Raw genomic sequence first — 55,473 nt, forward strand, 5'->3', positions numbered from 1 at the left:
GGTGCGAATAACCCGTTCGTGAGCGGGCGCGGAGCGCGCCGTCACCAGGGCAGTTCGGATGGGGCTGTCTTCGCTGTTGAATTCGCTTTGGATGCCGTGAAGGGCGGAGAGGAAGGCTTTGAACGGCCCCCCGTCCAGCGGTTTGCGAGCGGCGGCCTTCTCGCTGGTGGTGAATGCCTCCAGCCCGTCGCGTTTGAAAATCTGTTCCGCTTCGTCGGAAAACAGTACCGCGTCGCCATCGAACGCAAAGCGCAATTGATCCCCATGATCCGATTTGTTTTTGGCGGCAATCAGGGTTGCCGCTGCCACGCCATTTTCGAGCGCGTTGCGCACATCATCCCCGTCCGTTGACAGGAACAGATGGCAGCCGAAGGCCTGCACGTAACGGTAGGGGCTCTCCCCTCCGCAGAAGGCCGCGCGCGTCACGGTAAGGCCATAATGCTCGATGGAATTGAAAACCCGCAATCCGGTATCGGCGCTGTTGCGCGACAGGAGAAGTACTTCAACCCGTGGCTCACCGCCGAGGCGCTCATTGAGCCGCAACAACTTCTGCACCAGGGGAAACGCGTCACCCGGCTCGAGAATTTCATTCTCGTGTTCGATTTGATACTGTGAGTAGGCATCCAACCCTTGCTTTTCGAACACTTCGTTACTGTCATTGAGGTTAAAAAGCGCACGACTGGAAATCGCGATCACCAACTTGTTGCCAAAATTTCCCGGCATACCGAACCCTCTGCGCCAAACCAGACCTAAGGAGCCTCTCCTATCCAGAAGCTCTGCTCATTGTAGTTTCACACATGAACAATGTCATGCCGCTCCCGCCCAAACTCATAAACTGGCTGCAGTCCGCCGGCTACTCGAGCCCTTTCAATTTGCAGCCGCTGATCGGGGGCGACATCAATGACACCTTCGCCCTGAGCACAGCCTGTGGTCACCGTTTCTGCCTCAAGCACAACACCCGGGCACCGGACGATTTCTTCGCGGCCGAGGCTCACGGCCTCAAGACTTTGGCAAGCGCCGGGGCATTGCGGCTTCCTGACGTCATCCATCTGGAGGAAAACTACATCCTCCTGGAGTTCATTGAATCGGGACCGCGAGCCCCCGGATATTGGGCTGACCTGGGCGGGGGCCTTGCACGCCTGCACAAGCAGGTGCGGCCACAGTTCGGATTCGAACGAGACAATTACTGCGGGCTGACGCCTCAGGTAAACACCCCGAGCGCCGACGGTTACGAGTTTTTTGCCCAACACCGGCTCATGGCACAGGCTCGACGTGCGTTTGAAAAAGGTTTGCTGGGGAGACAGGAAATGGTTCTGGCCGAACGGCTGGCGAGCCGACTTGGAAACCTTGTGCCCGAGCAGAAACCCGCCCTCCTCCATGGCGATCTATGGAGCGGCAATATCCACCGGGATTCAGCCGGCAGGCCGGTCTTGATTGATCCAGCGGCCTACTGCGGCTGGCCGGAAGCGGATCTGGCCATGACCTTGCTGTTCGGCGGCTTTAATGAAGAGTTCTATTCTGCGTATGAGGCGGAACGCCCCCTGGCACCGGGATGGCGGCAGCGGGCTCCAATCTACAACCTCTATCACCTGATCAACCATCTCAACCTGTTCGGAGGCGGCTACCATGGCCAGGTGCTCGCCGTCCTGAGGCGATACACCTGAGGCTGCGGGGTCCAGCCTGAACTCATGCAACCGGATTCGGGGCGCCTGTTTGCACCTGGGTGCTATGTTCGATTGTTCTCCGCAACAGGTCCCGCATGCCTCCGCTCGCTTTGGAAGTGCTCGCGAGTGAGCCGTGCCACAACGCCCGAGAGTAACAAGAGAGCGATCAGGTTCGGCACTGCCATGAATCCGTTCAGGGTGTCAGCCACATTCCAAACCATGTCCAGTCCCACGGCGAAAGCGCCGACGGGAACCATCAACACCCAGACGATGCGGAACGGCATTTCCACGGAAGTGCCGAACAAATACTGTGCACAGCGCTCGCCGTAATAGCTCCAGCCAAGGATGGTGGTGAACGCAAAGAAAATAAGACTGATGGAAACAAGCTTGTCGCCGTAGGGAATTGCCGTCAGGAAAGCGGCCTGGGACATGGCCACGCCCTCCGCGCCCCCCTTCCACGCACCCGTTACGATGATGGCGAGCCCGGTAACAGAGCAAATAATCAGGGTGTCGATCAAGGTCCCCAGCATGGCGATCATGCCCTGTCGTACCGGATTGTCGGTTTTGGCGGCCGCGTGGGCAATGGGCGCGCTGCCCAGGCCCGCCTCATTGGAGAACACCCCCCGCGCGACGCCATAGCGAATGGCCATGGCCACAGCCGCTCCCGCAAATCCTCCTTCAGCGGCCACCGGATTGAAGGCACTGTGAAAAACCAGTGCGATGGCTGAGGGGATTTCAGAGATGTTGGTGCCCAGAACCCACAAACCGGCCAACAGGTAGGTAATGCCCATGAAGGGCACGACGGCACTGGCCACATGAGCAATTCGCCGGATACCGCCAATCAGCACCAACCCCACGAGAACCATCAGTACCAGGCCCACCAGCAGCTTGTTGAGACCGAAGGCGGTTTCCAGTGCATCCGCCACGGAATTGGCCTGAACGGCATTGCCGATCCCGAAGCCCGCGACGGCGCCGAATATGGCAAAAGCACTGCCAAGCCACAGCCAGCGGCGACCCAGGCCGTTCTTGATGTAGTACATGGGGCCGCCCACGTGCTGGCCGTCTTCATCGGTTTCCCGAAAGTGAACGGCGCAGACCGCTTCTGCGTACTTGGTGGCCATCCCCACCAGCGCGCTGCACCACATCCAGAACAGAGCCCCGGGCCCGCCCAGCCCGATCGCTGTGGCGACGCCGGCGATGTTGCCGGTGCCGATCGTCGCCGAGAGCGAGGTCATCAAAGCCTGGAACGGTGAGATCTCCCCTTCACCCCGGCCTTTTCCCCCGCGTGCAAGCTGGCGGAAGGCATACCCAATCTTTCGCAACGGGATTGCCCGCAGCAGAATCATGAGAAAGCTGCCCGTCCCGAGAATCAAAGCCAGCATCCACGGGCCCCAGGCAAAACTGTTTAGCTGATTCAGAAAGTCCATCGTTATTGTCTTTGTCGGTTGGATTTCATGGAGCAAGGTCGAAACGTTGTCGATGGGGAAAGAGGCCAAAGATTCCACCGGTATGGACGAACACGAGATCGCTGTGCCCCGAGAATCGCCCGGCCCTGATCAGGCTGAGGAGACCGTGGAAGGCCTTGCCCGTATAGACCGGATCCAGCACGATCCCTTCGCGGCCGGCCACATACTGGATGCTGTCGTAAACTTCCCGATCAGCAAGACCGTATCCACGCCCGATAAACTCCGCATTGGTGGCCACGACCACCCTGTCCAGATCCAGGTTCACCGCGTAGCGTTGTTTCCAGTCCTGCAGATCCCGGGCAACCTTGCTGTTGAAGTACCTTTCACTGTCACAGACCGCCATTCCCAGAACCGTGGCCGGAAGATCGAAGAGCGCCGCACCGGCGCTCAAGCCCGCCTGAGTTCCGCCCGACCCCGTCGCAACCACAATGTGAGCTGGTTTAATGCCATGGGTTTGGAAGTCCGTCCGCAACTCCTCACCGCATGCCACATAGCCCCACAGCCCGATCTCATCACTGGCACCGGTTGGAATCCTGAACGCTTTCCGCCCTTGTGCCGCGTAATGGTCGTCCCAACGTTGGAACAGCCCCTCCAGGTCCCGCTGGTACTCATTCTTGGACACCGTGTGAACTTTGGCGCCGACCAGGTAGTCCAGCAGGAGGTTGCCATCCGGGCGGGGCGCCGCGTCCTCACGCAAAATGAGGCAAACTTCCAGCCCGAGCTGCGCGGCGATTACGGCCGTGGCACGACAGTGGTTCGACTGGGTTCCCCCGCAGGTGATCAGTGTGTCGCACCCTTCGCTCAGCGCCTGAGCTACGACGAATTCCAGCTTGCGCACTTTGTTGCCGCTCAGGGTGGAGCCGGTCAGGTCATCGCGTTTGATCCAGATGCGCGGGCCACCAAGATCCGATGAGATCCTGTCCAGCGGCTGCAGAGGGGTGGGCGTACGAGCCAGAGAAAGGCGCTGAGGGTAGTCAAACATAGCGCGGGACTCGAGGGTGTGCAGGTAACGCCTGCCCTGCTGACGCAGGGCAGTTCAGGGTACTGTGGCGCCCCTGTCCGGTTCGGTCAAATCCGAAGGTCACCACAGTGTTCATCGCGCGGGCGAGAGGTGCTCAGATCGATTTGATCGTGCCTTTCGGCAGAACGGCGTGAACAGCGACCTTCTGGAATTTCAGTTCGGTGTTCGCGGCGACTTCCACTACCACGTAGTTTTCGTCCACCTTGTTGATCTTGCCCACCAGCCCGCTGTTCAGGAGGACCTCGTCACCCTTGCCGAGCGAGGCAACCAGCTCCTTATGCTCCTTGGCGCGCTTCTGCTGGGGACGGATCATGAACAGGTACATGAACAGGAAGAGCCCGCCCATCATGATAAAGAACGACCAGGGGCTCTGGGCCGGTTGTCCGGTCTCTGCTTGCGCCAGGGCGGCGGGAATCAGGAAATCCATGGTTTACCTCGTATTCTGCACGGCGATAGAAAGCGGCTAACTCTACCTTTTTTGCAATACGCAGGCAATTAAAAGGGCTCTTCTGACAGCAGAAGAGCCCTTCCTGGGGACTTGCTGCTTACCTTATGCGTAGTCGCGAAACAACTTGCGGAAAGAGCTGGGGGAGAGAGAGGTCCAGCGCTTGAACGCATTGGTGAAGCTGGTGCGATCGGAGAAATCGAGGGCAGCAGAGATGGCATCAATGCTCATGTTCTGGTGAATCAGGTAGTCTATGGAGTAATGGAAACGCACCTGGTCACGCAGCTGTGCAAAGCTGACATTCTGTTGCTGCAAACGCCGCTGCAAAGTTCGCTTGGAGAGATTGAGTTCCTCCGCGATATAGTCGATGGCCAGAGGTTGCTTGCCAATTCGACGCTGCAGAACTTCAACCACCCGACCCGACACACCATAAACTTCCGGCAGTCGAGCCTGACTGATGTACTCGTCCAGCGATTTTACCCCGGCAGTGGCAAATCCGCGGATTTCTTCGATCCGGTTCTTTTCTTGAACGTTCTGTAGTTCGATCATTCTGGCGACTCCTTCTGCCATAAGTTGAAGGGTTTCGAGATCACGAGGTGACGGGTTAATCCTCGTGGGGGATAAGAAACACAAAACGCCACATTTGTTCCCGGAATTTACAATCGGCACCCCGAGATAGTGACAAATAGCGCCACCGTTGGCTGCCATCACAGGTGAATTGAGCGGGCTCTGCTCACCCGTAACGACCTCGGAGAGGCTGTCGTGATCGATAATCCTCCTGTAAATGCCCTCTTCCGCATCAGAGAGTTCGTGGTCGATCTGCTTCTCTGCGCGCCGATAGACAAATACCCGGCGGTAAATCGATCCTGAGGATGACACGATGAAAGCGCGGTCGGCTCCGACAATCCGGCAACCAACTTCCATATAGACTGCGGACTGGCTGTCGTTGCTCTCCTGTGGTGAGCACAGTTGCCGGTACAGGAACTTGAGACGGTCCTCGAAGGACGCCAGGTCGTAGTCCCGGAGGAGTTCTTCCCTGTATAAAGGCGTTTCCGGCAGACCGATGGAGTTTGGTCCAGACAAGTTGCGCTCCATATATTCGTGATCCACCGCAATACCCCCCAAGCAAGTACCTGCTTTGCAAGTTTGAGACTTAACGCTATTACGTGTCTAAACTATTCCCTGTGCTCTTCCCATACCAGTCCGGCTCGCGCCACCAGGCAAATTGAGGCGACAACCGTCCAGATCAGCAATTACATCGGAGACCAGCGCCGGTCGGGACTTTTCCGGGGCCAAAAAGGGAAGAACCAGCCTCTCGAGCGAGTGGGCTGTTAACGACGCTATAGCACCCAACCTGAGGTGTCAACCAAAAAAGATTGAAAGGTGACTAATTTGTCACCTATACCAAAAAGTCCTTTATTTACGCGACCTTAGCCTCAGACTATCTTCCGAGCGCTACTTGCCAAGGCCAAGCTCGACCATTTGGCTGATAACGTCCTCATGGTGTGTTTTGGTTTTGACCTTTTCCATGATGTGCCGAAGTCGGCCGTCCTTGTCGATGATGAATGTGGTGCGAATCAGGCCCATGAACTCGCGGCCCATGAATTTTTTCAGGCCCCACACCCCGTATTTGTCGGCCAGCGAATGATCTTCATCGGCAAGCAGATCGAAGTTCAAATCGTATTTGTCCCGGAATTTCTGCAGGCGCACCACAGGATCGGGGCTGCCCCCCAACACCACGGTGTCCAGCTTTTCGTATTCCTTGAGTGCATCCCGCAGACCGCAAGCCTGGGTCGTGCAGCCGGGGGTCATGGCTTTTGGATAGAAATAGAGTACGACGTTCTTGCTGCCCCGGAACTGCTTGAGAGCAACTTTGGCGTCATCCTGGTTCCGCAGTGTAAATGCCGGGGCCAGATTGCCCACTTTTGGAAGGGTCATTGTTCCTCCGTTTCTCGCTGACAGGCGGTAAATTCAGGCTGGTCGGGTCCCACAAAAAAGCCGCAACCAGGGTTGCGGCTTTTCGACGATCAGCGGCCGTCGGTTTAGTTGGGCAGCAGGTGGCTGACCGCGTCGCGCTCTTCCTTCAGCTCGGTTTCGGTCGCTTCCATTTTCTTGCGGGAAAATTCGTTGATGTCCAGGCCCTGGACGATCTCCCAGTCGCCGTTCTTGCATCGACAGGGGAAGGAGTAGATCAGCCCTTCGGTAATGCCATAGCTGCCGTCGCTATATACACCCATGCTGACCCAGTCGTTCTCCGGGGAACCCAGAGCCCAGTCACGCATATGGAAGATGGCCGCGTTAGCTGCCGAGGCCGCGCTGGATGCCCCACGCGCGTCGATAATGGCAGCGCCACGTTGTTGAACGGTGGGAATGAAATCGTTCTCGTACCACTGCTGGTCCACAAGGCCCATGGCGCTGGAACCGGCGACCTGTGCGTGATGAATGTCCGGATACTGGGTCGAGGAGTGGTTGCCCCAGATAGTCAGCTGGGTAATGTCGTTGATGGTTTTACCGGTCTTCTGCGCCAGCTGAGTCTGCGCGCGGTTGTGATCGAGACGGGTCATGGCGGTGAACTGACGCGGATTGATATCCGGTGCATTGCGCTGAGCAATCAGCGAGTTGGTGTTCGCCGGGTTACCCACTACCAGTACGCGAATGTCGCGGCTGGCATTGTCATTGATGGCCTTGCCCTGAACGCTGAAGATCGCCGCATTGGCTTCGAGCAGATCCTTGCGCTCCATGCCGGGGCCGCGCGGACGGGCGCCCACGAGCAGAGCGTAATCCGCGTCCTTGAACGCCACGTTGGGATCGTCGGTGCAGACCATTCCGGCCAGCAGAGGGAAAGCACAGTCGTCCAACTCCATGGCTACGCCGTTCAGGGCGCCCAGGGCGGGAGTGATTTCCAGCATCTGCAGGATCACCGGCTGATCCTTGCCCAGCATCTCGCCGGCTGCGATTCGGAACAAAAGGGAGTAACTGATTTGGCCCGCCGCGCCAGTGACGGCAACTCGAACTGGTGCTTTCACGATTCGTCTCCATTGTGGAAGTGTGTGGGGGAAACCTGCCGCCCAATTGATCGTTTTTTGGACAACCGCTGATCAGTGATGGGAATCAATGCCAGGAGATACGGGCGGCGCGGGTGCGCATTATAGGGAATCGGGCAGATTTTTCACTAGGAAGCGACCGAATAACCCCTGAAGTCGGCGTTCGAAGGCTTCCCCGGGAACGTCAAACCGGGGTCAACCCCCGGTCTCGAGAGTACGGTAGCGCTCGGACAACGCCTCATAGAGGCGATCCTTGAAGTCCGCGGCGGTGGCATCAAGGGCGCGGGTAATATCCACCAGGTGCTCGTTGTCCTCGCGGCCGCCCCACTGTTTCCGGTAGCTGCCGTCCTTGTAACCGTGGTCCTGGCGGAAGAAGTTCAACACATTCTTCCCCACATAGGCTGCATACAGTTCTGCAAAACTCATGTTGACAGCCTGCATGAGCCGTACGAAACCGGCAACGTCAAAACGACGGCTCACAAGGATCTTCGTCACGAAATCTTCCAGTTCTTCCGCGAAATTTGTTGCGGATCTCTCTGCGCTTTCCTGTGCTCGGATTATTGAATCCAGCTCCGCTGCACTCCTGTTTTCAAGAAGGAGCATGCTCAGCCCGAAATGCCAGATGTCGATAAGTTCCAGAACCACTTGATCGCGATCCGGGGTTTGTTTCTTCCACCACTTCCAGCCATGGTGATCGAGCATTTCCGCGCATTCGATCCACACTGCGCGATACCAGGCGAACCCCTGTTCGCGCCAATCGCTGTGCACCCGGCTGTTCATATCGTTCTGCAGGTCGAGCATGACCTGAATCTGTTGCTGCATGTATCCACCTGTCGTACATGTCATTGAACTGACACGATACTATCATAAAAGCGTTATGGACCCGCCCTATCGTTTGCGGCAGACGGGAGGGCATTAGCATGCGACTGATTACCACGGCTGTCCAATTTGATTATCTCACTTTCCTATGGTGTCAACAGCGCAAACGCCAACCTCTTCTCGCCGCTTTTGCACGGCAAGTGTCCCGCTCAGCGGACGGCCATCTCTATGTGCTGATCGGGTTGATTGCCTGGGCTGAATCCCATTACCTGATCCTGAAACTCGGTGTCCTTGCTTTCGCCCTGGAGCGAAGCGCGTACTTTGTTCTCAAGCAATGGGTTCGCCGCGACCGGCCGCCTGAAGCCATTCCCGGCTTCAAGAGCGTTATCCAGGCGTCGGACAAATTCAGCTTCCCTTCGGGTCACACCTCCGCCGCCTTCCTGATGGCGACATTGCTCGTCGGCCATTTTCCCCAGGTTCTGTTCTTCGTTTACCCCTGGGCCTGTGCCGTGGCCTGGTCGCGGGTCACGTTGGGGGTTCACTTTCCCAGCGACACTCTCGCGGGGGCAACACTCGGCACCAGCATCGCACTACTCGGCCCGGGTTTGCTTGATTCCTTTCCAGCGTAACAGTTGACAGTGAGGGTATTTTGAAAATTCTTTATGGTGTGCAGGGAACCGGCAACGGCCACATCACCCGAGCGAGGGGGATGAGCAGGCAACTTCGGGCTGCGGGCTTCCAGGTGGACTATGTATTTTCAGGCCGCGCCCGCGACCGGTACGCTTCCATGGAAACCTTCGGTGACTGGCGTGCTCTGGAAGGACTGACCTTTGCCGTCGCCGCGGGCCGGGTTCGACCTTTGGCCACGCTGCTGAATAGTCGCCCCTTGCAACTGCTGCGGGACATTCGCGACCTGCCAGTGGAAGATTACGACCTGGTGATTTCGGACTTCGAACCCGTCAGCGCGTGGGCCGCTCGGCGCCGGGGCGTGCGGTGTCTTGGACTTGGCCATCAGTATGCCTTCGACTACCCGATCCCCAAGCTCGGGGACAGCTTCCTCACACGCACCATCATGAAGAAGTTCGCTCCGGCCTCATACAGCATCGGCATGCATTGGTATCACTACGGGCAACCCATTGTGCCGCCCATTATTGACATTGTCGAAGAAGAGCAGGTCAAGCCGGACGCAAACAAGATTGTGGTCTACCTGCCCTTTGAGGATGCGAACGCAATCAGGGATTTGCTGAGTGGGATTCCGGATTTTCACTTCCTCTGTTACGGCAACTTCGCAGAGAAGGAGACAGTGGGAAACCTGACCTTCAACCCGATCTCACGAACCGCCTTTCTCAGGGACCTGTCCCGGTGCGGTGGTGTGATCAGCAACGCCGGCTTCGAACTGGCCAGCGAGTCCATCAGTCTCGGCAAAAAGCTGCTGGTCAAGCCCCTGCTGGGACAAATGGAGCAGCTCTCCAACGCTCTGGCCCTGCAGGATCTCGGACTGGGGCGCGCTACGCTCAAGCTGGAACGCCCGGTGATTCGAGAGTGGCTGGAGAACTTCGAAGCGCGACGGGTACGCTATCCAAACGTGGCGAAACACATCGCAGCCTGGATAGCGGAAGGAGATTTTTCGGCACCGGAGCGCCTGGCGGGCAAACTCTGGGCTCAGACCCAAGGGCTTGAGGAAGTCACTGCGAGTGGCTCGGCATCGATCAGGCGCGCGCCTCAGGCCTCTTGATTGAGTGGGAGGTACTGGCAGGCTGCTAGGCGACGCTGCGAAGATGGCTTTCTGCTTTGGGAAACAGGCGAAAGAAATTCTCCGACGTTGCGTGGATCAGCTCTTCGTAGCTCACATTCTTCAACTCAGCCACATACTCCGCCACTTCGCGTACATAGGCAGGTTCGTTGGGTTTACCGCGATAGGGCACGGGTGCGAGGTATGGTGAATCGGTTTCCACCATCAGGCGTTCGAGCGGCAGCTTGCGCACCACGTCCCGCAGTGCCTCTGCATTGCGGAAGGTGACGATCCCCGAGATGGATATCAAATAGTTGAGGTCCACGGCTCGCCGGGCCATGTCCCAATCCTCCGTAAAACAGTGCAACACCCCCGCGGATTCCTGGTTGCCATGTTCCGCGATGAGGCGCAGGGTATCCTCCTTCGCGGACCGGGTGTGCACGATGACCGGCAGCCGAGCCTGTGCCGCGGCTTCCAGGTGGATCCGGAAGCTCTCCTGCTGACTCTGTTTGGAGTCCTCGGAATAATAGTAGTCAAGCCCGGTCTCGCCCAAAGCCACTACTTTCGGGTGCCGGGCCCATGCCTGCAGTTCGTCCGCTTTCGCCAGACCGGACTCGATGTCCAACGGATGTACGCCCACGGAGGCCACCACCCGCGGATAGCGCTCGGCAATCGCGGTAACTGCCTCCCGGTTCTCCAGGCTGATGCCAACGCACAACATGCCTTGCACTCCCCTCTGCTCAGCCGCTTCGACGGCGTCTTCAAGGCGGCCTTCGTACTTGTCCAGCCTCAAGCGGTCCAGATGACAATGGGAGTCGATGAGCATAACTGTCTTCGGTTCGGGGAAATTGAAAGGTTTGGTTTCACCGCGAGGATTGCGGCTCAGCGCGCAGAGCGGGTCCGGCTGATCAACGGGGCCAGACCTGTCCGCCGCTTACATTGTATGGGTGGGTCGGTCCGAATCCAATGAGCCCACCAGGTAATTCTCTATTTTGGAAGCAGCGGAGTTGTCCTGGTCGCTGAATTGCACGCCGATACCGGCCGCGCGGTTGCCCTGGGCACCCTTGGGGGTAATCCACACCACCTTGCCGGCCACCGGCAGCTTTTCGGGCTCATCCATCAGGTTGAGGAGCATGAAGACTTCGTCACCCAGCTTGTAGGCCTTGTTGGTCGGGATAAACAGCCCTCCGTTCTTCAGAAATGGCATGTAGGCGGCGTAAAGCACCGCTTTATCCTTGATTGTCAACGAGAGTATGCCGTTCCGGGCGCCGCCGCTAAGACCTTTCATGACCGATTATTTGCCTGGATTCTGATTGATTATGGATTTCCCGACCCGATTAGCCGGGTTGTAGGCATTATAGTCCCTCAGTGTACACTGATGGGACCAATCCGCTAAGTGCGTCTGTTTCTCTTCTACCCTCACTGGCCTGAAAGCCGCGTCGCCGGTCCGATCGCCCTGACCCGGGTCAGAGCCCGCCAGTCGAGCATCAGCTCTTCCCACAGGAGCTGGACGTTGGGATTCGCGCCGCTGAGCAGTTGGTGCTTGGCCTGCAGAAGCTTGTCCTGGTACCGGAACAGCAGTGCGGGATCCAGGCGCTGGATCAACGCGTTCCAGCGCTCACCGGCCGGCGCTCCATTGATTACCTCTCCGGTAAACTGCCCACGCGCAAGGCGGTTGAGCAGCACCAGCAACTGGTCGAGCGCGTTCAGTGCGTCCGCACCTTGCACCCGTTTCGCCCCGTCAACCACATTGCCCTGATTTTCGGCCACATCCAGCAGAGCGGCCAGCATCTCGGCCCGGCCTTCCAGTGCGTTGCTCTCGTACGCAGACAATGCTCGCAGGGGAGCCCCCCGGGCGAAATCGAGAAGGTCGACAGCCCGCTCCCCGACTCGTGGCTCCAGCCAGGTGAGGGCCTGCTCCCGCGAAGGGAGATCCATTGTGATGAGCCTGCATCGGCTCCGCAAGGTGGGGAGCAGGCGTCCGGGATTGGAGGACACCAGCACGATCAGGCTGTCCCCGGGAGGCTCTTCCAGGGACTTCAGCAGGGCATTGGCCGCGTACGGGTTCATGCTGTCCGCCGGGTCGACGATCACGCACTTCCACCCCCCCTGCTGGGAGGTGCCGGATAGAAACCGCACCAGTCCCCGGATCTGATCGATTTTGACTGCTTTGCTTTTATCTTCCGGCTCCACGATGCGCAGATCCGGATGGGAGCCGGCGATCAGCAACTGGCAACTCTTGCAGGCGCCACACGGCCGGCTGTCCGCACTGTTGCACAACACGGCCTGCACCAGGGCCTCCGACAGGTGGCGTTTACCCAGTCCGGCCATGCCGGTAATCAGGACCGCGTGAGGAAGCCGTCTGCTGCGCAGCAAGTGCATCCAGTCCGACCAGTGTCGGGCCTGCCAGGGCAAGGGCTGCTTGATAAGGTTCATCTCACCCCTCCTCCGCACTCAGAAAATCATCAAGCTGCTCCCGAATGCGGGCCTGTACTGTTTCCAGAGGAGGCGCCGCATCCACCACAACAAAGCGCTGCGGATGCTGTGCCGCCAGCGCGAGATACCCATCGCGCACGGCCTGAAAAAAGCTGCGTTGCTCCAGTTCGATCCGGTCCAGTTCAGCGCGCTCCCGGGCTCTGGCCAGGCCGGTGTCCACGTCGATATCCAGGAGCAGCGTCAAATCCGGCTCGATCTCCGGGTGAACCAGTCGCTGCAACTGGCTGATAAGGCTCTGGTCCAGTCCGCGCCCAAAGCCCTGGTAGGCAAAGGTGGCATCGGTGAACCGATCGCATAACACCCAATCGCCCCGCTCCAGTGCCGGTCGGATGACCTGACTGAGATGCTGGGCGCGGGCTGCGAACATCAATAGCAGCTCGGTCATGTCGCTCATGGTCTCGGCGGATGGCTCGAGTAACAGCGAGCGGATTTTCTCCGCCAGGGGCGTGCCGCCGGGTTCCCGGGTCAGCACCACCTGACGATTACGGGATTTCAGGTAATCGTTCACGAAGGCGAGATTGGTGGATTTTCCGACCCCTTCCCCGCCCTCGAGGGTGATGAAGCGCCCTCGTCGCGGGCGCTGATCCGTTGCCGTCACCGCGAGGCTTCCTCTGCTTCGGTACTCCCCGGTGCCGGGGGAGCCGACTGATAATCCTTGGCACGCCGGCGCACCTGGAACTCCTGCACGGCTTTGTTGTGCTCTTCAAGGGTCGTGGAAAACTTGTGGCTGCCATCGCCCCTGGCCACAAAATAGAGCGCCTCCCCTTCCGCCGGATGCAGGGCGGCATGGATGGCCTCGCGCCCCGGCAGGGCAATGGGCGTGGGTGGCAGGCCCCTGATCATGTAGGTGTTGTATGGGGTGTGCTCCGACAGGTGACGGCGGCGGATATTGCCGTCATAGCTGTCCGCCAATCCGTAAATGACGGTTGGATCTGTCTGGAGGCGCATATTCTGCTCGAGCCGTCGCACGAAAACCCCGGCAATCTCCTCCCGCTCGTGGGGCACTCCCGTCTCTCGCTCCACAATGGAAGCCATGATCAGAGCGTCGTAGCTGTCTGAATAGGGCAAGGCCCCGGCGCGCCCTTCCCATTCGGTGGCCAGCACGTCGCGCATGCGCCGGTGCGCCTGCAGCAGTATCTCGCGATCGCTGTTCCCGGCCACATAGCGATAGGTATCGGGAAAGAACCAGCCCTCCGGATGATCGCCCGGTAACTCGAGCGAGGTGAGAAACTGTTCCAGCGCAGCATCGTCATCCAGCAGTACTTCGATTTTTGGCTGGGCCTGGAGATAGTTCAACGCGTCGCGAAACGTCCAGCCCTCCACCAGGGTGGCCAGATAACTGATGACCTCCCCCCGCTCCACTTTGTCGAGCAAAGTGGCAGGGGTGTCCTGGGGGGTCAGACGGTACTCGCCGGCCCTGACGTGATCGCGCCCCGTCAGCCGCCCGTAGGCGCTCAGGAGGCGCGGATGCTCCAGAACCCCGGCGCGGCCCAGGTCCCGGGCGAGCAACGACAGAGAACCGCCCTTGGGCAGAGTGTACTCAAAGGTTTCTCCTTCCATGGTTAAAGGGCTGTGAAGCCACTGATAACCGTAGAACACTCCTGCAGCCGCCACTACCAGGGCGAGGCCCGCAAGGATCAGGAGTTTACGAAGTACTCGCATGTAATCTTGTCCGAATATCGTGTTCAAAAAGAGCTTGCAGCTGTGGAGCAATGGTTGGCGCCTTCATCGAAACCATAAAGCCGTGGGCGTCCTGTAGCGACCGCACCGGCCAGATGCCCCGGATGCTGTTGGTCAGAAAAACCTCATCGGCGTCTTTCAGGGCCTTTCGCTCGATGGAGCACTCTTGCACCGCAATTCCCAGCCGGGCCGCGTAGTCTTCCATAACACGCGCCCTGAGAACACCCGCCACGCCCGCCTTGCTCAGTGAAGGCGTTAACAGCTGTGCACCGGCGCGGACGAATACGTTCCGGCTGCAACCTTCCACCAGACAGTCGTCCTCGTCAAATACCAGACCCTCCGCGCACTCGGTCCCGATCAACTCCCGCGACGCAAGCACCTGGTCCAGGCGGTTCAGGTGTTTGAGTCCCGCCAGACGCCGGTTGCTGCCCAGTCGATGCTCACAGAGAAGAACAGAAATTCCGTCGCCCGCGCTCGCGGTTGGTTGGGTGGGCGGAGGGGAAACGCTGATGGCTATGGTGGCCCGACTCCCGGCTGCGGGCTGATAGCCGCGCCCTCCCACGCCGCGGCTGACCAGAAGCTTGAGCACACCGCGATCGAGTGCCCGCTCCCGGGCCAGTTCGAGAACCCGACGGACATCTGCTTCCAGGCGTTCGCGGTCAAGCGCGAGCGACAGGCGTACACATCCGTCCAGCAGCCGTTGCCGATGTTCGCGCCAGAATGGAAGCTGCCCCTCCTCCAGACGCACCGTCTCGAACAGTCCGTCTCCGTACGCGAGTCCGCGGTCGAAGGGGGAGATTTCCCCTCCGAGCACTCCGTTGACGCAACTGAGGGGCTCGAACTCCGACATGCTTGCAGGTATTTTCATGGTTGCTCCGCAGCTGCAACATTACCGTGCTGCAGCGCGGAAGGACAGGAGGCCGGCGGACCGCCAGACTGCGGGCGGTTAGACGCGGCGAAAGATAAGTGAGCCGTTGGTTCCGCCGAAACCAAAGGAATTGGAGAGAGAAACATCGATGTTTCGCTGTTGCGCGGAATTGGGTACAAAGTTCAGATCGCAACCTTCACCCGGCTCGTCCAGATTGATGGTCGGAGGTGCAACCTTATCCCGAATCGCCAGGACGCTGAAAATCGCCTCCACAGAACCCGCTGCGCCCAGCAAATGCCCGATCATGGACTTGGTGGAGCTGATGGCCACCTCGTCGGCCGCCGGCCCGAAGACCTTTTTGACGGCGGTGCACTCGGCAACGTCTCCCAGCGGTGTGGAGGTGCCGTGGGCATTGATATAGTCCACCGCGTCGGCGGTCAGGCCGGCATCGTTCAGGGCATTTTGCATTGAGAGCGCGGCGCCGGCGCCGTCCTCGGCCGGTGAGGTGATGTGGTATGCGTCGCCGCTCATCCCGAACCCGACCACTTCGCCATAGATGCGCGCACCGCGCGCCTTGGCGAACTCGTATTCTTCCAGCACCATCACACCGGCACCGTCACCCAGCACAAAGCCATCGCGATCCTTGTCCCAGGGGCGACTGGCCGCCTGCGGATCATCGTTCCGGGTCGAGAGAGCCCGCGCCGCAGCGAAACCGCCAACGCCTACAGGGGTACAGGCCATCTCGGCGCCGCCGGCCAGCATCGCATCCACTTCCCCGTGCATGATCATGCGCGCGGCCATGCCGATGTTGTGGGTGCCGGTCGTGCAGGCGGTTACAACGGCCAGGTTCGGGCCGGTGAACTTGTATTTGATTGAAAGGTTTCCGGAGATCATGTTGATGATCGCTCCGGGAACAAAGAAAGGAGAAAGCTTGCGCGGACCTTTCTCATCAAGAACGTGGCTTACTGTCTCGATGGATCCGATACCGCCGATGCCAGCGCCGATGGCCGCACCGATTCGATGTGCATTTTCAGGCGTGACTTCTAGGCCTGAATCTTCCATGGCCTGCATGCCCGCTATGACGCCGTACTGAATAAACGGGTCCATGCGCTTGGCATCCCGTGCCGGGATGTACTGGTCGACTTCAAGACCGACCACCGGGGCACTGAAGCGGGTAGTAAATTCGGAAGCGTCGAAGGTCTCAATGGGACGAACGCCGCTTCGACCGTTGACTATACCATCCCAGGTTGTTGCCACGGTGTTTCCAAGGGGAGTTACCATACCCAGTCCGGTAACCACAACTCTTTTACGTGACAATTCAACCTCCCAAGGCTACGTCAAGGTGAAAAAGGCCACAAACCACGCCGACACCTCGGGGACGAGAAACAGCGTTAGGATTCACAACCATACAACTACTCACAGCCAACCCTGCTTTGTGTAGCAGGGTCAAGCCGCGCTGGCAGTTGTACCGTTTGCGGCAGGAGATAAAGCAAAAGCCGCACTATGCACATAGATACGGCTTTCCCTGAAGCAAAAAAATGGCTGGATGTTTAGGCCAGATTCTGGTTGATGTAATCAATGGCCAACTGAACAGTGGTAATTTTTTCGGCTTCTTCGTCAGGAATTTCTGTTTCAAATTCCTCTTCCAGGGCCATTACCAGCTCAACTGTATCCAATGAGTCCGCACCCAGGTCCTCGACGAACGACGCTTCGTTTTTCACGTCCTCTTCTTTAACACCCAGTTGCTCAGCAACGATTTTTTTTACTCGTTCATCAATGCTGCTCATAATGTTCTTCAACTCCTAGTCGATAAAAACCGGCTTCACCGCCTTTGTTGCACTTAACAAAAACGCAGTATTTTGAAGCAATTTGTCGTTACTTTCGTCGCGAGCATCCCACCGCAGTGGTCCGCGCTCGACATTAGCCCAAAATCAGCGCACCAACTTCGTGCCCTTAGTAATACCCGGAAATCTGGGGATAAAACCCGAAAATTTGGGAAGAAATTCCAGGGGCGGCCCAAATTGAGCGCGCATTTTACATCTATTTTTCAGCGGTTGTAACGCATCTCGGCAAAAAAGTTGAAGGACCGGTCACTTTCCCCGAGAAATCAGCCACTTAGGCCATATACATACCGCCATTTACCTGTATTGTTTCGCCGGTAACGTAGCCTGCGGCGTCGCTTGCCAGGAACTCCACCACAGCGGCAATTTCCTTTGGATCACCCAGGCGCCCCAGAGGGATCTGGGACAGCAGGCTCTCCCGCTGTGCTTCCGGGAGTTCACGGGTCATGTCCGTGTCAATAAAGCCGGGAGCCACTGTATTTACCGTAATACCCCGCGAGCCCACCTCACGCGCAAGCGCCCGGGCAAAACCGGCGACCCCCGCTTTCGTCGCCGCATAGTTCGATTGCCCCGCATTGCCCATGGAGCCCACAACGGAACTGATGTTGATGATGCGTCCCCAGCGGGCCTTCATCATTCCACGCAGACAGGCCTTGCTGAGGCGGAACACGGCATTCAGGTTGGTGTTAATCACTTCGTCCCATTCCGAGTCGCTCATGCGCATCAGAAGATTGTCGCGAGTAATGCCTGCGTTATTGATCAGTATGGTGGGGACGCCAAACTGCTCCTGAACCGCTTTCAGGAACTGGTCTACTGATCCGGGTTCCGTCACGTTCAGCACCATACCGGTGCCCTTGACATTTTGTTGAGCGAAGCGCTCGCCAATGGCCGCCGCACCCTTCTCCGTTGTCGCCGTGCCGATGACGGTCGCACCTGCAGCCCCGAGGCTGTCGGAAATCGCCGCACCGATACCACGGCTCGCGCCGGTTACAATGGCTACTTTGTCCTGCATGGTCATAGTCTCTTCCCAGTCGTTAGCTGCATCACTGAGCCTCCGCACAACCGAGCGCCAGGCCCACGAACTGTTACTTTATTTATGCTTCCTTGCGGAATTAATGCTTCTTGCGAAGGATCTTGAATACGCCGTTGCCACGAGCCACCTGGGTGTCCCCCACCATCAGGGTGGCCTGGACGAAGGCGAGCTTGTGGCCGAGTTTCTGAATGTGGGTATGAGCCTCCAGCCAATCGCCGCAGCGGACGGCTCCCATGTAGTCCACGGTCAAGGTGATCGTAACCGCGGAAAGCGGCGGCTCTTCAGCAAAACTGATGTTGTAGCCCATCGCGGTGTCCAGTAGCCCGCTGACCACGCCCCCGTGGATGTTGCCACGCACATTGCAATGCTTTTCGCTCGCCCGCATGGCGAGTACCAGACACTCGGGCGTGCGCTTGTGGTAAACCGGGCCAATGGTTTCGATGTAGGCGCTTTCCCGATACAGGGGCTCGTAGCCGCCCGGAACATTCAGGTTGCTGGTGTCTTCGTTCATTGTTGTGTCTTCCGCCTCAATACTGCGACTGTTCGCCTCGTGCCCCGCGCTCCACTTCGGCGCTCGGGCTCTGGGCAAACAGTTCTTCAAAACGGCTGCTGATCTTCTCCGGAATCTGCATACGGGCCTGCTCTATCGCCATCTGCACCGCATAACAGAAACCGCGCGAATCCGCGCCTCCGTGACTTTTCACCACGGTCCCGCGCAGGCCTAAAAAGCAGGCGCCATTATGCCTCACCGGATCGAACTTTGCCCGCCACTGGTTCACCACTGGAGCAGCTACCCAGCCCGCAAAGCGCGCATACCAGTTGCTGGCAAACACCTGACGGACGTTGGCGGCCAGGAACTTGGCCGCCCCCTCGCTCACCTTCAAAGCGATATTGCCCACAAATCCGTCGCACACAACGACGTCCACGTCCCCCGTGTAGATATCGTCCCCTTCCACGAAGCCGGCGTAGTTGATCTTCGCACTTTCGGCGAGAACCCGGGCCGCAAGGCGCACCTGCTCGACCCCTTTGGTGTTTTCTTCACCGATGTTGAGGAGCCCGACACTCGGGCAAGGATTATGATCGCTGACCGCCGCGAGGACCGACCCCATCAGTGCGAACTGCACAAGATGGTCGGCGCTGCAATTGATGTTCGCGCCAAGATCCAGAAGGTAGCAATGCCCCTTGGAGGACGGCACCGGTTTACAGATCGCCGGGCGATCGATGCCCGGCCAGGTTTTGACAAGGTATCGTCCCATCGCCATGAGTGCGCCGGTGTTGCCGCCGCTGACACAGGCGTCAACTTCCCCGGACTGAACCAGCTCCAGGGATTTCCACATCGAGGATTCCCGTTTCTGACGCAGGGCAGTGGAAGGCTTGTCGTCCATGCTGACCACGTCGGGCGCATGAAGGATCTGGATTCGGGTCGGGAGGGAGGAACTCCCCAGGAGGGATATCAGCTGTGTTTCAAGCTCGTTTCGATCGCCCACCAGGACAAAATCGACGTTCTTGTGGCTGGAGACCAGCTCCAGGACAGCTTCCAGTACGGGCCGGGGACCGAAGTCCCCACCCATGGCGTCAATTGCAATTCGAGTCGACGCCGACAAACCTATTCTTCATCAGTTTCGATGACTTTCTTGCCGCGATAAAAGCCGTCGGCCGATACATGATGGCGGCGATGCTTTTCACCACTGGTGGGATCAGTGGACAAGGTCGGACCTGACAGGGAATCGTGCGCGCGACGCATTCCGCGCTTGGAGCGGGTTTTTCGATTTTGCTGAACAGCCATGGCTTAACTCCGGTATGCTCTATATATAGAAAGTTAAATCTTTACAGTGGCCGCTATTTCTTTCGGCCACCCTTCAATTGCTCCAGCACTTTGAAAGGGTTGCGTTCACCCTGCTCTGGCGAGGACTTCGCTTCCTCACCAGCGGAATACAGTGCCTGATCAATGCACTGGTAGTCGTGATAAACCACCATCGGCAAATCCAACAGCAGCTCGTCTTCCACCACGGCGTAAACGTCGGCCTCGCCATCCTCGCTGTCCACCAGCCAGGGCTCGAGTGAGCGCGGCAATGCTTTGGCTTCGTCATCGCTGCGAACCACGGCGACGGCTATATCCGATTCCACCTGAAGCTCTTTGGGCTCCATACAGCGCTGACACGTGGCGCTCACCGCGACCTTTACAGTCCCGCTGAGAATTCGATGGCCACTTGGATCACGCTCGAAATGGAGCCGGGCATCCACCGGAGAGTTGACGGTGTTCACCGCCTGCACCAGTCGGGGCATGCCTTCCGCCGGGATCTGCCCTTCCAGGGTCACGCCCTGATGAGCGAACTTTCTAGGGTCCACCCAGCGCGGCAATCGTTTGTTTGGAGGGGGTCCCGGCATAGCGGCGCAATGATAGGGAGCTGACCGGGGTCTGTCAAAGAAAAAGGCCGCTCATGGCCCATTTCATCGGACCCTCACGGGGAAATCCCTCTAAGAATGCCGCTTCTGGGATCAGCACCCCTTCCAGTCCAGAAGCTCAGCCATCTGATCCAGGCAGACCGCCGGCTCAAAGGGGCGAAGTCGATCAATGTGGTGAGCCCCGTAACTGACCGCGATCCGGGGCATATTCAGCCGTCGCGCCATGTCCATGTCGTACTCTGTATCTCCGATCATCACCGCCGCTTCAGCGCCCACCCCGAACTCATCCAGCAGCTCACTGAGCATTTGCGGGTGCGGCTTGGACTGAGTCTCGTCCGCGCAGCGACTGCCGTGGAAGTAGTCCCGCAAATCCATTGCTTCCAGAACGCGATCCAGGCCGCGCCGGCTTTTGCCTGTGGCAATGGCGATGTGGTGCCCCTGCTGATGGAGGCGGTCGAGGGTCTCCCTCACCCCCGGGTAGAAATCCATACCCTGCTCATTGTCGGCAATAAAATGCCTGGAGTAGGCAGCCAGCAGAGCCTGGAGCTCGTCTTCCTCCACCCCCGGGAAGATCTGGGCAATGGCCGGTCGCAAGCTTAGACCGATGATATTTTTCACAGCCTCTTCAGCGGGCGCAGGCAGACCCAGCTCAGCCGCTGCCGACTGGGTGCAGTAGACGATTTTGGCCAGGGAATCACAAAGAGTGCCGTCCCAATCGAATATGTACAACATGAATAGCTGTCCCCGCTTCAGGTGCAGACTCGGGCATCGCCCCCGGGCCGCAAGTTACCGATTCACCCCATTGGAATAACCCGTCAGCAAACGCGCCGCGCTCAGAGTTTGCCGGGCTCGAGATGGGTGAGAGCCGCCTGGAGATCATCCGCCAGCGGCGCCTCGATGCGCATCCGCTCGCCTCCCCCAGGGGGACGAAACTCCATGGACGCAGCATGCAGGAAAAGGCGGGTTACCCCGTACACGCGCATGGCCCTGTTGCTGTCGGCATCTCCGTACTTCTCGTCCCCGACGATCGGGTGGCCCGAATAACGGGTGTGAACCCTGATCTGATGGGTTCGACCGGTCAAGAGCCGGGCTTCCAGCAAAGTCGCGCCCGGGTACCGGGCAAGAACCCTGAACTCAGTGGTCGACGGCTTCCCGTCCGCGCTGACCACCACAATCCGCTCGCCGCTGCTGAGCTGGTTTTTCAGCAATGGGGCCTCCACCCGGTTGGCATGACGCGGCCAGTTGCCCGCGACCAGGGTCAGGTAGCGCTTGTCGATGCTGCCCTCCCGAAACTGATCCTGGAGGTCGCGCAGCGCCGGGCGCCGTTTCGCCACGAGGAGCAGACCGGAGGTTTCCCGGTCGATCCGATGCACCAGTTCCAGCCGCCGGCTGCCGTAGAGATGGCGCAGCACCTCGATCAGCCCGAGGCTGACCCCACTGCCCCCGTGAACAGCCATGCCTGTCGGTTTGTTCATGGCCAGAAAATCATCATTTTCGAACAGGATTGCTCCCTGGACGAGAGCCAGAACTTTGCCTCCGGGCACTACCGCGGGCGCGCTCTCGGCCACCCTCACCGGAGGGATTCGGACGTTATCGCCGAATGCCAGTTTATAATCCGCCTTGATGCGCCCTTTATTGACGCGGACCTCGCCCTTGCGCAGGAGACGATAGATTCGCGATTTAGGCACGCCTTTCAATTGGGTGATCAGGAAGTTGTCAATCCGTTGTCCGGCCGAGTCGGAGTCGATCCGGACCACCCGGACTGTAGCTGGAGGGGCGGGCGTCTGCATCGACCCATGATAACAGGAGCGGCGCTCTTCGGGCAGACCGGAAAAGCTCCGCTGGCTCCCGCCCAGCCAAATTACACCGCGAGTGGCAAACTTCCTGTGAGCCATGGCGTCAATGTAATACTGGAGTGGGACACGAGTGGATCGGACGGTTGCTCCCGCCACAGCGGTCACGTGGCACGATTTTCGTTGCAAATTGAAGCACTTAGAAAATGGTGCTATAGTCGCGTCGCTGGCCCATCCGATATGCGGATGTACAAACCGGACTTCCCAGTGGCATGGGTGGCGCAAACCGGCCCACCTGCCTGAAAACTATTGCGAACTCAGGGGCCAAAATCCCCGGCGCAGGCTGGATGAAGATTCGCACCCGCATACCGGCGGTCGGCGCAACGAATGGCGCAAACCATTTGACAGACGCCATTCCAGCAAAAGTTATGGAAACCCGATCTGCCGAGGCAGATCGATGTGACAATCGCGCAGCTGAGCGCACCTATTTGAGTCAGAAAAGACATCAGAGTCGGAATTTGATGGGCTCGTGGCCATCCTGATCGAAACCATTCAGAGAGCCACGACGGAACAATGAATCGCATCAACGAGCACGGAATCAGTTTTCTCGAGACAAGGTCGCCGATCACTATCGTTTTAACACTCAGGCTTCATGAAGTTAGATCACAGCGCAACTAGCAACGATCCGAAATTGATTCTTCGCTCCCAGGCGGAATTTGGTACTCCCGGCAGACGCAAACACTGCACGTAGCGTGTTTGACCGCCAGGAATCCAGCTATTTTGCCGCGCGACGCGTGTTCGCCCCTACCTGCCCGATCCTGACACCACCTCTCAAATAGCGTTCGGTCTGTGCCCCAGATAAAAATATCAGGAAGCACATGAAAAGAATGCTCATCAATGCAACCCAGCCGGAAGAGCTGCGCGTTGCACTCGTCGACGGTCAATGGTTGTACGATCTGGACATCGAAAACCGCAGTCGCGAACAGAAAAAAGCCAACATCTATCTCGGCAAGATCACCCGCATCGAACCCAGCCTGGAAGCCGCGTTTGTCGACTACGGCGCGGAACGCCACGGCTTCCTTCCCCTCAAAGAAATCTCCCGCGAATACTTCATCAAGCAGCCCAAGGAGATTGACGGCAAGATCAAGATCAAGGATGTCGTGAAAGAAGGTCTGGAAGTCATCGTCCAGGTCGACAAGGAAGAGCGCGGCAATAAAGGCGCCGCCCTGACTACCTTCATCAGCCTGGCCGGTCGCTACCTGGTCCTCATGCCCAACAACCCTCGCGCTGGTGGCATCTCCCGGCGGATCGAGGGCGAGGATCGGTCCGAACTGCGCGACGCGTTCAGCAAGATCGAAATCCCCGCCGGAATGGGCGTCATCATCCGCACAGCCGGTGTCGGCCGCAATGCGGAAGAGCTGCAGTACGATCTGGCCTGGCTGATGCGCCTGTGGGAAGAGATCAAGAAGGAAGCCACCAACGCCCGGGCGCCCCACTTCCTCTTCCAGGAAAGCAACGTCATCATCCGGGCAATCCGCGATTACCTGCGGGATGACATCGGTGAGGTGCTGGTCGACCAGGTGGATGCCCACAATCTGGCCTCTGCCTTCATCCAGCAGGTCATGCCGGACTTCAATAGCCGGGTCAAGCTGTACACCGACGATGTCCCCCTGTTCAATCGCTTCCAGATTGAGGGTCAGATCGAAACGGCGTTTGAGCGTGAAGTGAAGCTGCCCTCCGGTGGTTCAATCGTTATTGATGTCACTGAGGCCCTGATCTCCATCGACATCAACTCGTCCCGTGCCACCAAAGGCGTCAATATTGAGGAGACCGCGCTCCAGACCAACCTGGAGGCGGCCGATGAAATCGCCCGTCAGCTCCGCATTCGCGACATGGGCGGCCTGGTGGTGATCGACTTCATCGACATGCAATCGAGTCGCAATCAGCGCGAAGTGGAAAACCGCATTCGCGATGCCCTGGAGATGGATCGCGCCCGCGTCCAGGTGGGTCGCATTTCACGCTTCGGTTTGTTGGAGATGTCCCGCCAGCGACTGCGCCCGTCATTAGGGGAAACCACCTCCAAGGTGTGCCCCCGCTGCAGCGGCCAGGGCACGATCCGGTCTACCCGATCCCTTGCCCTGTCCATCCTGCGCCTGGTGGAAGAAGAAGCCCAGAAAGAGCGCAGCGCCGAGATTCGGGCCATTGCCCCCGTTTCCGTTGCAACCTTCCTGCTCAACGAGAAGCGCAAGGCGATCTCAATGATCGAGGCGCGAAACAACACTCGCGTGGTGGTCGTGCCCAACGAGAACATGGTCACGCCGCATTTTGAAGTCCAGCGCCTGCGGGACGACGACAGCGAAAGTTTCGAGATCAGCTACAAGATCGCCAGCACAATTGAAGACACCGGGGAAGATCTGGATAACGCGCCCCCTGCCAAGATCCCGGTTCCGGCCGTACAGCAGGTTGCCCCGGACACTCCGGCCCCCACCCGCACCGTTGCCAAGACCGGCCTGTTGACCCGCGTGCTCAAAATGCTCGGCGAGTTCTTCAGCGGAGCCGAAGAAACCACCGAGCGAAAACAGGACAAGGGCCGTCGTCAGCCGAGCCGCTCGTCTGGCTCCGGCCGGGGGCGCCGCGAAGCCCAGGGAAGAAACCGCAGAGGCCGCGACAATCGCCGCCGCGAAGGCGGTGCCCGGGAACGGGACGAGTCCAAAGACACACGCAGAGACGATCGCAAGGAAGCCCGCCGTGACGAGCGCGGGCGAAGCGACGACCGCGGCAAAAGAGATGAGCGGAAAAGCACTCAGAAACCAACGGCGGCCGAACCGGCTTCGAAAGCCGAAGCAGGTGGCGAAGAATCCGCCAAGCGGCCGCCCAAGCGGCCGGCCAACCGGCGTCCGCGCCAGCAGCCCCGCCGCCGGGGCCGCCGCGAGGACCTGGTGACCGCCGTGGAGTCTCAGGCCTCGAAAGGCACTCAGCCCGAAGCTGCGAAACAGGCCGCGGAAAAACCCCAGGAAACACCGGACCGACGCCCCGCCCGCGAGGAGCAGCGAAGTGAGGTCAGTGCTTCTGCCGCAGCCCAGGAGGCCGAACTGAAGGCAAACGCACCCCAGCCGACCGAGGAAACGCCGGCGAAGGAAGCAGGAGAAACAACTGCCCAAGACGCTCGGGCGAAAACTGAGCAGCAGCCTGCCGCAACGGAGCCAGCCGCAGCGGCGGAGCAGGCCCCTGCCATCTCCCCCGTTGCTCGCGAATCACTGCTTGCCGATGAGGAACAAACCGAGCCACAGCCCCTGAAAGAGGTCAGCGCGGAATCAACCGGCAGCGAACCTGCAGCTCAGAAATCGACGCAGGAATCAGCTGAGAAGCCGGCAGAGCAACAAGAAGAACCGGCCGAGCCGGAAGCCGCAGCCGTTGTGCCCACGACTGAACCCGAAGCCGCTCCTGCGAGCGCCGGAGAAGCAGCGTCCGGGACCACGGAAGAAGCCGCAGCAGAAGCTGAACCGGAAGCCGGGCCGGAAGCGCCAGCCGAAGTTCAGGCAAGCGAAACACCAGCCGAGCCGGCTGAAGAAGCCACCGGAACAGCGCTTCCGAAGCGCGCGCCCAATGATCCGCGCCTGAACCCGAAGCCGGTCCGCGCTGCCCGAATCATTACGGAAACACGCGAGCGGCCGACCCCGCGTGCCCTGGACACTTCGCTCCAGTCTTCAGTCGTTCACGCGCCGCGCCCCATCTCGCGCCCGGCCAACGACCCCCGGAGCGCACGGGCCCACCAGGACAACCAGGCGAGCTAAGCAGCGGGACCGGGCAGCAACTGCCCGGTCCCCGCACGATCAACAATTGAACAGAAGAGTCACAAAAAACCCACGGCAGCGGTGAGACGCTTGCCCGACCAATACAGACCTGTATAATCTGCGCCTCTTCGCCGCAGGACGGCGCAGAATCTTCCCGGAGGGGTGGCTGAGTGGTCGAAAGCGGCGGTCTTGAAAACCGTTGAACCGCGAGGTTCCCAGGGTTCGAATCCCTGCCCCTCCGCCATAATCAGAGGCCCGCACAATGTCGGGCCTTTTTTTATGCCCGGTCGAAAGCAGGGATGAGAACCCAGGGTTCGACCAATTCGCAGGAGCGAATTGGGACAGCGAGCCCGCGAGCTGCCCCGAAGGGGTGAGCGCCACGACGGCGCGAATCAATCCCTGCCCCTCCGCCATAATCAAAGGCCCGCACAATGTCGGGCCTTTTTTTATGCCCGGTCGAAAGTTAGACCAATTCCATATTCACGGGTGACGCTCAAGCCGGGCCTTTTAGATGGACTGAACGAACGACCAGCGGATCGCCCCCGCGACCGCAATTGTGAACGCGGAAGTCCCACAAAATTGTTGGGTCTGAGGTGGCCGGCGGGTCGATCACCTTAGTGAGCAGAATGGCACAAAACAGCGCCTCCATTGCATTGCAGGTTTTACAATCCTTCACTATCGTTGTTGCAAGCCTGAGTGCTCGCACTTGAACAACAGCACTGCAACGGGCGCGCTGCAAGAAACCCGATGAGTATTCGCTTCGGAATCGCTGCTTCTGCAAAAGTTGCGTCGACAAACTGCAGCCAATCATGTTCGAAAACTCACACTCAGCCGTAAGAGTTTCAATGCTTCGTCGTATTCTGCTTGCCCGCCGCACCCACGCCAATTCGTTCTCGAAATCTGCCGCCCGCCCACGCTTCTTCAAACGCGGTTGGGCGCACTTTGCCCCACGTCTGGCTCTGTCGCTTTTCCTCAGTTTCAATGTAATGCCGGTCTTCGCCGCTCCGGGCAACTCCGCAGCAACAAGCGCGAACGCGAGCGAGAAAGCCTCGGCTGAAGAGATGGCGCCGGCACCGTCCGATCCGCTCGGACGCAGCACTCCCAGGGGAACCTTTGAGGGTTACCTCAATGCCGTGTCTAACGAGGACTACGAACGGGCGGCCCAGTATCTGGATCTGGCGCCTCTGCCCTTTGACCAGCGCATTCACGGCGATCAGGTTGCGCGAATGCTTCAGCGTGCACTGGACCGCAACAGTGACATCCCCCCCATGGTGATGCTGAGTAACGAGGCCCGGGGTGAAGTTGACGATGACCTATCCCCCGAACTCGAGCGCATCGGCTCCCTCAAAATCGACGGTCGCGAGGTAGACCTGCTGCTCCAGTACCTGGAGTCGGGTGATCAGGGCAAATGGCTGATCTCGGCCGAGTCCTTGAGCGCTCTTCCCAACGACGACTCAAACAACGCGACGCTCGGGCTCAATGAGCTGATCCCCGGCGCACTGCTGGAAACCAAATGGAACGGCGTTCCCGTCGGCCACTGGATCGCCATTGTACTTCTTGCCGCGCTGTCTTTTGGAATCATTCGGGCCACCATCGGAAGTGTGGGCTCCGCGACGCGAATGGTTCTGCGCCGCCGTTTGCACCACTATCCGGAAGGGCTGGTAAAGGCGTTCTCAACTCCGGCCCAGCTTTTCGCAGCGGTGTGGATTTTTGCTCTGGCCATCCAGAAGGCGGGGATTTCCATTATTGCCCGCCAGACCATCAGCGAGGTCCTGGTGATCGTCGCCTGGCTGTCGGTATTGTGGCTTGTGTGGCGGCTGATCGACGTAGTGGCTGCCGTTTTTGAGCGGCGGATGACGAGCCGCTCCCGGTTTGGCGCGCTGTCCGCAGTGTTACTGCTGCGCCGCAGCTCCAGGGTGCTCCTGGTGGTGGTGGGTGCCATCGTCGCCCTTCATACGGCTGGGGTCGACGTCACTACGGGGCTCGCCGCCCTCGGTATTGGTGGTATCGCCGTCGCGCTGGGTGCCCAGAAAATGATGGAAAACCTGGTGGGCAGCATGACGCTGGTGTTCGACCAGCCCGTGCGCATCGGCGACTTCTGCAAGGTGGGCGACACTCTCGGGACCGTCGAGCAGATCGGAATGCGCTCCACCCGCATCCGCACTCTGGATCGCACGCTGATTACCATTCCCAATGGGGAGTTCTCCGCGCAGAAGATCGAAAATTACGCACATCGGGACCGATTCTGGTTCCATCCGGTCCTGGCGGTCCGCTACCAGAGCTCCCCGGCGCAGATTCGCTGGCTGCTTGCAGAGCTCAGAAACGTGTTGCGGTCCCACCCCCAGGTGGATCCCGATCCGGCCCGGGTTCGCTTCCTTGGCTTCGGAGACAGTGCTTTGAAGATAGAAATCTTCGCCTACGTGCTCGCCAACGATTACGACGGCTTCCTGGAAGTCCAGGAGGAACTCAACCTGCTGATCGCCGAAGCGGTGGAGAAGAGCGGCACCGGCTTCGCCCTGCCCTCTCAGACGGTCTATCTGTCACGCGAGCCTGGCCCCGGGCCCGCGCCCGGAGCCCATCCCGCCGGGCACGTGGACGAGGGAGCCGCCTTCAAGGATTGGGAAAGTATCGCCCGCAGCACCCCCGGGACAGTCGGCTGATCATGAGGAAATTCTGCGTTTTCCCACTCCCGAAACCTGAACCTGGCGGGCCTTCGCGACTCTAAGAGCTCAGCTTGGACCTATTCGCTTCGAATGGGCGCTAAGTGCTTGATTTTAGGACCGACCTTTGTATTATGGCGCTGTGGGTCCACGTTTAACGGAGAACATCTATGCAAGAGCTCTATTCACAAACGCAGGCGGTCAGCTCGCGTTCGGCCGAGGTAAGCAAGGTACTGCGCAACACCTATGCACTGCTGGGGCTGACCCTGCTGTTCAGTGCGGCCACCGCGGGAATTTCCATGGCGATCAACCTGGGTTTTGGGGCTGCGCTGATGATGTCCCTGGGTGCCCTGGGCCTGATCTGGTTCGCCCTGCCCCGCACCGCTAATTCCGCTTCCGGTATCTGGGTAGTATTCGGCTTTACCGGTCTTTTGGGCGCGGCGCTCGGCCCGACCCTGAACCACTACCTGGCCATGGCCAACGGCTCCATGCTGATCATGCAGGCCCTGGGCGGTACCGCATTGGTGTTTTTCACCCTGTCCGGCTACGTACTGACCACCGGCAAGGACCTGAGCTTCATGCGCGGCTTCCTGGTGGTGGGCCTGGTGGTTGTTCTGCTCGCCATGCTCGGCTCCATCGTGATGGGCTTTTTCGGTGTGCAGATTTCCGGCATGTCCCTGGCGATCAGCGCGGCCGTGGTGCTCCTGATGTCCGGCTTCATCCTGTACGACACCAGCCGTATCATCAACGGGGGTGAAACCAACTACCTGCTGGCCACCACCGCGCTGTACCTGGATATCTACAACCTGTTCGTCCACCTGCTGCACCTGCTGGGTGCTCTGTCAGGCGAAGACTGATTCAGGACCTTGTAATCCAATCCGAAAAGCCTCGTTCCAACGGGGCTTTTTTGTTGCATACGCGATGAAATTTTCCCTTGCCGTCTACGCCTCCCCTTTCGCAACGGATTCCGCACGCACCGCCCTGCACTTCGCCCAGGCCGTACTCGACGGCGGCGACGAGCTTTACCGGATCTTTTTCTTCAGCGAAGGAGTGCTGAACGGGGTGGCCGCAGCGGAAGATGGAACGTCAAAGGCGGATTTGCTGCGTCGGGAATGGCAGGCTCTCGTGGAACACGCAAAGCTGGATGCAGTGGTTTGCGTTAACTCTGCGCAAAAGCGCAGTATCGGTATCGACACTGAAACAGATGGACGCCTGCCCCTCGCCAGCGGTTTTGTGGTGGGGGGGCTCGGTCAATTGATTGATGCCAGGGTGAACTCTGATCGCTTCATAACATTTGGTCCCTGAGGCGCGAGCATGCAGGCTGACGATCCGGCAGCGGGAATTCTTTGTGTGGTGAGCCGCGGCGCGCACGCGGATTCATTGGGTGAGGATTGCCTGGATGCGGTGATGACCGCCGTCCTTCTGAATCAGCCGGTTGCCCTGTTTTTTGTGGGCGACGGGGTTTTTCAACTCACCACACTCGAAAGGGCGGAGAAAATCCTTTCCCTGCGGGAGTTCGGCTCACTCGACCTTTTTGCCCGCAAGCTCGACCTGGAACAGCGCGGGCTGGACGCCACCGTCATCCCGGACGCCACAGGGATTCTGGATACGGATTCTGCCAAAGCCCTGTTCATCCGCCACGATCAGATACTGAGCTTCTGATGCTGCACACCGTCAACAAATCCCCCTCCAGCGCACCTCTGCTACAGACCTGTCTCGGCATGCTCGCAACGGGAGATACCGTGGTTTTGCTGAACGACGGCGTCTACGGAGCCGTTCGCGGCTCGCAATGCGCGCCGCAGATCGAGCGGCTGGCAGCCCATTGCAGCTTCTGGGCCCTGGCCGAGGATGTCGAGCGACGCGGCATCAAGGAGCGACTGCTCGCTTGCATCCAGATCGCCGACTACCCGCAGTTTGTGAGGCTCAGCGCTCAGCACTCATCCTGCCAAAGCTGGTACTGAACCGATTACCGCCTGCTAATCCCCGCCCCTACCCTTCGCCGCAAGCGAAAAGCTGGCGCCTTTGCTGGAAATAACCACCGGTTCGGAATCGTCTCTGGCCGACTCCAGCGCCAGTTCCACCAGATGGTAGTAAACATTGCGTCCGATCAGGGCCGGCAAGTTGTTGCGCACCATCACATAGGGAACCGGCTCGCCGTCGTGCTCTTCAACCCACAGCGGATGCTCCTGATCGGCCTCTACCAGATCCTCCGTCCAGGTTTTGAAGATCAGGCTCTGGTCGGCACCGCTGCCCCGGCGACTGAAATCCACCACCACCAATGGCGCGTCATCCACAGTGATTCGCCATTTCTCCACGGGAGTCACCAGGAAGTACTCATCCCCTTCCCGCTTGAGGATGGTGGAAAACAGTTTCACCAGTTCAAAGCGCTTGATCTCCTCGCCCTCGTGGAACCAGCGCCCGTCACGGGCAATGCGGATGTCAATGTCCCCGGAGAGCGGAGGGTTCCATTTGTGAACGGGAGGAAGGCCGGATTTGTGCTCCTTCTGAAGAGCTTCAGCTTGCTGGAACAGATCGGACATGGCGTCGTAAATCCATAACGTCGAAGAGGGTTTACGATAGCAAACAAGAATGGGGCCGGAACAGGGAATCATCCGCCCCGGGAGGGACACTCCCCGACGGGCACGCCGCCGGGGGGAATACCGGTCTTACCCCGCGGGGCTGGTAGCGGGCCCGGAATGGTTATTGTTGTCCGGTTTGCGGTTACCCATGTGGACACCCACTTCCATGATGAACTTCATCAGTCCTTCCATGTTGTCTTCGATCCGCGGGAATGCCTTGGAGTGAAACAGCTCTACTGCCCCCTGGGTCAGCGCCCAATAGGTGTAGTAGTAGTAATGGGGCGGAACATCCTGCAGGTAGCCTTCCTGAATGCGCCGGGTCAGTACGTCGTTCATGGCCTCGAAGACGTTGTTGCGCATCTGGTGCAGTTCAGCGATGAGTTCCGGTGCCTGCTTCAGCGCGATGATCTTCTCTTCCAGGCGCTGGAACAGGCGGTCCTTGGTCGGGTCGCTCATACGGGACTCGAAGTAGGCGCGCGCCGGGGCCGCGTAATCCCCGCCCTCTGCAGCCTTGATCGCGTCTTTCAGACGATCCAGCAGTTGGCGCTCGTAATCAAACAGCAGGCGCATGTAGATTTCCACCTTCGAGGTGAAATGCTTGTAGATCGTGCCTTTACCAATGTCCACATGGTTGGCGATCTGTTCGACGGTTACGGTCTCCTCCCCGTGCTCCACCAGCAGCTCAAGTGCCGCATCCAGGATTTTTTGTTCACGCTGGCGGAATTTCTCTATCTTTCGCTGGGTTTTTTCCATCTTCTGCCTCATCTGACCGAAGTCGGTGATTGTTGCGTTCCTTTTGGGGGCTGGGCTTTCCGCAGAGTGTAGACCGAAAAAACGGAAATGAGACCCCCGACCCGATTCTCGTCATTGGCCGACCAACAGCAAAAATGACCGAAAACCGTTTTTGGGTAACAGGAATCTATCACCGCCAGAGCGCGCAATCAATAGAAAGTTGGAATGGGGCCGCCCCGGAGGTCGAGGCAGCCGCAGGAGGGGATGCCGAGGCGGTCAGAAGGTGAGGGCTTCGGGGCGATCCAGGTCGTTGATCACCGTCCAGTGGCCCCCGCCCTGCTCCACCCGGGACTGCCAGTCGGCCATTCGTTGCAAATACTCGTCCGGATTCACGTTGTCCGAGCGGAGCTTGGTCACGTTCAGGGCTTTTACCGCGAAACCGTCGAGCGTCAGATCAAAATCCCGCATGTAGCCTTCAGGTAATTCTTCCTTCATGTCCGAGAAGATAAAAATCGTCTTCTGGCCCACGTCCGCTTCGTTCAGATAGTCAATGGCCTGCAGCAAACCTCCGGAGATGTCGGTGTAGGCGCTGCTCTCAACGCTCGTGGCGAACTGGTCGATGACGTCGGCGAACTGCCGCTTTTGCTGGTTCGCAGCGGACGGGCGGGAATCCAGAACCACCTTGGCGACAATGTCCTTCTCACTGAAGCTGCCGCTGTCGATCCGCGCCACTACCAGTGTGTCGCCGGCTTCGAGCTTGGCCAGCAGGAAGTTGATGATTTTTTGCGCCTTCTCCAACTCCTGAGTGTAAGTACCCGAGGTATCCAGCAGCAGATACACCCCACGTTTATAGTTCACCGGCTCACCGGAGCAAGCCAGCAGCGAAAGTGCGAGCAGGATCAGAGCGATGTGTTTCATCATTTTGAAGCCTCTTTCGCAAAGTAGTCGGACGATTCCGCCCCTCCGTCCGTGCGTCGACGGATGGTGTTCTCCACCCACAGCGGCAGCAAAATCACCAGATCATAGAGGTGGGTGGTCAGACGGCCGCCGTGGCGCAGCGCCACTGAAAGGACCCGCATCAGCACCGCCAGAATGCGGAGCACCAATTCCATCAGCATGCCCATAACGGTTCGCCCGGTGTGCAGCAGGTACTCCAGCGGGATGGCCACCACGGTCAGTGCGAGGGGAAGAATGAAGCCCATCCCCATGTTGACCACCAGGGTGATCCAGCTGATATCACCCGTCTCCGCGCCGGTCAGGCTGGCCTCCAGGCTGCGGTTCTCGGCGGCCAGGTGATCGCGCATAAACGCCAGCCCCGACTCCATGCAGGCCATGGTCAGCAGGAGCGTGCCCACCAGCCAGATCCCCCGCACCCGCATCCGATCATCCATGGACCCGATGATGGGAAACAGCTTGGTGACATGGAGCGCTTCAAGAAGAAAGATCCCCATGGTGATTTCGATAAAAATAAGCACCAGCGCGGCGATCTCGGACACCCGTACCCCGCCAATACGGTTGCTGCCATCCACCATTTCCGACATGGGCAGCGCGATCAGGTGGAAGTTGAAGTAGGCTCCCGCCATGGCAATAAGCACCACCAGCAGGGCAATGCTGAACTGGGTGAGGGCCGAGGCCTTGAGCATGCGTTCGGCCTTGTCGGTCTGGCTGGAGATCTCTTCGTAGCGCTCCATCTGCACATCGATGTTGTGGGCACGCTTGCCCAGCTCCTGCAGATGACTGCCGATCTGATCCACACTGTTGCTCAGCTTGCGCCAGAACGGCGCCATGCGCTTCAGAATGGAATGGCGCTCCGCCATACTCTCTCGGTAGGACTGCAATACCTCCCGGTGCTGCTCTTCCGCGGCCTGGTGGATGTCCTGCAGAATTTTCTCCGACAGGCTGCTCCCCTTGTCCTTCAGTTGCAGATTGGCGACCGCATCCACCGCGGCGACCCATTCCGGCTGGGGCGGCGGCACTTCCCCGCTCTTCTCGTAGTCCTCGTTGATGCGTGTGATCTGCTCCTGGATATTGCGCTGCAGCCGCGGATACCCGCCAAGGTCCCGCTCCACAAACTTGTTGATGCGGAAGAATTCCCGGTTGATCTCGCGCTCAGCATGCTCCTTGCCCAGGGAGATCAGGACCTCCCGGTTGCGGGCCTTGAGCTTCTTTTCGGCCAGAGCGAGGGAGCGCGAGCCCATACGGAGACCGGAGGAAAGGAGACGGAAAAAGGTTTCGATGACTCCATGTGCGCTGCTGCGCCCCATGTACAGCGCCAGCACGATTCCCACCAGGATCGAAACCGCCACCCAGGGATCCTCGAAAACGCGTGCATAAAAATCATTCATCTTGTTTGATCCTCGATCGGAGACACCGGCTGTCGCGGTGCCGGCGGAAGGTACAGGATGGTCCGGTCACGGCCCGGAAAGCCGCGTGCATCCGGTAAAACGGTTACATTCTAACCGGACATGGCACATAAATCCCGGATTTACTCTAACAGAGCCCTTTCCTCCAAAACGTGCCCGAAATCACGCTGCCACAGCCCGGGAATGGGGCTTCGGCAGGGGCCAAAACGGATTCACCCCGCGCTGACCACTCAGCCGCCCTGGTACCGCGCCAGCCGACGAAAGCGCCCCGGCCAAAGCGCTGTGCGCTCTTCGGACCTCTACCCCCGTGCTCCCACTGCGACTCTTCCTTTCCGATCCGCACCCCCATCTTTATAATCCCAGCTGCCTGCGGCCCAAGGGGCCGCGAAACCCGCGGAAGCAGAACATGATCATCAGACTCTTCTTTGCCATTATCGTGATCATTGCTCTGGTGTATGCATTCAACCGCTTCCGTCAGAAAACACCCGGCGACCGCAAGCAACTGCTGTTCAAAGCGATGGTTTACTTGACCGTGGGCGCTGTGCTCCTGCTGATTGTTACCGGCCGCGTGCACTGGATCACCGCCCTGTTCGCGGGGCTGGTGCCGTTTCTGTCCCGCCTGCTGCCACTCGCCATTCGCCTGCTGCCCTTTGTAAGCCAACTGCAGAAGCAGCGCATGGCGGGGCGAATGGCCTGGGGCGATCGATCCGTGCTGCACACGCGCTTCCTTCGAGTGGAGATCAATCAGAACAGCGGTGCAATCACCGGCGAGGTCCTCTCAGGCCCCTTTGCGGGCAAGACCCTCAGTGAGCTGAATCGATCCCAGTTCGAGGAGCTGATGGCCTTCTACCGGGCCGAGCAAGACGCGGACTCCCTGAACCTGCTTCAGGCATTTGCGCAGCAGAATCGCGGGGGATATGGATTCGAAAACGGCGGCAGCGGAGATGCCACAAGTCGTTCAGGGATGTCCCGCCGGGAGGCTCTGGAGATCCTTGGCCTGGACGAGGGAGCGAAGGAGGCCGACGTCCTCGCGGCCCACAAAAAACTCATGCAGCGCTTGCATCCCGACCGCGGCGGCAGCAACTATCTCGCGGCCAAGGTGAATCAAGCCAAGGATTTCCTTATCTCAAAAGTCTGATCTCGAGAGCCTGATCTCCAGGGCCTGAATTCGACCCGGGTCCGACGGCTTTCCAAATCATCAGCCCGACTTGCGGCACAGCAGATGGATGTAGCGGCCCAGGTGTTTGAAAGGCAGGGTGCGCGAGTATTTCAATTCCATTTCAACGATGCCCTCGGGATCGCGGCGGCGGTCCTCTTCGTTGAAGATGTAATCATAGAAAACCCGAATCCCGCTCTCACACAGCACCTCCAACGGCAGCCCCCTCAGCCAGTCGGCAACTTGTTCGGGCCGCAGGGGCGCGGTGGGCGTGAGGCTGCCGCGATAGCCGCTCCATTTCTCCTTCCGCAATTTTTTGAAGTTGGTGCGCAGCAGGTTCTTGTAAACGAGACCGTTCAAATTGTAATAGGAGAGCGACAGGAAGCCGCCCGGCTTCAGGGCTGCGGTCATCTTCTGCAACAAAGCCTGCGGATCGACCACCCATTCCAGGACCGCATGGCACACAATCAGGTCGAAGCCCTCCTCCCGTGCAAGCACATCCTGAATGGCCCCGTGGCAAAGCGTCACCCGCTCGCTCAGATTCTCTGTAACCAGATGCTCACGAGCCAGCTTCAACATTTCTGCGGAAATATCACACAGCAACACCTCGTCGCCGCGAGCGGCAAAGTAAGCCGCCATTTGCCCCTGGCCGCCACCGGCGTCGAGCACGCGCCAGGGTTGATCGCCTTTGTGGGGCAAAAACTCCTGGAAATCCCGGTCGAGAACATGTAAACGCACCTTGCCCTTCAAGCTTGAATAGACGTTGCGTTTGAAACGGTGGGCCAGATCGTCGAAGTTGCGATCTTCAGGCGTGGTAGAATTCACGGGCATTGGCTCGACAGGCTGGACATGAGTAGCGACGCGCATTCTACACCAAGCTGGTACGTGTACATGATCCGCACGGCGCGCGGTCGGCTGTACACGGGCATCACGGTGGATGTGGCCCGGCGCTGGCAGGAACACTGCACGGGCCGGGCCGGCGCCAAGTTTTTCCGCAGTGATCGCCCCGTGGCGCTCTGTCTTGTGGAGCGCAGCCTCAACCGCAGCACCGCCTCGCGGCGTGAAGCCGCACTCAAAAAACTCACCGCCGCGCAGAAGCGCCAGTTGATCCGTTGCCAGGGCCCCGTGGCGCTTTGGCAGGCCCACCGGGACGGTTGCTCCCGCGAACCGGCAAACAGCCTGGTCAGCCCTGCGCACTAACGCTCCGGCAACCGGTCCAAGCAGGAGTTACCGGCGACCGGTATTTCCTGGAGCGCCATGGCCCTATAATGCCCCACCAACTCATCGCATCGAAACGACAGGACGGTTATGACTTCTACCTCAGCAGCTTCAAGCACCGCCGCTTCTTCCCCGACGGAAAATGGCTTTCGCCTGCTTCGCAGCCATCGCATCGAGGCGCTCAACATCACCGTAGAAGAATACGAGCACGAGGCCACCGGAGCCGCCCACATCCACCTGGCCGCGGACAATGACGAAAATGTGTTCATGGTGGCCCTGCGCACGGTGCCACACGACTCCACTGGCGTGGCCCACATCCTGGAACACACGGCCCTGTGCGGCAGCGAGAAGTTTCCGGTGCGGGATCCTTTCTTCATGATGATCCGCCGTTCGCTGAACACCTTCATGAACGCCATGACCAGCTCCGACTGGACCGCGTACCCGTTCGCGAGCCAGAACCGCAAGGACTTCGATAATCTGCTCGGGGTCTATCTGGACGCGGTGTTCTTCTCGCGCCTGGATCCGCTGGACTTCGCCCAGGAAGGCCACCGCCTGGAATTCGCGGAACCGGACAACCCCCAGTCCGACCTGGTTTACAAGGGTGTAGTGTTCAACGAGATGAAAGGCGCCATGAGCTCGGTGCCGGCCCAGCTCTGGCAGACGCTGTGCAAATACCTGTACCCGACCACCACCTATCACTACAACAGTGGTGGCGACCCTGAATCCATCGTGGACCTCACCTACGAACAGCTGACGCATTTCTATCGCACCCATTACCATCCGAGCAATGCGATCTTCATGACCTTCGGCGACATCCCCGCCGCGGAGCACCAGCGCAAATTCGAAACGCTGGCCCTGAACCGTTTCGACAAACTTCCAGACCATATCTTTGTGCCGCCGGAAAAGCGCTACCATGCCCCCCTGCGGGTACAGGAGGCCTATCCCTACAGCGAAGAAGGCCATGAAGCAAAAGACGGAGCCATCCCCGACAAGACCCACATCGTCATGGGGTGGCTGCTGGGCAGAACCACGGACCTGGAAGCCACCCTCGAAGCACAGCTGCTCACCAGTGTGCTGTTCGACAACAGCGCTTCGCCCCTCCAGCACGCGCTGGAAACAACAGAGCTGGGCAGCGCCCCTTCCCCGCTCTGCGGGCTGGATGATTCCCAGCACGAACTGACCTTTGTCTGTGGGCTCGAGGGCAGCAACAACGAGAGCGCCGATGCGGTGGAGAAGTTGATTCTCGACACCCTTGCGCGCGTCGCCGCTGAAGGAGTGCCGTACGAGGAGGTGAAAGCCTCTCTGCATCAATTGGAGTTGCAGCAACGGGAAATCGGCGGCGACGGCTACCCCTACGGCCTGCAACTGGCGCTCACCGCCCTTACCGCCGCGACGCACCGGGGCGACCCCATCGGTTTGCTGGACATCGACCCGGTGCTCAACAAGCTTCGCAAGGCCATTGAAGATCCCGACTACATCAAAGGGCTGGCGAGGAGCCTGTTACTGGAAAACCGCCACCGGGTCCGCCTCACCATGGTTCCCGATCCGGAACTCGCCGAGCGGAAGGTACAGGCCGAGGCGGCCCGTCTCGCGGAGGTCAAAAAGACCCTGAGCGATCAGGATAAGCAGAGCATCGTCGAGCGCGCAAAAGCCCTGCAGGATCGGCAGACGCGAAAGGACGATGACAGCATTCTCCCCAAGGTGGGCCTGGAGGACATTCCCAAGGAGATGCGCTACAAGCACGGAGAGCGCAAACGGGATGAGAGGCTGCCCGTGGCCACTTACCAGGCCGGCACCAACGGGCTCACCTACCAGCAGGCCATCCTCGAACTCCCGGAGCTTGGCGACGACGAGCTGGCCCTGCTGCCCATGTTCTGCCTCTGTGTCACAGAGCTGGGGCTCGCGGACAGCGACTATCTGGCCACACAGCGACGACAGTCCCAGGTGGTGGGCTCACTCAACTGCTTCACATCCATTCGCGGAAATGTACACGACCCCCAGCGCTCCAACGGCCATTTGATCCTGTCCGCCAAAGCTCTGGCGGACAACCACCCGAAGATGACCGCACTGCTCGCGGACACCTTGTACTCGGTGCGTTTCGACGAGCACAACCGCATTCGCGAACTCATCGCGCAAATGCGTGCGCGGCGCGAACAGGCCGTGACCGGCAACGGCCACATGCTGGCCATGGCCGCCGCTTCCGCGGGCATGAGCCCGGTCAGCGGGCTCAATCACCGGCTGTCCGGGCTGCAGGGCATCCGTGCCATCAAGGAGCTGGACACCGCGCTTCGGGACCCGGGTCAGCTCAAGGCATTTGCCGAGCGCCTGCAGAACCTGCACCTCAAATTGTGCCGCCAGCCGATTCAGTTTTTGCTGGTCAGCGAAGAAACCCATCTGGACCAACACTACCGCAATCTGCAAAGTGCCTGGTCCGGCATCGCCGATGCCGTGCCCGCAGGGGATGAGGCACCGGATCTGGTCCTGCTCGCGCAACCGGGGCAGCCGATCCGAGAGGGCTGGCTGGCCGGCACTCAGGTGAACTTTTGCGCCAAGGCCTTCCCCACGGTGCCCCTGAGTCATTCGGACGCCGCCCCTTTGACCGTGCTCGGCGGAGTGCTGCGCAACGGTTACCTGCACCGGGCGATCCGCGAACAGGGCGGCGCCTACGGTGCCGGCGCCCAGCAGGACAGCAACATCGGCGCGTTCCGGTTTTTCTCCTATCGGGACCCGCGCATCGCCGATACCCTGGACGATTTCGACCGCTCCCTGCAATGGCTCATGAAGGAAAAGCACGACTGGCAGGCGGTGGAAGAAGCCATCCTCGGCGTAGTCAGCAGCATCGACAGACCCGCCTCCCCCGCCGGCGAGGCCAAGCAAGCCTTCCACTCTGAGTTGCACGGGCGCACTCGCGAACTGCGGGAGACCTTCCGCCAGCAGGTTCTACAGGTGAAGCTGGACGACCTCAGACGTGTGGCCGAAACCTACCTGTTGAAAGGCCAGGAGAGTGTCGCCGTCCTGACCGGCCAGGGCAACCAGGACGTGGTCAGCGATCTCAAGCTGGACATTGCGCGACTCTGAGCGGAATCCGACAAAACGCGCCGCGTCCCGTGCGCTCCCGACACCGGGCGTAGCGCCGGTGCGCGGTGCGAATTGCGGCGCCGCGTCGCCCGGTCTAAAATCGCCCGCTTTCAGCATCCGGCCACCGCCATGAGTTCCGAGCAGCAAACCGACACCATATTCGCCAATCCACTCGACCAGATTGAAGACTTCCGCTTCGATGAGTCGGTGGTGGCGGTCTTTCCCGACATGATCAAGCGCTCGGTGCCCGGCTATCCGGCGATCATCAGCATGATCGGCGAGCTGGCGGGCCGCTATGCACAGGCGGATTCCCGCTGCTACGACCTGGGGTCCTCCCTGGGCGCGGCGACTCTCGCCATGCGTCATGGGATCAAGGCCGAAGGTTGCAGGATCATCAGCATCGATAACTCCGAGGCCATGATCGCCCGGGCGGAGAAGATCCTCGAACAGGACGACGGGGGAGCATTGCCCGTGGAGCTGCGCTGCGAGGACATCGCCCACAGCGAGATCAGCAAGGCCTCGGTGGTCGTGCTGAACTTTACCCTCCAGTTCATTCCCGTGGAGCAACGGGCGGCACTGATTCAGCGCATCTACGATGGACTGCTGCCGGGGGGCGTCCTGATCCTCTCGGAAAAAGTGTGCTTCGCCGACGGGCAGCACCAGGCGCTGATGACCGAGCTGCACCACAACTTCAAGCGCGCCAACGGCTATTCGGACCTGGAGATCGCTCAGAAGCGCTCCGCGATCGAGAAGGTGCTCATCCCCGAAAGCCTCGCCACCCATCAGCAACGCTTCAGAGCGGCGGGCTTTGCCAGCGCCGATGTGTGGTTTCAGTGCCTGAACTTCGCCTCCATGCTCGCCATCAAGTAATGCAACAGTATTTTCAGCACCTCGAAAAAGACCTTCACGGCACGGCCCTGGAAGAATGGGTCCCGCACATCCCCAAGTGGGTGCGAAAAGGCCTCGACCCCAAGCGTTACGGCGATCTCCCGAAATGGCGAAGCGCCCTGGAGCAACTGCCGCCGGTGCAGACATCCAGTGTGGACCTGGTCGGCTCTGTGCGGATCGGGGAGCCGGGCGATACCGACTCAGACACCCGGCTGCAAATCGAAGCCCGGTTGCGGGCGCTGATTCCGTGGCGCAAGGGGCCGTTCGACATTCACGGCACCCATATCGATACGGAGTGGCGCTCCGACTGGAAGTGGGACCGGGTGCTGCCGCACATCGCCAGCCTGGAGGACCGGCTGGTGCTGGACGTGGGCTGCGGCAACGGTTATCACTGCTGGCGCATGCTGGGGGCTGGTGCGAAACGGGTGATCGGCATCGAACCTTCGCCCCGGTTCATCATCCAGTTCCTGATGACAAAACACTTCGCACCGTCCTGCCCGGTGGACCTGTTGCCCAGCACTCTGGAGAACATCGCCCCTCCCCTGCCGGTGTTTGACTCGGTATTCTCCATGGGGGTGCTCTATCACCGGCACTCCCCCATTGACCACCTGCGTCAGCTCAAAGCCATGTTGCGGCCCGGTGGCCAGCTCATACTCGAGACTCTTGTGGTACACGGTGGCGAGCGAACCGTGCTGGTGCCCGGCGGGCGCTACGCCATGATGAACAACGTATGGTTCCTTCCAAGTCCCGAAAACCTGCTCATCTGGTTGAGCAAGGTGGGGTTCCGCAACCCCAGGGTCGTCGACGTGAATCAGACCACTGTCGAGGAACAGCGCGCCACGGACTGGATGACCTTCCACTCCCTGGCAAACTTTCTGGACCCGAACGACCCCGGCAAAACTGTCGAGGGCTACCCCGCCCCTACTCGCGCCATCCTGGTGGCGGAGAACGACTGATTCCGACCGGCGAGTCGCCCCAAGGCTGGGTCTCGCAGAACGGGCTTGGCAGCCGGTATCCAATCGGATACCATCCAAGGCATGCATACACAAACCTCCCCCACAGCCGTCCCCACCCCTCCCGCGGGAATCACGCTTCGGGCCGCCCGCGAGCGAGCCGGAATTTCCCTGCGGGAACTGGCACGCCGCGCCGGCACTTCCCACGCCACACTGCTGGCCTACGAAAAAGGCCGGAAGAGCCCCACCGTGGATACCTTCCTGCGGATTCTGGATGCCTGTGATCAGGCGGTGGATCTGGAGCTCTCCCCCCGCGTTCGCCGGGCGGATGGAATCGATCGGGGCCGGGAGCTGGAAGAAGCGTTAAATCTGGCCGCCCAGTTTCCGGCGCGCCACAGCCCCACCCTGGATCTGCCCCGCTTCGGCGCCCGCCCGTGAATCTTCCGGAAAAAATCGTCGCGCTTCACCGGCAGCTCGAGGCCGCCGGCCTGCCCCACGCCTTCGGCGGGGCCCTGGCCCTCGCCTGGTGTACCCTGCGAGCACGGGGCACTATCGACATCGACATCAACATCTTCGTGGACAGCGAACAGTACGAGTCGGTACTGAGCGCGCTGCCGGATGCCATCGAATCCTCGGACAAACAGCGCCGCGAGCTGGTGCAGGAAGGTCAGGTTCGGCTCTGGTGGGAGCAGACGCCGGTGGACGTCTTCCTGAATACCACGGATTTTCACCAGGAGGCTGCCCGTCGGGTCCGCTGGGAGCAGTTCATGGGCTGTTCTGTCCCCTTCCTGTCCTGCGGTGACCTGGCGGTGCTCAAAGCCTTTTTCAACCGCACCCAGGACTGGGCCGACCTGGAAGCCATGAGCGCCGCCGGAACCCTGAACGTGAACAAGGTCAGCGCGGTACTCATCCACTACCTGGGCGCCGACGACGAGCGAATTGAAAAACTGCAAACCCTGCGCTAATCCCGGTCGCGGGGGTTGATCAGCGCCGTAAGCACGTGGTCCTCCCAGCGCCCGTTGATGCGCAGATACTGCTTCGCGTAACCCTCTTTCTCGAAGCCCAGGTGCTTCAGCAAGCCCCCTGAACGATCGTTGTGCGGCATGTAGTTGGCCATGATGCGATGCAGATGGAGCTTGTGGAAGGCATAGTCAATGACGTGCAGGCACAGCTGCTTCATGTATCCCTGCCCCTCGTAGCGGTGATCGACGGAATAGCCCATATAGCAAGCGTCCAGGGGCCCCCGGGCAACCCCCGTCAAAGAGCAGGTTGCGATGACCGCGCCGCTGCGGGTATCGACCCCGAGAAAATAATAACCCCGCCCCTCCCGCTGCTCCTGCTCACGGTACCTGAGCCGTTCAGCCCAGGCCCGCCGCCCGTGAAAGCCCGGTGGCCGACCCGGCTCCCAGGGCATCAGGTGGGCTTCATTTTCCGTGTAAAAACGGGTAATCGCCTCCGCATCCGCAACGGAGCACAGTTTGACGGCCATGACCTCCTCTGTCTCAGTGGCGCGGCCCCGTGGCGACAAATCGCCGGCTGTGGTTGATGTGGCAGTCACGTCCGCTCACTCCTTTCGTTGGGGAACCATTGCTGCAGTTTTGCTGCAATAAAGCGTACCGCACACCCGGGCAACGCCCTGTGTCGCAGTACACCCTCCTGCGCCCCATCGTAATTGCAGCGCTAACGGAAAATGCAAATTGCCGTCCAGCGACGGCTTTACCCGCGCGTCCGCGGGATCATGTCCGAAAATGGCCACCTGCCGGCCAGCAAGGCGGCTAGAATGGCCCGATGATGACAACTCCTCTCGATCACGCCTATTGTTACGCGGCCATTCAGTCCCGCGACCCCCGTTTCGACGGGCTCTTCTTCGTGGGCGTTTCCACCACTGGCATATATTGCCGGCCCATTTGCCCGGTGCGCATGCCGCGTTCGGATCGTTGTACGTTTTACCCGAACGCTGCCAGCGCAGAGCAGGCCGGCTACCGCCCCTGCCTGCGCTGCCGACCGGAACTGGCGCCGGGCAATGCCAAGACCGACGCCGTCAAACGTGTGGCTCACCTTGCGGCGGAACGCATCCGGGCCGGCGCGCTCACCGACGCCAGCCTGGAGGAACTGGCCGCGGAATTCGGGCTCAGCTCCCGGCAGCTGCGTCGCGCCGTGGAATCGGAGTACGGGGTCAGCCCCATTTCCCTCGCATTGACCTATCGGCTGTTACTCGCCAAGCAGTTACTGACAGACACGGACCTGAAAATCATCGATGTCGCCTTTGCCAGCGGTTTCTCGAGCCTGCGGCGCTTCAACGATGCCTTCCGAACCCGCTACCGCCTCAACCCCTCAGCCCTGCGCAAACGTCGCGCGCAGAAAGGGGCGAACGCCATGGACCGGGCGATTGTGCTGCGCCTGGGTTACCGACCGCCCATTGCCTGGCAGCAACTGACCGGCTTCCTGTGCAGCCGTGGCAATTCCCGGGTGGATCGCCTGGCGGACAATCGCTATCTGCGCACTGTGGAGCTTGGTGAACACCGGGGTTGGATTGCCGCCCTGCCGGATCTGGATCGGCGACAGATCTGCGTGGAGGTGTCCGCCTCCCTGCTGCCTTGCCTCATTCCGCTGCAAGCCCGCTTGCGCGCCCTGTTCGATCTGGACGCCAGCCCGGAAATCATCGATGCGCATTTGCAGCGGGACCCGGCCCTGAAACCTCTGGTCGGGCTGAGTGCCGGCCTGCGAGTGCCGGGGACGCTGGATCCGTTCGAGTTGGCGCTGCGGGCAATACTGGGCCAGCAGGTCAGCGTGAAAGCGGCCAGCACCCTGTTCGGGCGTTTCGTGGAACACTTTGGCTCACCGGTGGACACCCCATTCGACGGTCTCGATCGCTGCGCACCGAGCGCACTGTCCGTTGCGGAGGCGTCCCTTCAACAGATTATCGATCGGGGGCTCACCCAGCGACGTGCGCACACCGTCCTCCATCTCGCGCGCAGCATCGCGGGCGGCACACTGGAACTGGACCGTGGCGAACGCTCCGAAACCATTCGGCAGCTCTTGGAAATACCAGGCATCGGGCCCTGGACCGCTCAGTACATCGCCATGCGCGCATTGGGTGACCCCAATGCGCTGCCGGACTCGGACCTGGGTCTGGTGCGCGCCCTGAGTCTGAACAAACCGGCGGAAGTACTTCGCCGCGCCGAAAGCTGGCAACCCTGGCGCGCCTACGGTGCCATGCACCTCTGGAATCACCTCAGCTCGGGAGGATGAACAATGAATTTTTACACCGTGATCGACAGCCCCATCGACCCCCTACTGCTTACCAGTGACGGAGAGCACTTGACCGGTGTCCACATGGACGCGGATCTAAGCCTCGGCAAGTTGCGCGGAGAGTGGCGCCAGGATCCTGTGCCCCTGCAGGCAGCTGCAGACCAACTCCGGGCCTATTTCGCGGGAGAACTGGAAACTTTCGACTTACCGATGAAGGCGGCGGGAACGACGTTTCAGAAAACGGTCTGGCGGGCGCTTTGCGACATCCCCTTTGGCGAAACCGTCAGCTACAAGGACATCGCCGAGCGCATCGGATTGCCAAAGGCCGTGCGCGCCGTGGGTCTTGCGAACGGTCGAAACCCCATCGCAGTGGTGGTGCCCTGCCACCGTGTGATCGGCGCCAGCGGCAAGCTCACCGGCTACGGCGGGGGGCTGCCCCGCAAGCAATGGCTGCTGATGCACGAGAACCGCCAGGGCGGGTTACTGAACGCAGCGCCCCTTCAACCACCCCCGGGCGAATAATTCCCCCAAGCTGTCCGTGTCAGGCTGCGCTTCCGGGCGGTTCGCTGTTCAGCACCAGGGGCTCGCGTTTGGGCCGGCCGTCCGAATCGAAAAAGGGGGACGGTTTTTCCTCGCCGCGCAATTTCGCCTTCAGGGTCATGAAGAGCAGGCGGGGGAAGGAGGCCAGCGGAAACCCATCGCTGACCGGGTGGGGTGGTTTGCTGCGAGCATCGCGTCCCTGAACATAGTCCCGCACCGGCCCAAGGATCCGGTCGTGCTCCTGGAGGTTGGCGATAAAAGTGTGTACAACGCCCACGATGGGCATTCCAGCCACGGACGTGTTCACCAGCGGGGTGTGACAACAGCGGGCGTACCAGCGAATGATTCCGTTCGGGCTCAGCCGCATGCAGGCCAGCGCGTCTTCCCCTGCCGTAATGACGATACGGCCCTGGCTCATCTGGAAGATATCGGTTCCACCCCAGGCATCCAGAACCTCCGCCTCCTTTTCCAGAAAGCGCGCAAACGCCTGGCAATCACTGCAATAGCACACCACCCGATTGCCCGCCTGGGGCGACACCTTTCTGGCAACGCCTTTTACGGTGCCGCACGCGCACTGCAGTCCAACATCTCTCGGTTGCGTTCCGTGTTTCATTTTTTCATTCCCATTTTTTGCCGGAGTCCTCTCCCAACTTTTGTCAGGGCAATCTTTGTCAGGTAATCAACTCTGGGCCAACCCGAAACCGCGATCACAACAATAGCCGGCCAAACAGCTTGCCTCAAGGCGTCACAAGATTGAGACGCTCGTGCCATTCGGCAATGCTCTCCCGGGGGTACTCAGCAAAACATTGATCCCGCGGGCCGGCATTCACTTCCACCCACGGCGCTTTACTGCCCAGCATCAGGTGCGTTCGTTCCGGGGGAACGGGCAATTCCGTATCGATGGCAGAGGCGAAGGGGTGGACCAGCTCCGGCCAGCCGGGATCGTACAGCCAGAGAGCGCTTCCACAATACTTGCAAAAATGGCGCGCCCCGGTGCTCTGCTGGCCGTCGATCATCGCATGATAGACGTTGATGTGTTCCCGCCCCTCCACGCTCAAGGTCTCGGAGCGACCGCCGAGATTGATCGCATAGCCACCGCCCCCCGCCGTTTTTCGGCAGATGGAGCAATAGCAAAGGTTGAATGGATAAGGATGCGCGGATTCCAGCTCAAAGCGCACCGCTCGACAGTGACAGGATCCTTTCAGCAACATGGTCGTTCTCCCTGGAGTGGCTTTTGCCTTGGACCGCGCCCCCGGGTATCCTGCTCAGCCACCACACCCGGGACCCTGAACGGGCCCGCGGCAGTACTGTCATATCCTTCGTGTCAAAGCCGTAGAGAGATGTAGAACCATGCACCCGATTACCGTGTACAGCTCCAACTGGTGTGGCTTCTGCCGCGCCGCAAAAGCTCTGCTGAAAGAGAGGGGGCTGGAATTCCATGAGATCGACGTTACCGCCGACCCGAACAGGAAAATGGAAATGATGGAGCGCAGCGGACGCCGTACGGTCCCGCAAATTTTCTTCGGCGACGAGCACATTGGGGGATACACCGACCTGCGGGACTACTTCGAAGAACAGGAGCTCTGAAGTCGGCGTGTGCTACTGCATACCCGCAAGCCAGCGCGTAATGTCCGCAGCCGGCCGGGCTGACAAGCGCTCCAGGTTCTGCCCCGCCCACAAGGGCGTAAAATCGCTGCTGCCCGACGCTTCAGCCTTGCGCCGCAGGGCAGCGACCGCGGTCGTGGCCAGGGGAAAGTCCGGCGCCGCCGGACTGATGGGCCCCAATTCGCGCATGATGCGATTGACTATTCCCCGGGCCGGGCGGCCGGTAAACACATTGGTTACTGCTGTCAGCGCTGCCGCCGGACTTTGCAACGCCTCGCGGTGCAAGGGGCCCGTGGTCGCTTCCGGGCATAACAGGTAGGCGCTTCCCGCCTGAACCCCGGCCGCTCCCAGTTGCATTGCGGCCCGAACGCTCGCCGGACTGGCGATTCCGCCCGCCGCGATAACCGGCACGTTCACCGCCGCAACAACCTGCGGCAGCAAGGCGAAGGTACCCATCTGTGTGTTGAGGTCATCGTGCAGAAAGAGGCCCCGGTGCCCGCCGGCCTCCAAGCCCTGCGCAATGATGGCGTCAGCGCCGTGCTCTTCCAGCCAGCGCGCCTCCTCCACCGTCGTTGCGGACACCAGAACCTTCGCTCCCGCGCTCTTCACCCGGCTCAGTAAATCCGGTTTCGGCAAGCCAAAATGAAAACTGACTACCGCGGGCCTGACCGCCTCCACCACCTCAGCGGCGGCGGCATCGAAGGGTCGCCGCCCGGGGCCCGCGGGGATTGTGTCCGGATCGATCCCAAGCTCGGAAAAATAAGTTGCCAGGGCATTGTGCCAGTCGCGTAATTGCCGGGGCTGAGGTTCAGGCAAGACGTGGCAGAAGAAGTTGAGGTTGAACGGGAGCCCCGTCTCCTTGAGCGCCTGCGCCTCCCGGAACAGGGTGTCGCGATCGAGCATCGCGCAAGGCAGGGAACCAAGCCCCCCTGCGCCGGAGACCGCCCTGGCGAGCGCGCCGTCCTGCACCCCCGCCATGGGAGCCTGGATCACCGGGAGCTCAATCCCCAGCAATGAACACAGATTCATCGTGTGACTCCTTCCTGAGTTGAGATTGAACAGCGTTTATAGTCGCGCACGGCTGCGCTCTTTCACGCAATTATCCTCCATGCAATTTTCCTCGGGCCGCCCAAAGTCCACAGAGAAGACCCACCCGGATGACCAGACCGACAAGCCTGACAGAGCCACAAAAAAGTAGCCCATGAGTTCTGCGCACTCTTCCCAGAATACGTTATGGGGAAGGCCGCTCAGCTCTTCGAATACCTGCCCGGCAACCAGCGCGAGCCCGGCCAGGCCCAGGAGTCGACCGGCCCGGGAATTCAGAAACCGCGGCAGAGCCAGCAGATAATACTCCAGTCGACGTAGCGCCAGCACAGCAAGTGCCAGGGCAGCGCTCCCCAGCAGCAAGGCACGGCCAGTGCCATGGCCAAGAGTAGCCAGCATGGTGCCCGGAAATATTCTTTCCAGGTCAACCTCCCGCAACAGAAATATGCCGCAGAGCAGGATGCACCCTGCATTGATCAGTCTTTCCACTTCTGTTTGCAGAAACATGGACAGCAAAAATGCCAGGGCGGCCATTGTGATAAAGAGAGCCTGCAGGTTCTCCAGCAGACCATTCTCCTGATAAACGGACAGGTCGGCGGACACAAACACCGCCCAGGCGGAACTCAGTAAACCTGCCGAAAGAATCGCAAGATGAGCGACAGAAAAGGATCGAAACAGTTGTTCAGGCACAGGGCTTCCTTACATCGGACGGACCCCGACCGCACAGATTTGCGGAACGGGCCGTTAAGACAAGTTGGTGTAATGCAGGCAGAAGTCAGGGAGAAGTTTGCCGCAACAAGCGTGTTGCCGAGCGGGTAGTCAGTACTGCCTGATCCTGCAAGAGGGATAGAAAATGTTCCGCAATGACTTGCGAATAAACTTCGATTCTACGGCCCTCCACTCACATCGGCAATAAGCCTGGCAAATGACGGACATTACTTGACTGCTCGCTTAAACTGCGGGCAATCGATTTTCGATATTTTCCAGCGGCCGCACTTCCACGGTGCCCACTTTGGCTGCGGGAATTCGCGCAGCCACCGCCCGCGCCTCCGCCTCACTGTCCACGTCGATCAGGAAGTATCCACCCAACTGTTCGTTGGTTTCTGCGAAAGGACCGTCAGTGGTAATGGTCTGGCCGTCACGCACCCGCACTGAACTGGCGGTGGCTGTTGATTGCAGGGGCGAGGCCGCCACGAAGCTGCCCTCCCGCTCAAGTGCATGGCAAAGGTCGACGGAGTCCGCAAGATAGGGCTCCCGATCTTCCCGACTCCAGACTGATTCATTGGTGTAGACAAGCAGCAGGTATTTCATGGGTGAGATCTCTAAAGCAATGTTTGGGATAGTCGCCGAAGCGGGGCCCGGATCGACAGGGGCAATCCGGCTGTTCCCGGTTCGCGGCACCGATGCAGGAAAAGCGCTTCTTCATCTGTTAGAATCGGGCGCCTCGGATCGGGCTCCCTGCGCCCGGCCCGCCTGGTTTCACAGGTTTTACTCGCATGTTGGGGCAACGGGGATTCAGAACCGTACGGTCCTCAAACATGCTCGCACCCTTCCGGGGCGCAACCGCTGTCGTTGTAGAGAGGATTTCCATAATGCTACGAGTTACCACCGCCATTTTGGCTACCGTCCTGAGCGTCTGCGTCAGTGCAGCGCCTCGACAGGAACCCATTCAGCCCATCGAACCCGCTAAGGTCGATAACCCAGCCAAAGTGGAACTGGGCAAGAAGCTGTTTTTTGATCCGCGCCTGTCCCGCTCTGGTTTCATTTCCTGCAACTCCTGCCACAACCTGAGCACCGGTGGAGCGGACAACCTGCCCTCCTCTGTTGGCCATAGCTGGCAGCAGGGCCCGATCAATTCACCCACTGTGCTGAACTCCAGCATGAACGTGGCCCAGTTCTGGGACGGCCGAGCGGCCGATCTCAAGGAACAGGCTGCCGGCCCCATCGCCAACCCGGCTGAAATGGCTTCCAGCCACGATCTCGCGGTGGACATCGTCCGCTCGATCCCGGGCTACGTGGACGAGTTCAAGTCCGTTTACGGTGATAAGACCGTCAACCTTGACCGGGTAACCGACGCAATCGCCGCGTTTGAAGAAACCCTGGTCACGCCCAACTCACGCTTCGACCAGTGGCTGAAAGGCGACGACAAGGCGATCTCCAAAACCGAACTGGAAGGCTACCAGCTCTTCAAGAGCGTTGGCTGCGTGGCGTGTCACAGCGGCCCTGCGGCGGGTGCCAACTCCTTCCAGAAAATGGGCATGGTCAAGCCCTACGAAACCGATAACGAAGCGATCGGCCGCGCCGCCGTGACCGGCAACGAAGCGGAACGCTTCAGCTTCAAGGTGCCCACTCTGCGCAACGTTGCCCTGACCTACCCCTACTTCCATGACGGCTCCGTCTGGACCCTGGAGGAAGCCGTGGACACCATGGCAGAGATTCAGTTGGGGCGGGATCTGTCTGACAAGGAGATCGGCAAGATTGTCGCGTTCCTGAAGACCCTGACCGGCGACCAGCCTCAGTTCGCCCTGCCCATCCTGCCGCCGTCTACCAACGAGACCCCGCGCCCCCAGCCTTTCGAATAAGCAGGGCGCCGACTGCGGACAAGTGGATGCCCTCTCGGGCATCCACTCACCGAGAAAGGCGTTCTACCCTGCCCCGCGCCCTTCCATAATCATCGATCGTGCCGGTCCCGCGCTCGGTGGTGACTTCCCTACTTCCTGATATTCACCACGTGAACCTGGCAGAACTCCTTCAGGCCCGCTTTCCCTGACTCAACCCCCAGGCCCGACTGTTTTGCGCCGGCAAAGGGAACCAGGGGGCTCAGTGCCGGATGCTGATTGACCCAGGCCGTGCCCGCGTCCAGGCGTCGTGCTATGTCCGCGGCACGCTCCGGGTTCGAACTCCAGACGGAACCCCCCAGGCCGTATTCTGTGGCGTTGGCCCGGCGTACGGCGTCATCGATGTCGCTGTACCTGATCACGGGCAGAATCGGGCCGAAGGTCTCCTCGTCCACAAGCGGACAGCCCTCCGCAACATCGGCCACGATGGTCGGTTGCAGGAAAAACCCGTTGGCCCCAACGGTTTCACCGCCCGCCACGATGCGCCCGCCTCCCGACTTCACGCTGTCGAGAACGGCCAGTACACGCTGGTATTGCAGACGGTTCTGGATCGGCCCCAGCACCGACTCCGGATCATGGCCGGGCCCGACCTTGGTCTCCTGGGCGATGCGTCCCAGAGCCTCCACGAGTTCCTCATAAACCGTTTCGTGGACGTACACCCGTTTTATGGCCACACAGGTCTGTCCTGAATTTACGAAGGCTCCCATAAACAGAGGTAGGGCAACTTTGTCCACGTCCACATCGTCGAGCACGATGGCCGCATCATTCCCGCCCAGTTCCAGAGTGACCCGCTTCAGATCGCCTGCGGCGCTTTGCATGACCTTTTTGCCGGTGGCAATGGAGCCGGTGAAGGAGATCTTTTTGATAGCCGGATGGGCCGTGAGCCTCGGGCCCAGGCTGTCATCTCCCGAGAGGATGTTCAGCACACCCGCGGGAACAATATCCCTGATCAACTCCCCCAGCCGCAAAGTGGTGAGAGGCGTAAAGGGCGAGGGCTTGAGAATCAACGTGCAGCCCGCCATGAGGGCGGTAGCGAGTTTGCCGATAGCGATACCGAAGGGGAAATTCCAGGGCACAATGGCTGCGGCTACGCCCAGTGGCCGGTAGTGCAGTTCGACCCGGCTTTTCTGAACGTCCTGAATCACCTCCGGTTCAAGTTCAAGCTGTGCACGCTGTTCCAGTCCCGCAGCGCCCTGCTGCAAAACCTCGCGCTCCGCCTGGGTCCGGGACTTACCCTGTTCCGTAATCAGCAAATCGATGAGCTCGTCGGAGTTATCCCGAATTGCCGCCACGATCCCCAGCAGAACCTTGCGCCGCTCCCCCGCCGTGGTGTGTCGCCACGATTCAAAAGCCCGCTCTGCTGCGCCAATCGCTCGCTCAAGGTCCGCGTCGGTGGCATTGGGCGCACGACCAGCGAGGGATTCGTCGGCGGGATTCATCACATCAAAGTGTTCTGATCCCGCAACCCGTTCGCCATTGATCAACAGGTAAAAATCTTTCATTCGAGTCTCCTGAACTTCTTTCCCGGTTGCTTCCGAATATTCGTCAGACTGGCACCACCTCGGCAGGGCACAGTCAGATTCCGCGCTCCTCTGCCGCGATGGTTTCCGTTTCACTGCGTGCATCCTGCAACCACTTTCTCAGTGCCGGTTCGCGCAGCAGATAGCTCATGTAGTCCGCCGCCGGCGTACGCAGTGCGATGCCGTAAGTCTGAAACCGGAAGACCAGAGGTGCGTACATGCAGTCGGCAATGGAAAACTCACCGAACAGAAACGGTCCTTCCATCCCGTATCGGGCACGACAGGCCGTCCAGATTTCTTCGATGCGCTGAATTTCCGTTTGCGCCTGCGCGCTGACCGGCACCTTGCGATCACTCGCCCGACAATTCATGGGCAACTCGCTGCGCACCGCGGGGAAACCCGAATGCATTTCCGCGGAGTAACTTCGCGCCTCCGCACGGGCCCGCCAGTGCCCCGGCCACCCGCGTCCGGCGAGATAACGTTCGGATACATACTCACAAATCGCCAGAGAATCCCAGACCACCAGATCGCCGTCATGCAGCACGGGAACACGACCGGCCTTGCTGTAACGGGCGATCTGATCGCGGGTTGTGGGTTGATCCAGAGGAATGCGAATTTCCTCGAAACCCAGTTTGTGATAAGTCAGCAGGAGCCAGGCTCGCAGCGACCAGGACGAATAATTCTTGTTGCCGATAATCAGCTTCATTGTCGTATTCCCTATCTCTTCCCATGTCTCTTCGCGCGGGATTTGCCCGAACTTTTGTCTATATGAACCTCGGAAAAAGCTATGAGCGCAATTGGATCTTGTTCGTTATAATCGTCGTCATTCAAGCAACAGGTTCGCCTATTGCTTTCAGTCATAACCTTATCTCCAAAAATTATGAAGCTTCAGTTCGAACAGGTGGCAAAACAGTTCGGCGATCTGCCGGTTATTGAACAGTTCGATGCCAACATCGCCCCTGGCGAACTGGTTGCGCTGGTCGGTCCGTCCGGCTGCGGCAAATCGACCCTCCTGCATCTGGTTGCGGGTCTCGAAACGCCGAGTCGGGGGCGCATTCTTACGGATGGTAAACCCATTACCGGACCTCACCCTTCGCGCACCCTGGTGTTTCAGGAGCACGCACTTTACCCCTGGCTCACCCTCCTGGACAACGTCGCGCTCGCGCTCGAGTTTCAGAACGTGCCGCGCAAGGAGGCACGAAGCCAGGCGCTGCAATGGCTGCAGAAGGTAAAGCTGGACGGCTTTGATCATTACTACCCGCATCAGGTCTCCGGCGGCATGCGTCAGCGGGCAGCGCTGGCCCGGGCCTTTGTGGTTCGCCCCGAAGTGCTGCTGCTGGACGAGCCCTTTGGCGCCCTCGACGCACTTACCCGCATGACGCTCCAGGACGTGCTGCGGGATCTGATCCGCGAAGAGCAGCCCACCGTACTGCTGGTCACCCATGACGTTGACGAAGCACTGTTCCTCGCCGACCGCGTTTTGGTATTCGGCCCTCGGCCAACCAAGGTTATGAAGGAAGTTACCCTGGCCCATCTGCCCAAAACTCACGACTTGTCAGTTTTCAGCAAGGAGCGGCGTACCATCCTCTCCCTGCTGGGAATCGATTCGGAGGTCCCTGACCCTGAAACCGTAACCGGAGGAGACTATATATGAAACGCTGGCCCATCCCCACTATTGCATTCCTCATCGCCAGCCTTTGCACCCTGGCCCTGTCCGCCCACTCGGCGGAAAAAGTCCGCATCGGTTATGTCCGGGTAATGGACGACGCCCAGGTCATGGTGGCCTACGAGGGCGGTTTCTACAAAAAGCATGGGCTGGATGCGGAGCTGGTTGAGTTCGGTTCCGGCACCGACCTGATCAAAGCCATTGTCGGGGGTCAACTGGATCTGGGCGTACTCGGTTTCTCCAACGCCTTTACCTGGGCTTCGCGCGGAGCAGACCTGAAAATCGTCGGTGGAGCACAGCACGGCTACCACTCGATTGTTGTGCGTAACGACAGTGGCATCGAGTCCGTCGCGGACCTTGAAGGGCGCAGTCTCGCCTCCCAGAAGGAAGGCAGCACAGCGGACATCGTACTCAAAGGGGTTGCGCTGAAGGATGCGGGCCTGAGCGCGGACGACCTGCAGATTCTCGGTGTCAAACCCGCCGTTGCCGTGCAATCCCTGGTGGGTAACCGGGTGGAGGCCGCCTTCCTTTTCGAACCTTACGATCGCATTGCGCAACTGGTCGCTCCCGTCACCCAGATCTATGAGATCGGCAAGGTATGGCCCTTCCCCTGCATGGTGGTGATCACGTCTGGCGATACTCTGGAAGACAAGCGCGCGTTGATCTCCAAGGCGCAGGACGCCCAGCGGGAGGCCATTGATCTGCTGGAAAACAAACCCGCCGAAGCGGCCGACCTGATCGCCGACTACTTCATCGCCGAGCCAACCCTGGAAACCCTGGAGCACGGTGAAATGCCCCGGGAAGAAGTCATTCGCCAGGCCATCGAAACCCAGACGTTCAGCCCGGTGCTCACCGAGAAGGAAGTGGCCCGCATGCGCGAACTGGCGGGCATCATGGAAGAGCGCGGCATCATCCGCGCCGGCACTCTGGACATCGACCAGGTGCTGGATCTGTCCTGGCAGAAAGAGCGCGGCCTGCAGTAAGTCCGCGCGCAGTTGTCCCCGCCTTCAAGGGCAATAACAGAACTCAGCGCGATCGGTGATCGCAAGCTGTAGACCCGGCGCGCGGGAAGCCAATCCCGCGCGTTCTTTTTACGAGTTGTGCCAATGTCTCGCTTTCACAAGGTTTTCGCCACCTTTGCCGCCATCTTTTTCATTCTTCTGCTCTGGCAAACCGCCGCCTGGACATTGCCCGTCTTTCTGATGCCCGACGTCCACATAGTCGTGGAGCGACTCTGGCAGGACGTGCAGCTTGCGGAGTTTCGCGAGGGTCTGGCAAGCAGCCTGGTTCGCCTGGGCATTGGCTACGGCTCGGCACTGGTGTTCGGCATTCTCTTTGGCCTCGTGGGCGGCGTGCTGTATTTCTTCCGCTCCGCACTCAAATCCGCCATTGTCATACTTCAGTCCATCCCTTCCATCGCCTGGGTGCCTCTGTTTCTGATCCTGATGGGCTTCGGCAACATGCCAATCATTGTGGTGATCGCCATTGGCGCATTCTTT

The 55,473-nt window shown here is 59.9% G+C and carries 59 protein-coding genes and 1 tRNA gene (2 of these 60 running past the window's edge); 24 read left to right on the forward strand and 36 right to left on the reverse strand.

Annotated elements, in window-relative coordinates; all coding sequences use genetic code 11:
• A protein-coding gene (locus ACURWW_RS05715; RefSeq protein WP_445616002.1) for a 5'-nucleotidase crosses the window boundary here: on the reverse strand, positions 1-723 show its 5' portion. The gene continues 198 nt to the left of window position 1, outside the view; 723 of the gene's 921 nt are visible here — the first part of the coding sequence; the start codon lies at positions 721-723; its stop codon lies beyond the left edge, outside the window.
• A gap of 74 nt (positions 724-797) precedes the next feature.
• Between ACURWW_RS05715 and ACURWW_RS05720 the strand changes: the two genes are divergently transcribed.
• A complete protein-coding gene (locus ACURWW_RS05720) occupies positions 798-1,664 on the forward strand; it encodes a fructosamine kinase family protein (RefSeq protein ID WP_445616001.1) in 867 nt (288 codons plus the stop codon).
• 62 nt (positions 1,665-1,726) lie between these two features.
• Here ACURWW_RS05720 and ACURWW_RS05725 read toward each other — a convergent pair whose 3' ends face one another.
• From ACURWW_RS05725 to ACURWW_RS05755, 7 genes are all read right to left on the reverse strand, one after another.
• Complete coding sequence (locus tag ACURWW_RS05725; RefSeq protein ID WP_445616000.1) at positions 1,727-3,091, reverse strand: alanine/glycine:cation symporter family protein; 1,365 nt, start codon at positions 3,089-3,091, stop codon at positions 1,727-1,729.
• Positions 3,092-3,116: 25 nt separating this feature from the next.
• Entirely contained in the window at positions 3,117-4,112 is a 996-nt protein-coding gene (locus ACURWW_RS05730; protein WP_445615999.1) for a D-cysteine desulfhydrase family protein, read from the reverse strand.
• Positions 4,113-4,245: 133 nt separating this feature from the next.
• Positions 4,246-4,578 carry a preprotein translocase subunit YajC gene (yajC, locus tag ACURWW_RS05735; protein ID WP_445615998.1) on the reverse strand — a complete coding sequence of 111 codons (333 nt, stop codon included), beginning with the start codon at positions 4,576-4,578 and terminating at the stop codon, positions 4,246-4,248.
• A 123-nt stretch (positions 4,579-4,701) separates the two neighbouring features.
• Positions 4,702-5,691, reverse strand: a complete 990-nt coding sequence (locus tag ACURWW_RS05740) for a helix-turn-helix domain-containing protein (protein ID WP_445615997.1) — start codon at positions 5,689-5,691, stop codon at positions 4,702-4,704.
• A gap of 360 nt (positions 5,692-6,051) precedes the next feature.
• The gene (gene bcp / locus ACURWW_RS05745) at positions 6,052-6,534 is read right to left on the reverse strand and encodes a thioredoxin-dependent thiol peroxidase (RefSeq protein WP_445615996.1); all 483 of its coding nucleotides are present in this window, start codon (positions 6,532-6,534) and stop codon (positions 6,052-6,054) included.
• A 104-nt stretch (positions 6,535-6,638) separates the two neighbouring features.
• Positions 6,639-7,622, reverse strand: coding sequence for a malate dehydrogenase (locus ACURWW_RS05750; protein WP_445615995.1), 984 nt, complete (start codon positions 7,620-7,622; stop codon positions 6,639-6,641).
• A 213-nt stretch (positions 7,623-7,835) separates the two neighbouring features.
• Positions 7,836-8,462 carry a dUTP diphosphatase gene (locus ACURWW_RS05755; RefSeq protein WP_445615994.1) on the reverse strand — a complete coding sequence of 209 codons (627 nt, stop codon included), beginning with the start codon at positions 8,460-8,462 and terminating at the stop codon, positions 7,836-7,838.
• A gap of 98 nt (positions 8,463-8,560) precedes the next feature.
• Between ACURWW_RS05755 and ACURWW_RS05760 the strand changes: the two genes are divergently transcribed.
• Positions 8,561-9,088: a phosphatase PAP2 family protein gene (locus tag ACURWW_RS05760; protein WP_445615993.1), complete on the forward strand. Its 528-nt coding sequence runs from the start codon at positions 8,561-8,563 to the stop codon at positions 9,086-9,088.
• A gap of 20 nt (positions 9,089-9,108) precedes the next feature.
• Positions 9,109-10,194, forward strand: coding sequence for an MJ1255/VC2487 family glycosyltransferase (locus ACURWW_RS05765; RefSeq protein WP_445615992.1), 1,086 nt, complete (start codon positions 9,109-9,111; stop codon positions 10,192-10,194).
• Between the two features lie 25 nt (positions 10,195-10,219).
• Here the strand turns inward: ACURWW_RS05765 and ACURWW_RS05770 are convergent, their stop codons facing one another.
• From ACURWW_RS05770 to rluC, 15 genes are all read right to left on the reverse strand, one after another.
• Complete coding sequence (locus ACURWW_RS05770) at positions 10,220-11,017, reverse strand: TatD family hydrolase (RefSeq protein ID WP_445615991.1); 798 nt, start codon at positions 11,015-11,017, stop codon at positions 10,220-10,222.
• A 108-nt stretch (positions 11,018-11,125) separates the two neighbouring features.
• On the reverse strand, positions 11,126-11,479 hold the full coding sequence (locus ACURWW_RS05775; RefSeq protein ID WP_445615990.1) for a PilZ domain-containing protein: 354 nt from the start codon (positions 11,477-11,479) through the stop codon (positions 11,126-11,128).
• 131 nt (positions 11,480-11,610) lie between these two features.
• Positions 11,611-12,627: a DNA polymerase III subunit delta' gene (locus tag ACURWW_RS05780; protein ID WP_445615989.1), complete on the reverse strand. Its 1,017-nt coding sequence runs from the start codon at positions 12,625-12,627 to the stop codon at positions 11,611-11,613.
• Between the two features lies 1 nt (position 12,628).
• Entirely contained in the window at positions 12,629-13,285 is a 657-nt protein-coding gene (tmk, locus tag ACURWW_RS05785; protein WP_445615988.1) for a dTMP kinase, read from the reverse strand.
• The gene (gene mltG, locus ACURWW_RS05790; RefSeq protein WP_445615987.1) at positions 13,282-14,349 is read right to left on the reverse strand and encodes an endolytic transglycosylase MltG; all 1,068 of its coding nucleotides are present in this window, start codon (positions 14,347-14,349) and stop codon (positions 13,282-13,284) included. The genes tmk and mltG overlap by 4 nt, the downstream gene beginning before the upstream one ends.
• A complete protein-coding gene (gene pabC / locus ACURWW_RS05795; protein ID WP_445615986.1) occupies positions 14,333-15,235 on the reverse strand; it encodes an aminodeoxychorismate lyase in 903 nt (300 codons plus the stop codon). The genes mltG and pabC overlap by 17 nt, the downstream gene beginning before the upstream one ends.
• A gap of 78 nt (positions 15,236-15,313) precedes the next feature.
• Entirely contained in the window at positions 15,314-16,552 is a 1,239-nt protein-coding gene (gene fabF / locus ACURWW_RS05800) for a beta-ketoacyl-ACP synthase II (protein ID WP_445615985.1), read from the reverse strand.
• Between the two features lie 233 nt (positions 16,553-16,785).
• Positions 16,786-17,022, reverse strand: coding sequence for an acyl carrier protein (acpP, locus tag ACURWW_RS05805; protein ID WP_445615984.1), 237 nt, complete (start codon positions 17,020-17,022; stop codon positions 16,786-16,788).
• 328 nt (positions 17,023-17,350) lie between these two features.
• Positions 17,351-18,088, reverse strand: a complete 738-nt coding sequence (gene fabG / locus ACURWW_RS05810) for a 3-oxoacyl-ACP reductase FabG (RefSeq protein ID WP_445615983.1) — start codon at positions 18,086-18,088, stop codon at positions 17,351-17,353.
• Between the two features lie 100 nt (positions 18,089-18,188).
• Positions 18,189-18,620, reverse strand: a complete 432-nt coding sequence (locus ACURWW_RS05815; RefSeq protein WP_445615982.1) for a PaaI family thioesterase — start codon at positions 18,618-18,620, stop codon at positions 18,189-18,191.
• Between the two features lie 16 nt (positions 18,621-18,636).
• On the reverse strand, positions 18,637-19,713 hold the full coding sequence (gene plsX / locus ACURWW_RS05820; protein ID WP_445615981.1) for a phosphate acyltransferase PlsX: 1,077 nt from the start codon (positions 19,711-19,713) through the stop codon (positions 18,637-18,639).
• Positions 19,714-19,715: 2 nt separating this feature from the next.
• On the reverse strand, positions 19,716-19,895 hold the full coding sequence (rpmF, locus tag ACURWW_RS05825; protein ID WP_445615980.1) for a 50S ribosomal protein L32: 180 nt from the start codon (positions 19,893-19,895) through the stop codon (positions 19,716-19,718).
• 53 nt (positions 19,896-19,948) lie between these two features.
• Positions 19,949-20,458, reverse strand: coding sequence for a YceD family protein (locus ACURWW_RS05830; protein ID WP_445615979.1), 510 nt, complete (start codon positions 20,456-20,458; stop codon positions 19,949-19,951).
• 150 nt (positions 20,459-20,608) lie between these two features.
• Complete coding sequence (locus tag ACURWW_RS05835; RefSeq protein ID WP_445615978.1) at positions 20,609-21,247, reverse strand: HAD family hydrolase; 639 nt, start codon at positions 21,245-21,247, stop codon at positions 20,609-20,611.
• 101 nt (positions 21,248-21,348) lie between these two features.
• Positions 21,349-22,305, reverse strand: a complete 957-nt coding sequence (gene rluC, locus ACURWW_RS05840) for a 23S rRNA pseudouridine(955/2504/2580) synthase RluC (protein ID WP_445616058.1) — start codon at positions 22,303-22,305, stop codon at positions 21,349-21,351.
• A gap of 881 nt (positions 22,306-23,186) precedes the next feature.
• Here rluC and ACURWW_RS05845 point away from each other — a divergent pair.
• The 7 genes from ACURWW_RS05845 (at position 23,187) to tusB (ending at position 30,723) form a co-directional block, all read left to right on the forward strand.
• The gene (locus ACURWW_RS05845) at positions 23,187-26,102 is read left to right on the forward strand and encodes an Rne/Rng family ribonuclease (RefSeq protein WP_445615977.1); all 2,916 of its coding nucleotides are present in this window, start codon (positions 23,187-23,189) and stop codon (positions 26,100-26,102) included.
• 156 nt (positions 26,103-26,258) lie between these two features.
• Positions 26,259-26,346 (forward strand) — tRNA-Ser (locus ACURWW_RS05850).
• Positions 26,347-26,947: 601 nt separating this feature from the next.
• Positions 26,948-28,762, forward strand: a complete 1,815-nt coding sequence (locus ACURWW_RS05855) for a mechanosensitive ion channel family protein (RefSeq protein ID WP_445615976.1) — start codon at positions 26,948-26,950, stop codon at positions 28,760-28,762.
• Positions 28,763-28,932: 170 nt separating this feature from the next.
• Positions 28,933-29,619 carry a Bax inhibitor-1/YccA family protein gene (locus ACURWW_RS05860; protein WP_445615975.1) on the forward strand — a complete coding sequence of 229 codons (687 nt, stop codon included), beginning with the start codon at positions 28,933-28,935 and terminating at the stop codon, positions 29,617-29,619.
• 64 nt (positions 29,620-29,683) lie between these two features.
• Positions 29,684-30,067 carry a sulfurtransferase complex subunit TusD gene (tusD, locus tag ACURWW_RS05865; RefSeq protein ID WP_445615974.1) on the forward strand — a complete coding sequence of 128 codons (384 nt, stop codon included), beginning with the start codon at positions 29,684-29,686 and terminating at the stop codon, positions 30,065-30,067.
• Positions 30,068-30,076: 9 nt separating this feature from the next.
• Positions 30,077-30,424 (forward strand): DsrE family protein, encoded by a 348-nt coding sequence (locus tag ACURWW_RS05870; protein WP_445615973.1) that lies wholly within the window; start codon positions 30,077-30,079, stop codon positions 30,422-30,424.
• Positions 30,424-30,723 carry a sulfurtransferase complex subunit TusB gene (gene tusB / locus ACURWW_RS05875; RefSeq protein ID WP_445615972.1) on the forward strand — a complete coding sequence of 100 codons (300 nt, stop codon included), beginning with the start codon at positions 30,424-30,426 and terminating at the stop codon, positions 30,721-30,723. The genes ACURWW_RS05870 and tusB overlap by 1 nt, the downstream gene beginning before the upstream one ends.
• Positions 30,724-30,738: 15 nt before the next feature.
• On the opposite strand, the gene ACURWW_RS05880 is transcribed toward tusB, so the two are convergent.
• The 4 genes from ACURWW_RS05880 to ACURWW_RS05895 form a co-directional block, all read right to left on the reverse strand.
• Positions 30,739-31,302: a DUF1285 domain-containing protein gene (locus ACURWW_RS05880; RefSeq protein WP_445615971.1), complete on the reverse strand. Its 564-nt coding sequence runs from the start codon at positions 31,300-31,302 to the stop codon at positions 30,739-30,741.
• Between the two features lie 126 nt (positions 31,303-31,428).
• The gene (locus tag ACURWW_RS05885) at positions 31,429-32,094 is read right to left on the reverse strand and encodes a TetR/AcrR family transcriptional regulator (protein WP_445615970.1); all 666 of its coding nucleotides are present in this window, start codon (positions 32,092-32,094) and stop codon (positions 31,429-31,431) included.
• Between the two features lie 255 nt (positions 32,095-32,349).
• Positions 32,350-32,994, reverse strand: a complete 645-nt coding sequence (locus ACURWW_RS05890) for a VWA domain-containing protein (RefSeq protein ID WP_445615969.1) — start codon at positions 32,992-32,994, stop codon at positions 32,350-32,352.
• Complete coding sequence (locus ACURWW_RS05895) at positions 32,991-34,418, reverse strand: hypothetical protein (RefSeq protein ID WP_445615968.1); 1,428 nt, start codon at positions 34,416-34,418, stop codon at positions 32,991-32,993. The genes ACURWW_RS05890 and ACURWW_RS05895 overlap by 4 nt, the downstream gene beginning before the upstream one ends.
• A gap of 424 nt (positions 34,419-34,842) precedes the next feature.
• Here ACURWW_RS05895 and ACURWW_RS05900 point away from each other — a divergent pair, with 424 nt between their 5' ends.
• The gene (locus ACURWW_RS05900; protein ID WP_445615967.1) at positions 34,843-35,574 is read left to right on the forward strand and encodes a hypothetical protein; all 732 of its coding nucleotides are present in this window, start codon (positions 34,843-34,845) and stop codon (positions 35,572-35,574) included.
• 60 nt (positions 35,575-35,634) lie between these two features.
• On the opposite strand, the gene ACURWW_RS05905 is transcribed toward ACURWW_RS05900, so the two are convergent.
• Positions 35,635-36,417: a methyltransferase domain-containing protein gene (locus ACURWW_RS05905; protein ID WP_445615966.1), complete on the reverse strand. Its 783-nt coding sequence runs from the start codon at positions 36,415-36,417 to the stop codon at positions 35,635-35,637.
• Positions 36,418-36,441: 24 nt separating this feature from the next.
• On the opposite strand from ACURWW_RS05905, the gene ACURWW_RS05910 reads away from it, so the two are divergent.
• The 6 genes from ACURWW_RS05910 to ACURWW_RS05935 all read left to right on the forward strand — a co-directional run bounded on the left by ACURWW_RS05910 (position 36,442) and on the right by ACURWW_RS05935 (position 42,694).
• A complete protein-coding gene (locus ACURWW_RS05910) occupies positions 36,442-36,792 on the forward strand; it encodes a GIY-YIG nuclease family protein (RefSeq protein WP_445615965.1) in 351 nt (116 codons plus the stop codon).
• Positions 36,793-36,900: 108 nt separating this feature from the next.
• Positions 36,901-39,888, forward strand: a complete 2,988-nt coding sequence (locus tag ACURWW_RS05915; RefSeq protein WP_445615964.1) for an insulinase family protein — start codon at positions 36,901-36,903, stop codon at positions 39,886-39,888.
• A gap of 129 nt (positions 39,889-40,017) precedes the next feature.
• Complete coding sequence (gene cmoA, locus ACURWW_RS05920) at positions 40,018-40,758, forward strand: carboxy-S-adenosyl-L-methionine synthase CmoA (protein WP_445616057.1); 741 nt, start codon at positions 40,018-40,020, stop codon at positions 40,756-40,758.
• Positions 40,758-41,732 carry a tRNA 5-methoxyuridine(34)/uridine 5-oxyacetic acid(34) synthase CmoB gene (cmoB, locus tag ACURWW_RS05925; RefSeq protein WP_445615963.1) on the forward strand — a complete coding sequence of 325 codons (975 nt, stop codon included), beginning with the start codon at positions 40,758-40,760 and terminating at the stop codon, positions 41,730-41,732. The genes cmoA and cmoB overlap by 1 nt, the downstream gene beginning before the upstream one ends.
• Before the next feature lie 81 nt (positions 41,733-41,813).
• Positions 41,814-42,167: a helix-turn-helix domain-containing protein gene (locus ACURWW_RS05930; protein ID WP_445615962.1), complete on the forward strand. Its 354-nt coding sequence runs from the start codon at positions 41,814-41,816 to the stop codon at positions 42,165-42,167.
• On the forward strand, positions 42,164-42,694 hold the full coding sequence (locus ACURWW_RS05935; RefSeq protein WP_445615961.1) for a hypothetical protein: 531 nt from the start codon (positions 42,164-42,166) through the stop codon (positions 42,692-42,694). Before ACURWW_RS05930 ends, ACURWW_RS05935 begins: the two co-directional genes overlap by 4 nt.
• Here ACURWW_RS05935 and ACURWW_RS05940 read toward each other — a convergent pair.
• Positions 42,691-43,287 (reverse strand): GNAT family N-acetyltransferase, encoded by a 597-nt coding sequence (locus tag ACURWW_RS05940; RefSeq protein WP_445615960.1) that lies wholly within the window; start codon positions 43,285-43,287, stop codon positions 42,691-42,693. The two genes, ACURWW_RS05935 and ACURWW_RS05940, sit on opposite strands and share 4 nt — an antisense overlap.
• Before the next feature lie 230 nt (positions 43,288-43,517).
• Between ACURWW_RS05940 and ACURWW_RS05945 the strand changes: the two genes are divergently transcribed.
• Positions 43,518-44,981, forward strand: coding sequence for a DNA-3-methyladenine glycosylase 2 family protein (locus ACURWW_RS05945; protein ID WP_445615959.1), 1,464 nt, complete (start codon positions 43,518-43,520; stop codon positions 44,979-44,981).
• A gap of 3 nt (positions 44,982-44,984) precedes the next feature.
• The gene (locus ACURWW_RS05950; protein WP_445615958.1) at positions 44,985-45,503 is read left to right on the forward strand and encodes a methylated-DNA--[protein]-cysteine S-methyltransferase; all 519 of its coding nucleotides are present in this window, start codon (positions 44,985-44,987) and stop codon (positions 45,501-45,503) included.
• A gap of 19 nt (positions 45,504-45,522) precedes the next feature.
• Here ACURWW_RS05950 and ACURWW_RS05955 read toward each other — a convergent pair whose 3' ends face one another.
• Together ACURWW_RS05955 and ACURWW_RS05960 are read right to left on the reverse strand one after the other, a co-directional pair.
• Positions 45,523-46,134, reverse strand: a complete 612-nt coding sequence (locus ACURWW_RS05955; RefSeq protein WP_445615957.1) for a DUF6151 family protein — start codon at positions 46,132-46,134, stop codon at positions 45,523-45,525.
• A gap of 124 nt (positions 46,135-46,258) precedes the next feature.
• On the reverse strand, positions 46,259-46,732 hold the full coding sequence (locus tag ACURWW_RS05960; protein ID WP_445615956.1) for a GFA family protein: 474 nt from the start codon (positions 46,730-46,732) through the stop codon (positions 46,259-46,261).
• Between the two features lie 139 nt (positions 46,733-46,871).
• Here ACURWW_RS05960 and grxC point away from each other — a divergent pair, with 139 nt between their 5' ends.
• On the forward strand, positions 46,872-47,108 hold the full coding sequence (grxC, locus tag ACURWW_RS05965) for a glutaredoxin 3 (protein WP_445615955.1): 237 nt from the start codon (positions 46,872-46,874) through the stop codon (positions 47,106-47,108).
• Positions 47,109-47,120: 12 nt separating this feature from the next.
• Here the strand turns inward: grxC and ACURWW_RS05970 are convergent, their stop codons facing one another.
• The 3 genes from ACURWW_RS05970 to ACURWW_RS05980 form a co-directional block, all read right to left on the reverse strand.
• On the reverse strand, positions 47,121-48,155 hold the full coding sequence (locus ACURWW_RS05970) for an NAD(P)H-dependent flavin oxidoreductase (RefSeq protein ID WP_445615954.1): 1,035 nt from the start codon (positions 48,153-48,155) through the stop codon (positions 47,121-47,123).
• A gap of 36 nt (positions 48,156-48,191) precedes the next feature.
• Positions 48,192-48,860 (reverse strand): hypothetical protein, encoded by a 669-nt coding sequence (locus ACURWW_RS05975; protein ID WP_445615953.1) that lies wholly within the window; start codon positions 48,858-48,860, stop codon positions 48,192-48,194.
• A gap of 261 nt (positions 48,861-49,121) precedes the next feature.
• Complete coding sequence (locus ACURWW_RS05980; protein ID WP_445615952.1) at positions 49,122-49,481, reverse strand: YciI family protein; 360 nt, start codon at positions 49,479-49,481, stop codon at positions 49,122-49,124.
• Positions 49,482-49,762: 281 nt separating this feature from the next.
• On the opposite strand from ACURWW_RS05980, the gene ACURWW_RS05985 reads away from it, so the two are divergent.
• On the forward strand, positions 49,763-50,752 hold the full coding sequence (locus tag ACURWW_RS05985; RefSeq protein WP_445615951.1) for a cytochrome-c peroxidase: 990 nt from the start codon (positions 49,763-49,765) through the stop codon (positions 50,750-50,752).
• A gap of 128 nt (positions 50,753-50,880) precedes the next feature.
• On the opposite strand, the gene ACURWW_RS05990 is transcribed toward ACURWW_RS05985, so the two are convergent.
• Together ACURWW_RS05990 and ACURWW_RS05995 are read right to left on the reverse strand one after the other, a co-directional pair.
• Complete coding sequence (locus ACURWW_RS05990) at positions 50,881-52,290, reverse strand: aldehyde dehydrogenase family protein (RefSeq protein WP_445615950.1); 1,410 nt, start codon at positions 52,288-52,290, stop codon at positions 50,881-50,883.
• Positions 52,291-52,363: 73 nt separating this feature from the next.
• Positions 52,364-53,014 (reverse strand): glutathione S-transferase family protein, encoded by a 651-nt coding sequence (locus tag ACURWW_RS05995; protein WP_445615949.1) that lies wholly within the window; start codon positions 53,012-53,014, stop codon positions 52,364-52,366.
• Between the two features lie 174 nt (positions 53,015-53,188).
• On the opposite strand from ACURWW_RS05995, the gene ACURWW_RS06000 reads away from it, so the two are divergent.
• The 3 genes from ACURWW_RS06000 to ACURWW_RS06010 form a co-directional block, all read left to right on the forward strand.
• The gene (locus ACURWW_RS06000; protein WP_445615948.1) at positions 53,189-53,962 is read left to right on the forward strand and encodes an ABC transporter ATP-binding protein; all 774 of its coding nucleotides are present in this window, start codon (positions 53,189-53,191) and stop codon (positions 53,960-53,962) included.
• The gene (locus tag ACURWW_RS06005) at positions 53,959-54,957 is read left to right on the forward strand and encodes an ABC transporter substrate-binding protein (protein WP_445615947.1); all 999 of its coding nucleotides are present in this window, start codon (positions 53,959-53,961) and stop codon (positions 54,955-54,957) included. The genes ACURWW_RS06000 and ACURWW_RS06005 overlap by 4 nt, the downstream gene beginning before the upstream one ends.
• 123 nt (positions 54,958-55,080) lie before the next feature.
• Positions 55,081-55,473: the 5' portion of an ABC transporter permease gene (locus tag ACURWW_RS06010; RefSeq protein WP_445615946.1), read on the forward strand. It continues 363 nt past the right edge of the window; only the first 393 of its 756 coding nucleotides appear in the window; its start codon is at positions 55,081-55,083; the stop codon falls past the right edge of the window.

This window comes from Gilvimarinus sp. F26214L (assembly GCF_054401055.1).

Excerpts from the sequence above, each read along its gene's own strand:
- ACURWW_RS05970 (WP_445615954.1), bottom strand. The coding sequence starts at position 48,155 with ATGAATCTGTGTTCATTGCTGGGGATTGAGCTCCCGGTGATCCAGGCT.
- ACURWW_RS05845 (WP_445615977.1), top strand. The coding sequence starts at position 23,187 with ATGAAAAGAATGCTCATCAATGCAACCCAGCCGGAAGAGCTGCGCGTT.
- ACURWW_RS05900 (WP_445615967.1), top strand. The coding sequence starts at position 34,843 with ATGATCATCAGACTCTTCTTTGCCATTATCGTGATCATTGCTCTGGTG.
- rpmF (WP_445615980.1), bottom strand. The coding sequence starts at position 19,895 with ATGGCTGTTCAGCAAAATCGAAAAACCCGCTCCAAGCGCGGAATGCGT.
- ACURWW_RS05890 (WP_445615969.1), bottom strand. The coding sequence starts at position 32,994 with ATGATGAAACACATCGCTCTGATCCTGCTCGCACTTTCGCTGCTGGCT.
- ACURWW_RS05775 (WP_445615990.1), bottom strand. The coding sequence starts at position 11,479 with ATGAAAGGTCTTAGCGGCGGCGCCCGGAACGGCATACTCTCGTTGACA.
- fabG (WP_445615983.1), bottom strand. The coding sequence starts at position 18,088 with ATGCAGGACAAAGTAGCCATTGTAACCGGCGCGAGCCGTGGTATCGGT.
- ACURWW_RS05880 (WP_445615971.1), bottom strand. The coding sequence starts at position 31,302 with ATGTCCGATCTGTTCCAGCAAGCTGAAGCTCTTCAGAAGGAGCACAAA.
- ACURWW_RS05995 (WP_445615949.1), bottom strand. The coding sequence starts at position 53,014 with ATGAAGCTGATTATCGGCAACAAGAATTATTCGTCCTGGTCGCTGCGA.
- ACURWW_RS05950 (WP_445615958.1), top strand. The coding sequence starts at position 44,985 with ATGAATTTTTACACCGTGATCGACAGCCCCATCGACCCCCTACTGCTT.
- ACURWW_RS05915 (WP_445615964.1), top strand. The coding sequence starts at position 36,901 with ATGACTTCTACCTCAGCAGCTTCAAGCACCGCCGCTTCTTCCCCGACG.
- ACURWW_RS05740 (WP_445615997.1), bottom strand. The coding sequence starts at position 5,691 with ATGGAGCGCAACTTGTCTGGACCAAACTCCATCGGTCTGCCGGAAACG.
- tusB (WP_445615972.1), top strand. The coding sequence starts at position 30,424 with ATGCTGCACACCGTCAACAAATCCCCCTCCAGCGCACCTCTGCTACAG.
- ACURWW_RS05930 (WP_445615962.1), top strand. The coding sequence starts at position 41,814 with ATGCATACACAAACCTCCCCCACAGCCGTCCCCACCCCTCCCGCGGGA.
- ACURWW_RS05870 (WP_445615973.1), top strand. The coding sequence starts at position 30,077 with ATGCAGGCTGACGATCCGGCAGCGGGAATTCTTTGTGTGGTGAGCCGC.
- grxC (WP_445615955.1), top strand. The coding sequence starts at position 46,872 with ATGCACCCGATTACCGTGTACAGCTCCAACTGGTGTGGCTTCTGCCGC.
- ACURWW_RS05760 (WP_445615993.1), top strand. The coding sequence starts at position 8,561 with ATGCGACTGATTACCACGGCTGTCCAATTTGATTATCTCACTTTCCTA.
- ACURWW_RS05860 (WP_445615975.1), top strand. The coding sequence starts at position 28,933 with ATGCAAGAGCTCTATTCACAAACGCAGGCGGTCAGCTCGCGTTCGGCC.
- ACURWW_RS06005 (WP_445615947.1), top strand. The coding sequence starts at position 53,959 with ATGAAACGCTGGCCCATCCCCACTATTGCATTCCTCATCGCCAGCCTT.
- ACURWW_RS05770 (WP_445615991.1), bottom strand. The coding sequence starts at position 11,017 with ATGCTCATCGACTCCCATTGTCATCTGGACCGCTTGAGGCTGGACAAG.
- ACURWW_RS05945 (WP_445615959.1), top strand. The coding sequence starts at position 43,518 with ATGATGACAACTCCTCTCGATCACGCCTATTGTTACGCGGCCATTCAG.
- ACURWW_RS05895 (WP_445615968.1), bottom strand. The coding sequence starts at position 34,418 with ATGAATGATTTTTATGCACGCGTTTTCGAGGATCCCTGGGTGGCGGTT.
- ACURWW_RS05980 (WP_445615952.1), bottom strand. The coding sequence starts at position 49,481 with ATGAAATACCTGCTGCTTGTCTACACCAATGAATCAGTCTGGAGTCGG.
- ACURWW_RS05725 (WP_445616000.1), bottom strand. The coding sequence starts at position 3,091 with ATGGACTTTCTGAATCAGCTAAACAGTTTTGCCTGGGGCCCGTGGATG.
- tusD (WP_445615974.1), top strand. The coding sequence starts at position 29,684 with ATGAAATTTTCCCTTGCCGTCTACGCCTCCCCTTTCGCAACGGATTCC.
- ACURWW_RS05985 (WP_445615951.1), top strand. The coding sequence starts at position 49,763 with ATGCTACGAGTTACCACCGCCATTTTGGCTACCGTCCTGAGCGTCTGC.
- ACURWW_RS05955 (WP_445615957.1), bottom strand. The coding sequence starts at position 46,134 with ATGAAACACGGAACGCAACCGAGAGATGTTGGACTGCAGTGCGCGTGC.
- acpP (WP_445615984.1), bottom strand. The coding sequence starts at position 17,022 with ATGAGCAGCATTGATGAACGAGTAAAAAAAATCGTTGCTGAGCAACTG.
- ACURWW_RS05780 (WP_445615989.1), bottom strand. The coding sequence starts at position 12,627 with ATGAACCTTATCAAGCAGCCCTTGCCCTGGCAGGCCCGACACTGGTCG.
- rluC (WP_445616058.1), bottom strand. The coding sequence starts at position 22,305 with ATGCAGACGCCCGCCCCTCCAGCTACAGTCCGGGTGGTCCGGATCGAC.
- ACURWW_RS05990 (WP_445615950.1), bottom strand. The coding sequence starts at position 52,290 with ATGAAAGATTTTTACCTGTTGATCAATGGCGAACGGGTTGCGGGATCA.
- ACURWW_RS05815 (WP_445615982.1), bottom strand. The coding sequence starts at position 18,620 with ATGAACGAAGACACCAGCAACCTGAATGTTCCGGGCGGCTACGAGCCC.
- ACURWW_RS05730 (WP_445615999.1), bottom strand. The coding sequence starts at position 4,112 with ATGTTTGACTACCCTCAGCGCCTTTCTCTGGCTCGTACGCCCACCCCT.
- bcp (WP_445615996.1), bottom strand. The coding sequence starts at position 6,534 with ATGACCCTTCCAAAAGTGGGCAATCTGGCCCCGGCATTTACACTGCGG.
- yajC (WP_445615998.1), bottom strand. The coding sequence starts at position 4,578 with ATGGATTTCCTGATTCCCGCCGCCCTGGCGCAAGCAGAGACCGGACAA.
- ACURWW_RS05755 (WP_445615994.1), bottom strand. The coding sequence starts at position 8,462 with ATGCAGCAACAGATTCAGGTCATGCTCGACCTGCAGAACGATATGAAC.
- cmoB (WP_445615963.1), top strand. The coding sequence starts at position 40,758 with ATGCAACAGTATTTTCAGCACCTCGAAAAAGACCTTCACGGCACGGCC.
- ACURWW_RS05960 (WP_445615956.1), bottom strand. The coding sequence starts at position 46,732 with ATGTTGCTGAAAGGATCCTGTCACTGTCGAGCGGTGCGCTTTGAGCTG.
- cmoA (WP_445616057.1), top strand. The coding sequence starts at position 40,018 with ATGAGTTCCGAGCAGCAAACCGACACCATATTCGCCAATCCACTCGAC.
- ACURWW_RS05720 (WP_445616001.1), top strand. The coding sequence starts at position 798 with ATGAACAATGTCATGCCGCTCCCGCCCAAACTCATAAACTGGCTGCAG.
- ACURWW_RS05855 (WP_445615976.1), top strand. The coding sequence starts at position 26,948 with ATGCTTCGTCGTATTCTGCTTGCCCGCCGCACCCACGCCAATTCGTTC.
- ACURWW_RS05835 (WP_445615978.1), bottom strand. The coding sequence starts at position 21,247 with ATGTTGTACATATTCGATTGGGACGGCACTCTTTGTGATTCCCTGGCC.
- mltG (WP_445615987.1), bottom strand. The coding sequence starts at position 14,349 with ATGCGAGTACTTCGTAAACTCCTGATCCTTGCGGGCCTCGCCCTGGTA.
- ACURWW_RS06000 (WP_445615948.1), top strand. The coding sequence starts at position 53,189 with ATGAAGCTTCAGTTCGAACAGGTGGCAAAACAGTTCGGCGATCTGCCG.
- ACURWW_RS05885 (WP_445615970.1), bottom strand. The coding sequence starts at position 32,094 with ATGGAAAAAACCCAGCGAAAGATAGAGAAATTCCGCCAGCGTGAACAA.
- ACURWW_RS05910 (WP_445615965.1), top strand. The coding sequence starts at position 36,442 with ATGAGTAGCGACGCGCATTCTACACCAAGCTGGTACGTGTACATGATC.
- pabC (WP_445615986.1), bottom strand. The coding sequence starts at position 15,235 with ATGAAAATACCTGCAAGCATGTCGGAGTTCGAGCCCCTCAGTTGCGTC.